Annotated in this window: 58 protein-coding genes, 2 tRNA genes and 1 rRNA gene (1 of these 61 cut by a window edge); 38 read left to right on the top strand and 23 right to left on the bottom strand. The window is 46.2% G+C overall.

Translation table 11 applies throughout. The features are described from left to right. Nucleotides 1-296, bottom strand: the start of a protein-coding gene (gene dnaN / locus A136_RS13065) for a DNA polymerase III subunit beta (protein WP_017058809.1). It extends 805 nt beyond the left edge of the window; the window shows 296 of its 1101 coding nt (coding positions 1-296); the start codon lies at nt 294-296; its stop codon lies off the left edge, out of view. A gap of 81 nt (nt 297-377) precedes the next feature. Further along, the gene (dnaA, locus tag A136_RS13060) at nt 378-1793 is read right to left on the bottom strand and encodes a chromosomal replication initiator protein DnaA (protein WP_017063028.1); all 1416 of its coding nucleotides are present in this window, start codon (nt 1791-1793) and stop codon (nt 378-380) included. A 311-nt stretch (nt 1794-2104) separates the two neighbouring features. Here dnaA and A136_RS13055 point away from each other — a divergent pair, with 311 nt between their 5' ends. The 23 genes from A136_RS13055 (at nt 2105) to glmU (ending at nt 22300) form a co-directional block, all read left to right on the top strand. Beyond that, entirely contained in the window at nt 2105-2854 is a 750-nt protein-coding gene (locus A136_RS13055) for an amino acid ABC transporter substrate-binding protein (RefSeq protein WP_009848135.1), read from the top strand. A gap of 135 nt (nt 2855-2989) precedes the next feature. Continuing rightward, nucleotides 2990-3661 carry an amino acid ABC transporter permease gene (locus tag A136_RS13050; RefSeq protein ID WP_009848134.1) on the top strand — a complete coding sequence of 224 codons (672 nt, stop codon included), beginning with the start codon at nt 2990-2992 and terminating at the stop codon, nt 3659-3661. Continuing rightward, nucleotides 3658-4395 (top strand): amino acid ABC transporter ATP-binding protein, encoded by a 738-nt coding sequence (locus A136_RS13045; RefSeq protein ID WP_017063027.1) that lies wholly within the window; start codon nt 3658-3660, stop codon nt 4393-4395. The genes A136_RS13050 and A136_RS13045 overlap by 4 nt, the downstream gene beginning before the upstream one ends. Before the next feature lie 206 nt (nt 4396-4601). Further along, complete coding sequence (gene rpmH / locus A136_RS13040) at nt 4602-4736, top strand: 50S ribosomal protein L34 (protein ID WP_004735800.1); 135 nt, start codon at nt 4602-4604, stop codon at nt 4734-4736. A gap of 45 nt (nt 4737-4781) precedes the next feature. After that, nucleotides 4782-5105: a ribonuclease P protein component gene (rnpA, locus tag A136_RS13035; RefSeq protein WP_017055478.1), complete on the top strand. Its 324-nt coding sequence runs from the start codon at nt 4782-4784 to the stop codon at nt 5103-5105. Next, complete coding sequence (gene yidD, locus A136_RS22290) at nt 5072-5329, top strand: membrane protein insertion efficiency factor YidD (RefSeq protein ID WP_004735802.1); 258 nt, start codon at nt 5072-5074, stop codon at nt 5327-5329. The genes rnpA and yidD overlap by 34 nt, the downstream gene beginning before the upstream one ends. A gap of 2 nt (nt 5330-5331) precedes the next feature. Beyond that, on the top strand, nt 5332-6954 hold the full coding sequence (gene yidC, locus A136_RS13030) for a membrane protein insertase YidC (RefSeq protein WP_017058806.1): 1623 nt from the start codon (nt 5332-5334) through the stop codon (nt 6952-6954). Nucleotides 6955-7084: 130 nt separating this feature from the next. Continuing rightward, nucleotides 7085-8446: a tRNA uridine-5-carboxymethylaminomethyl(34) synthesis GTPase MnmE gene (gene mnmE / locus A136_RS13025; RefSeq protein ID WP_029235098.1), complete on the top strand. Its 1362-nt coding sequence runs from the start codon at nt 7085-7087 to the stop codon at nt 8444-8446. Nucleotides 8447-8496: 50 nt separating this feature from the next. After that, nucleotides 8497-8931: an FMN-binding protein MioC gene (gene mioC / locus A136_RS13020; RefSeq protein ID WP_017058804.1), complete on the top strand. Its 435-nt coding sequence runs from the start codon at nt 8497-8499 to the stop codon at nt 8929-8931. A gap of 482 nt (nt 8932-9413) precedes the next feature. Next, the gene (gene mnmG / locus A136_RS13010) at nt 9414-11309 is read left to right on the top strand and encodes a tRNA uridine-5-carboxymethylaminomethyl(34) synthesis enzyme MnmG (protein WP_017063026.1); all 1896 of its coding nucleotides are present in this window, start codon (nt 9414-9416) and stop codon (nt 11307-11309) included. Continuing rightward, nucleotides 11309-11941 carry a 16S rRNA (guanine(527)-N(7))-methyltransferase RsmG gene (rsmG, locus tag A136_RS13005; RefSeq protein WP_017063025.1) on the top strand — a complete coding sequence of 211 codons (633 nt, stop codon included), beginning with the start codon at nt 11309-11311 and terminating at the stop codon, nt 11939-11941. The genes mnmG and rsmG overlap by 1 nt, the downstream gene beginning before the upstream one ends. A 14-nt stretch (nt 11942-11955) precedes the next feature. Then, nucleotides 11956-12729, top strand: coding sequence for a ParA family protein (locus tag A136_RS13000; protein ID WP_029235097.1), 774 nt, complete (start codon nt 11956-11958; stop codon nt 12727-12729). A 23-nt stretch (nt 12730-12752) separates the two neighbouring features. Then, nucleotides 12753-13634 carry a ParB/RepB/Spo0J family partition protein gene (locus tag A136_RS12995; RefSeq protein ID WP_017063024.1) on the top strand — a complete coding sequence of 294 codons (882 nt, stop codon included), beginning with the start codon at nt 12753-12755 and terminating at the stop codon, nt 13632-13634. A 191-nt stretch (nt 13635-13825) separates the two neighbouring features. Next, nucleotides 13826-14215: a F0F1 ATP synthase subunit I gene (locus A136_RS12990; protein WP_010433210.1), complete on the top strand. Its 390-nt coding sequence runs from the start codon at nt 13826-13828 to the stop codon at nt 14213-14215. An 8-nt stretch (nt 14216-14223) separates the two neighbouring features. Next, nucleotides 14224-15021 carry a F0F1 ATP synthase subunit A gene (atpB, locus tag A136_RS12985; RefSeq protein WP_009848124.1) on the top strand — a complete coding sequence of 266 codons (798 nt, stop codon included), beginning with the start codon at nt 14224-14226 and terminating at the stop codon, nt 15019-15021. A gap of 49 nt (nt 15022-15070) precedes the next feature. Continuing rightward, nucleotides 15071-15328, top strand: coding sequence for a F0F1 ATP synthase subunit C (gene atpE, locus A136_RS12980; protein ID WP_004411110.1), 258 nt, complete (start codon nt 15071-15073; stop codon nt 15326-15328). 59 nt (nt 15329-15387) lie between these two features. Next, nucleotides 15388-15858 carry a F0F1 ATP synthase subunit B gene (gene atpF, locus A136_RS12975; protein ID WP_010433231.1) on the top strand — a complete coding sequence of 157 codons (471 nt, stop codon included), beginning with the start codon at nt 15388-15390 and terminating at the stop codon, nt 15856-15858. Between the two features lie 15 nt (nt 15859-15873). Continuing rightward, nucleotides 15874-16407: a F0F1 ATP synthase subunit delta gene (atpH, locus tag A136_RS12970; protein WP_010433233.1), complete on the top strand. Its 534-nt coding sequence runs from the start codon at nt 15874-15876 to the stop codon at nt 16405-16407. A 13-nt stretch (nt 16408-16420) separates the two neighbouring features. Then, nucleotides 16421-17962, top strand: a complete 1542-nt coding sequence (gene atpA, locus A136_RS12965; protein ID WP_017063023.1) for a F0F1 ATP synthase subunit alpha — start codon at nt 16421-16423, stop codon at nt 17960-17962. Nucleotides 17963-18010: 48 nt separating this feature from the next. Beyond that, on the top strand, nt 18011-18877 hold the full coding sequence (gene atpG / locus A136_RS12960) for a F0F1 ATP synthase subunit gamma (protein WP_017058793.1): 867 nt from the start codon (nt 18011-18013) through the stop codon (nt 18875-18877). A 34-nt stretch (nt 18878-18911) separates the two neighbouring features. Next, nucleotides 18912-20315 carry a F0F1 ATP synthase subunit beta gene (gene atpD / locus A136_RS12955; RefSeq protein ID WP_017058792.1) on the top strand — a complete coding sequence of 468 codons (1404 nt, stop codon included), beginning with the start codon at nt 18912-18914 and terminating at the stop codon, nt 20313-20315. 18 nt (nt 20316-20333) lie between these two features. Continuing rightward, entirely contained in the window at nt 20334-20756 is a 423-nt protein-coding gene (locus A136_RS12950; RefSeq protein WP_004735742.1) for a F0F1 ATP synthase subunit epsilon, read from the top strand. A gap of 182 nt (nt 20757-20938) precedes the next feature. Then, nucleotides 20939-22300, top strand: coding sequence for a bifunctional UDP-N-acetylglucosamine diphosphorylase/glucosamine-1-phosphate N-acetyltransferase GlmU (glmU, locus tag A136_RS12945; protein WP_017063022.1), 1362 nt, complete (start codon nt 20939-20941; stop codon nt 22298-22300). A 124-nt stretch (nt 22301-22424) separates the two neighbouring features. Here glmU and punC read toward each other — a convergent pair whose 3' ends face one another. Continuing rightward, a complete protein-coding gene (gene punC, locus A136_RS12940; RefSeq protein WP_017063021.1) occupies nt 22425-23636 on the bottom strand; it encodes a purine nucleoside transporter PunC in 1212 nt (403 codons plus the stop codon). A gap of 163 nt (nt 23637-23799) precedes the next feature. Between punC and punR the strand changes: the two genes are divergently transcribed. Then, complete coding sequence (gene punR / locus A136_RS12935; RefSeq protein WP_017063020.1) at nt 23800-24714, top strand: DNA-binding transcriptional activator PunR; 915 nt, start codon at nt 23800-23802, stop codon at nt 24712-24714. A 97-nt stretch (nt 24715-24811) separates the two neighbouring features. Here punR and ilvA read toward each other — a convergent pair whose 3' ends face one another. Genes ilvA through ilvG form a run of 5 tightly spaced genes read right to left on the bottom strand, consistent with a single transcriptional unit; the run spans nt 24812 to nt 31148 of the window. Next, entirely contained in the window at nt 24812-26356 is a 1545-nt protein-coding gene (gene ilvA / locus A136_RS12930; protein ID WP_017063019.1) for a threonine ammonia-lyase, biosynthetic, read from the bottom strand. 3 nt (nt 26357-26359) lie between these two features. Further along, entirely contained in the window at nt 26360-28201 is a 1842-nt protein-coding gene (ilvD, locus tag A136_RS12925) for a dihydroxy-acid dehydratase (RefSeq protein WP_017063018.1), read from the bottom strand. A gap of 33 nt (nt 28202-28234) precedes the next feature. Next, nucleotides 28235-29203, bottom strand: coding sequence for a branched-chain amino acid transaminase (locus A136_RS12920; RefSeq protein ID WP_017063017.1), 969 nt, complete (start codon nt 29201-29203; stop codon nt 28235-28237). 12 nt (nt 29204-29215) lie between these two features. Beyond that, the gene (gene ilvM, locus A136_RS12915; protein WP_017055442.1) at nt 29216-29500 is read right to left on the bottom strand and encodes an acetolactate synthase 2 small subunit; all 285 of its coding nucleotides are present in this window, start codon (nt 29498-29500) and stop codon (nt 29216-29218) included. A gap of 1 nt (nt 29501) precedes the next feature. Then, nucleotides 29502-31148, bottom strand: a complete 1647-nt coding sequence (ilvG, locus tag A136_RS12910) for an acetolactate synthase 2 catalytic subunit (RefSeq protein WP_017058784.1) — start codon at nt 31146-31148, stop codon at nt 29502-29504. Between the two features lie 472 nt (nt 31149-31620). Between ilvG and A136_RS12905 the strand changes: the two genes are divergently transcribed. After that, entirely contained in the window at nt 31621-33144 is a 1524-nt protein-coding gene (locus tag A136_RS12905; RefSeq protein ID WP_017058783.1) for a YifB family Mg chelatase-like AAA ATPase, read from the top strand. A gap of 62 nt (nt 33145-33206) precedes the next feature. Here the strand turns inward: A136_RS12905 and A136_RS12900 are convergent, their stop codons facing one another. From A136_RS12900 to A136_RS22855, 6 genes are all read right to left on the bottom strand, one after another. Further along, nucleotides 33207-34163, bottom strand: coding sequence for a DUF2860 domain-containing protein (locus A136_RS12900; protein ID WP_017063016.1), 957 nt, complete (start codon nt 34161-34163; stop codon nt 33207-33209). 139 nt (nt 34164-34302) lie between these two features. Further along, entirely contained in the window at nt 34303-34902 is a 600-nt protein-coding gene (locus tag A136_RS12895) for a thiol:disulfide interchange protein DsbA/DsbL (protein WP_017063015.1), read from the bottom strand. A gap of 55 nt (nt 34903-34957) precedes the next feature. Further along, nucleotides 34958-35944 carry a serine/threonine protein kinase gene (locus A136_RS12890; RefSeq protein WP_017058781.1) on the bottom strand — a complete coding sequence of 329 codons (987 nt, stop codon included), beginning with the start codon at nt 35942-35944 and terminating at the stop codon, nt 34958-34960. Between the two features lie 73 nt (nt 35945-36017). Continuing rightward, nucleotides 36018-37436 (bottom strand): cytochrome c oxidase accessory protein CcoG, encoded by a 1419-nt coding sequence (ccoG, locus tag A136_RS12885; protein ID WP_017063014.1) that lies wholly within the window; start codon nt 37434-37436, stop codon nt 36018-36020. 326 nt (nt 37437-37762) lie between these two features. After that, entirely contained in the window at nt 37763-38026 is a 264-nt protein-coding gene (locus A136_RS12880) for a YihD family protein (protein ID WP_009848104.1), read from the bottom strand. 131 nt (nt 38027-38157) lie between these two features. Beyond that, on the bottom strand, nt 38158-38325 hold the full coding sequence (locus A136_RS22855; RefSeq protein WP_017063012.1) for a hypothetical protein: 168 nt from the start codon (nt 38323-38325) through the stop codon (nt 38158-38160). A gap of 283 nt (nt 38326-38608) precedes the next feature. Here A136_RS22855 and A136_RS12875 point away from each other — a divergent pair, with 283 nt between their 5' ends. Together A136_RS12875 and trhA are read left to right on the top strand one after the other, a co-directional pair. Further along, the gene (locus tag A136_RS12875) at nt 38609-39400 is read left to right on the top strand and encodes a sporulation protein (protein ID WP_017063011.1); all 792 of its coding nucleotides are present in this window, start codon (nt 38609-38611) and stop codon (nt 39398-39400) included. Nucleotides 39401-39556: 156 nt separating this feature from the next. Then, on the top strand, nt 39557-40210 hold the full coding sequence (gene trhA / locus A136_RS12870; protein ID WP_017063010.1) for a PAQR family membrane homeostasis protein TrhA: 654 nt from the start codon (nt 39557-39559) through the stop codon (nt 40208-40210). Here the strand turns inward: trhA and A136_RS12865 are convergent. The 6 genes from A136_RS12865 to def all read right to left on the bottom strand — a co-directional run bounded on the left by A136_RS12865 (nt 40207) and on the right by def (nt 46706). Continuing rightward, complete coding sequence (locus tag A136_RS12865; protein ID WP_017063009.1) at nt 40207-40797, bottom strand: DUF3157 family protein; 591 nt, start codon at nt 40795-40797, stop codon at nt 40207-40209. The genes trhA and A136_RS12865 overlap by 4 nt on opposite strands. A 26-nt stretch (nt 40798-40823) precedes the next feature. After that, nucleotides 40824-42269 carry a TrkH family potassium uptake protein gene (locus tag A136_RS12860; protein ID WP_029235096.1) on the bottom strand — a complete coding sequence of 482 codons (1446 nt, stop codon included), beginning with the start codon at nt 42267-42269 and terminating at the stop codon, nt 40824-40826. 80 nt (nt 42270-42349) lie between these two features. Then, the gene (trkA, locus tag A136_RS12855; RefSeq protein WP_004735766.1) at nt 42350-43726 is read right to left on the bottom strand and encodes a Trk system potassium transporter TrkA; all 1377 of its coding nucleotides are present in this window, start codon (nt 43724-43726) and stop codon (nt 42350-42352) included. Between the two features lie 109 nt (nt 43727-43835). Next, the gene (gene rsmB, locus A136_RS12850; RefSeq protein ID WP_017063007.1) at nt 43836-45116 is read right to left on the bottom strand and encodes a 16S rRNA (cytosine(967)-C(5))-methyltransferase RsmB; all 1281 of its coding nucleotides are present in this window, start codon (nt 45114-45116) and stop codon (nt 43836-43838) included. Nucleotides 45117-45208: 92 nt separating this feature from the next. Next, on the bottom strand, nt 45209-46156 hold the full coding sequence (gene fmt, locus A136_RS12845) for a methionyl-tRNA formyltransferase (RefSeq protein WP_017063006.1): 948 nt from the start codon (nt 46154-46156) through the stop codon (nt 45209-45211). Nucleotides 46157-46193: 37 nt separating this feature from the next. Continuing rightward, nucleotides 46194-46706: a peptide deformylase gene (gene def, locus A136_RS12840; protein ID WP_017058772.1), complete on the bottom strand. Its 513-nt coding sequence runs from the start codon at nt 46704-46706 to the stop codon at nt 46194-46196. A gap of 140 nt (nt 46707-46846) precedes the next feature. On the opposite strand from def, the gene A136_RS12835 reads away from it, so the two are divergent. Genes A136_RS12835 through A136_RS12820 form a run of 4 tightly spaced genes read left to right on the top strand, consistent with a single transcriptional unit; the run spans nt 46847 to nt 50103 of the window. Then, complete coding sequence (locus tag A136_RS12835; RefSeq protein WP_017063005.1) at nt 46847-47932, top strand: LysM peptidoglycan-binding domain-containing protein; 1086 nt, start codon at nt 46847-46849, stop codon at nt 47930-47932. After that, a complete protein-coding gene (gene dprA, locus A136_RS12830) occupies nt 47929-49041 on the top strand; it encodes a DNA-processing protein DprA (protein ID WP_017063004.1) in 1113 nt (370 codons plus the stop codon). The genes A136_RS12835 and dprA overlap by 4 nt, the downstream gene beginning before the upstream one ends. Nucleotides 49042-49044: 3 nt before the next feature. After that, complete coding sequence (locus A136_RS12825) at nt 49045-49521, top strand: DUF494 family protein (RefSeq protein WP_029235095.1); 477 nt, start codon at nt 49045-49047, stop codon at nt 49519-49521. Between the two features lie 12 nt (nt 49522-49533). After that, complete coding sequence (locus A136_RS12820) at nt 49534-50103, top strand: DNA topoisomerase family protein (protein ID WP_017063003.1); 570 nt, start codon at nt 49534-49536, stop codon at nt 50101-50103. 88 nt (nt 50104-50191) lie between these two features. Here the strand turns inward: A136_RS12820 and A136_RS12815 are convergent, their stop codons facing one another. Together A136_RS12815 and purE are read right to left on the bottom strand one after the other, a co-directional pair. After that, nucleotides 50192-51322, bottom strand: coding sequence for a 5-(carboxyamino)imidazole ribonucleotide synthase (locus tag A136_RS12815; protein WP_017063002.1), 1131 nt, complete (start codon nt 51320-51322; stop codon nt 50192-50194). Nucleotides 51323-51327: 5 nt separating this feature from the next. Further along, the gene (purE, locus tag A136_RS12810; protein ID WP_004735777.1) at nt 51328-51813 is read right to left on the bottom strand and encodes a 5-(carboxyamino)imidazole ribonucleotide mutase; all 486 of its coding nucleotides are present in this window, start codon (nt 51811-51813) and stop codon (nt 51328-51330) included. A 195-nt stretch (nt 51814-52008) separates the two neighbouring features. Here purE and A136_RS12805 point away from each other — a divergent pair, with 195 nt between their 5' ends. The 4 genes from A136_RS12805 to A136_RS12790 all read left to right on the top strand — a co-directional run bounded on the left by A136_RS12805 (nt 52009) and on the right by A136_RS12790 (nt 54698). Next, nucleotides 52009-52566, top strand: a complete 558-nt coding sequence (locus tag A136_RS12805; RefSeq protein WP_017058767.1) for an L-threonylcarbamoyladenylate synthase — start codon at nt 52009-52011, stop codon at nt 52564-52566. A 19-nt stretch (nt 52567-52585) separates the two neighbouring features. Continuing rightward, nucleotides 52586-53503, top strand: a complete 918-nt coding sequence (hemF, locus tag A136_RS12800; RefSeq protein ID WP_017063001.1) for an oxygen-dependent coproporphyrinogen oxidase — start codon at nt 52586-52588, stop codon at nt 53501-53503. A gap of 77 nt (nt 53504-53580) precedes the next feature. Then, nucleotides 53581-54411 carry a shikimate dehydrogenase gene (gene aroE / locus A136_RS12795; RefSeq protein ID WP_017063000.1) on the top strand — a complete coding sequence of 277 codons (831 nt, stop codon included), beginning with the start codon at nt 53581-53583 and terminating at the stop codon, nt 54409-54411. Between the two features lie 17 nt (nt 54412-54428). Then, nucleotides 54429-54698 carry a DUF1488 domain-containing protein gene (locus A136_RS12790; protein WP_017058764.1) on the top strand — a complete coding sequence of 90 codons (270 nt, stop codon included), beginning with the start codon at nt 54429-54431 and terminating at the stop codon, nt 54696-54698. Here A136_RS12790 and A136_RS12785 read toward each other — a convergent pair. Further along, nucleotides 54695-55240, bottom strand: coding sequence for a gamma carbonic anhydrase family protein (locus A136_RS12785; RefSeq protein ID WP_017062999.1), 546 nt, complete (start codon nt 55238-55240; stop codon nt 54695-54697). The two genes, A136_RS12790 and A136_RS12785, sit on opposite strands and share 4 nt — an antisense overlap. 570 nt (nt 55241-55810) lie before the next feature. On the opposite strand from A136_RS12785, the gene A136_RS12780 reads away from it, so the two are divergent. The 3 genes from A136_RS12780 to A136_RS12770 all read left to right on the top strand — a co-directional run bounded on the left by A136_RS12780 (nt 55811) and on the right by A136_RS12770 (nt 57640). Beyond that, nucleotides 55811-57365, top strand: a 16S ribosomal RNA gene (locus A136_RS12780). Nucleotides 57366-57486: 121 nt separating this feature from the next. Then, nucleotides 57487-57562: transfer RNA gene (locus tag A136_RS12775), tRNA-Glu, on the top strand. Between the two features lie 2 nt (nt 57563-57564). After that, nucleotides 57565-57640: transfer RNA gene (locus A136_RS12770), tRNA-Lys, on the top strand. Nucleotides 57641-57671 lie beyond the last annotated feature (31 nt).

Raw genomic sequence — 57671 nt, 5'->3', positions numbered from 1 at the left:
ACCTGAATACGGTCACCATCCAATACCACCGTGATCACTGAGTTATCTGGCAATCCACGGCAGATATCTAGGAATTTACGTGAAGGTACGGTAATGCTACCCGCTTCGAAATCACCTTCAAGCGTTACACGGCTGATCAGTTCAACTTCTAGATCCGTCGCTGTCATCGACAACACGTTATCTTCTACTTTAATCAGTAGGTTTCCTAGAATTGGAAGCGTTGGCCTGCCACCGAGTGCGCCAGATACTTGTTGTAATGGCTTAATCAGGTGACTACGTTCAATGGTAAATTTCATATCTTGCTCTTACGGTCTAAATGGCACTGCGTAATAGTACGTGGCCAAGATTCTGCTTATTAAGGTTAAGAATACTGTGTATTAAGAAGAAAGGGTACGAATCAAGTTCGAATAATCTTCTTTAATGTCGTGGCTCTCTTCACGCAGCTGAGCAATCTTACGACAAGCATGCAGTACCGTCGTGTGGTCACGACCACCGAATGCATCGCCAATCTCAGGCAAGCTGTGGTTTGTTAGCTCTTTCGCCAGTGCCATCGCCAATTGACGTGGACGAGCAACAGAACGAGAACGACGCTTAGACAATAGATCAGCGACTTTGATTTTGTAGTACTCAGCGACTGTCTTTTGAATGTTATCAATAGTGACCAGTTTTTCTTGCAGGGCAAGTAGGTCACGCAGTGCTTCACGCACGAAGTCGATCGTGATCGGGCGGCCAGTGAAGTTTGCATTCGCAATAACACGGTTCAATGCGCCTTCCAGTTCACGAACGTTAGAGCGTAGACGCTTGGCAATAAAGAACGCCACTTCATCCGCAAGGTGAATTTGGTGGTCTTCGGCTTTCTTCATCAAGATCGCAACACGTGTCTCAAGCTCTGGTGGCTCAATCGCTACCGTCAAACCCCAGCCGAAACGAGATTTAAGACGATCTTCTACCCCGTTGATCTCTTTTGGATAACGGTCAGACGTTAGGATGATCTGTTGGTTACCTTCAAGCAGCGCGTTAAAGGTATGGAAGAACTCTTCTTGAGAACGCTCTTTATTAGCAAAGAATTGGATGTCATCGATAAGCAATGCATCAACACTACGGTAGTAGCGCTTAAATTCTTCGATCGCGTTGTTTTGCAGAGCCTTTACCATATCCTGAACAAAACGCTCTGAGTGCATGTAAACCACTTTCGCATTCGGCTTATTATCAACAATGGCGTTACCCACCGCATGCAACAAGTGCGTTTTACCTAAACCAGTGCCGCCGTATAGGAACAACGGGTTGTAGGCTGTACCTGGGTTATCAGAAACCTGACGTGCCGCAGCCAAACCGAGTTGGTTCGACTTACCTTCAACAAAGTTATTGAACTTATGTTTTGGGTTCACGTTTGAGCGGTGATTCAAGTCAACCGCGACAGGCTCTTCATCACGCCAGATATTATGGACAGGTTTGCGAGCTTGTAATTGCGCAGGTGCTGATGACTCAGCGGCCACATCAGCTGCAGTGCGAGTCTGAGTTGGTGTCGCAGGCTTTGGTGCAATCACACGCTTGCTTCCCACTTCAAAATGAAGATGTGGGATATCGTTACCGCAATATTCTTGCAGCAGACGGTTAATGCTATTTAGATACTTATCACGAACCCAATCGAGTACGAAACGGTTCGGTGCAAATAGAGTTAGAGTATTGTCATTGAGTTCCGCTTGTAACGGACGAACCCACATACTGAATTCTGTAGCTGGTAACTCTTCTTGAAGCTGTTGCAAACACTGCAACCAAAGCGAAGATGACACGGTGCCCTCACTCTATTTAAAGTAATATGAAATGACCGCTAATTTTACCTGTTGATAAGTCAGATCACCAGCAATTGATCACAGATCCAGTGAATAAGATCCAAGTTATTCACAATAAATTTGTAATTTATCGGTGGAACCACACATCTTGCCCCTAATTTACTCACACAATGATCCACTTATGCCCGGATCCTTGCTAGTTATCCCCAAATCGGGAATTCAATCTGGTTATGGTTAATAACATCTGGTTATTTATTCTAGTGAGCATTTTCCCAGTAACATCCAAACCCATAAATATAAGGAGTTACCAAATGAATAACTGGATTAAGGCTGCAATTGCGGCTATCGCACTCTCTGCTGCTACTGTTCAAGCTGCGACTGAAGTTAAAGTCGGCATGTCTGGTCGCTATTTCCCGTTTACGTTCGTTAAACAAGACCAGCTACAGGGTTTTGAAGTGGATTTATGGGATGAGATCGGTAAGCGTAACGATTACAAGGTTGAATACGTAACGGCAAACTTCTCTGGTCTGTTTGGTCTTCTTGAAACGGGTCGCATCGATACCATTTCAAACCAAATTACAATGACGGATGCACGTAAAGCGAAATACCTATTCGCAGACCCATACGTAGTAGACGGCGCACAAATTACCGTTCGTAAAGGTAATGACAGCATTAAAGGCATCGAAGACCTTGATGGCAAGACGGTTGCGGTAAACCTAGGCTCAAACTTTGAACAACTGCTTCGCAGCTACGACAAAGATGGCAAGATCAATGTAAAAACCTACGATACAGGTATTGAACATGACGTGGCACTGGGTCGTGCCGATGCATTCGTAATGGATCGCCTATCAGCACTAGAGCTTATCAAGAAGACTGGTCTACCATTACAACTAGCAGGTCAGCCATTCGAAACAATTGAAAACGCTTGGCCTTTCGTCGACAACGATAACGGCAAAAAACTGCAAGCAGAAGTAAATGAAGCATTAGCAGCAATGCGCGCAGATGGTACGCTAGAAAGTATCTCTCAGAAATGGTTTGGTGCGGACATTACTCAGAAGTAATTACTCACTTTCTCCATTCAAGGCCCACTGCTTTATACAGCGGTGGGCTTTTTGCTTTTGTGCACTGATTAAAAAACCTGATACAACAGTACTTACATATAGAACAACACTGCCAATAAAAATACGAGATAGATTATGGGATTTGACTTTAATTACATGCTAGAGCTGTTGCCAATACTACTGAAGTATTTAGGCACCACGATGGAGATGGCGACCTGGGGCTTGTTCTTTGCTCTGATCCTGTCTCTGATACTGGCGAATATTCGTGTATTCAAAATCCCAGTGCTCGACCAACTGAGCCAGCTGTACATTAGCTTCTTCCGAGGCACACCACTGTTGGTGCAGCTGTTCCTCCTTTATTACGGCTTACCACAAGTCTTCCCGTGGATGGTTGGGTTGGATGCCTTCAGCGCCGCTGTGATTGGCTTAACCCTGCACTTTGCCGCGTATATGGCAGAAAGTATTCGTGCCGCGATTATCGGTATTGATCGCAGCCAGATGGAAGCCAGCCTTTCGGTCGGTATGACAACCAGCCAAGCGATGCGCCGAGTGATCTTACCGCAAGCAACTCGCGTGGCACTGCCGTCGTTGATGAACTACTTCATCGATATGATCAAGTCGACTTCACTTGCCTTCACCCTAGGTGTCGCCGAAATCATGGCTAAAGCTCAGATGGAGGCTTCTTCAAGTTTCCGCTTCTTCGAGGCTTTCTTAGCAGTCGCACTGATTTACTGGGGCGTGGTGGTTATCCTCACTCGTATTCAAATTTGGGCCGAAGTGAAACTGAATAAGGCGTATGTACGATGATCAAATTACAAAGTATCCACAAGCAGTTTGGTGACACCGAAGTTTTGAAAGGGATCGACCTAGAAATCAAACAAGGTGAGATAATTGTCATCATAGGTTCAAGTGGTACGGGTAAATCTACCCTACTGCGTTGTGTGAATTTTCTAGAGCAAGCCGATCAAGGCACGATTTCGATTGATGATATCAAGGTTGATACTCAGAAACACACTAAGGCAGAGGTGCTTGCACTGCGTCGTAAGACCGGTTTTGTGTTCCAAAACTATGCACTGTTCGCTCACCAAACCGCGAGACAGAATATTGCTGAAGGTTTAATTACCGTTCGTGGTTGGAAAAAACAGCAAGCCCATGAAAAAGCACAACAAATACTTGATGATATTGGCTTAGGTGACAAAGGTGATAGCTACCCAGCCGCGCTCTCTGGTGGCCAGCAACAACGGGTGGGTATTGGCCGTGCAATGGCACTACAACCCGAGCTTTTACTGTTTGATGAGCCGACTTCAGCGCTCGATCCTGAGTGGGTTGGCGAAGTGCTTAACCTAATGAAAAAACTGGCAAATCAGCATCAAACCATGCTGGTGGTTACCCATGAAATGCAGTTCGCGAGAGAGGTCGCAGACCGAGTGATCTTCATGGCTGACGGTCATATTATCGAGCAGGGATCTCCACAGGATATTTTTGGTAATCCACAGGATCCTAAATTAAAAAAATTCTTAAATAAGGTTGGGATCGACTAAGGATCCTTGTGATTTTAGTTATTCTACGTATAATCCCCCGACCGGAATTTTAGTTAACCCAATCATTGACACTTTTTGTGACAGTGATTACAATTCCGCCTCTTTGTTGAGAGGCGTCGGTTTTCCTTTCTTATATAAAGAAGAGAAAAAATGCCCACGCCGGGTTTAACAAAAACCTAAAACTACTGATCAGTAAGGTAATTACAATGAAACGCACTTTTCAACCTACAGTTCTAAAGCGTAAGCGTACTCACGGTTTCCGTGCTCGCATGGCTACTAAGAACGGTCGCGCAACAATCAATGCACGTCGTGCAAAAGGCCGTAAGCGTCTTTCTAAGTAATCTTTGATTATTTTGAATAAGCTAGCCTTCGGTCGGGAGTTACGCTTGTTAACTCCCGAACATTATCAAAATGTCTTCAAGCAAGCTCATCGAGCTGGCTCCCCTCATTTCACCATCATTGCCCGAAATAACTCTCTTTCAAATCCTCGTCTTGGATTAGCCGTTCCGAAAAAGCAGATTAAAACCGCCGTGGGTCGTAACCGATTCAAGCGTCTTACTCGTGAAAGCTTTCGTAACACTCAACACAAACTTCCTAACAAAGATTTTGTTGTAATCGCTAAGAAGAGCGCGCAAGATTTAAGCAATGAAGAAATGTTCAAGCTACTCGACAAATTATGGCTTCGCCTGTCTCGCCCTTCGCGTGGATAGCGCTAATACCCATCTATTTTTATAGATGGTTTATTAGTCCACTCATCGGCCCACGCTGCCGATTTACTCCAACCTGCTCTTTATATGCGATAGAAGCGTTGAAAGCTCACGGTTTTGTAAAAGGGTGTTGGTTATCAGGCAAACGTCTATTAAAATGCCATCCTTTGAACGAAGGGGGCTTTGACCCCGTTCCACCAGTCCAAAAACAAGACAGAGATAAATAACGATGGATTCTCAACGTAATATCCTGTTAATCGCATTGGCTTTGGTTTCTTTCCTACTGTTCCAACAATGGAACGTAGCTCAGAATCCAGCACCACAAGCGGTTGAGCAGGCACAATCTGGCAGCACCCTACCAGCGCCATCTTATGCAGATGATCTAGACCCGGCTCCTGGTCAAGTTGCTTCTTCTGCTAAAACTATCACAGTAACAACTGATGTACTGACTCTGTCAATTGATACGGTTGGTGGTGATGTCGTTAAAGCAAACCTAAACGATTACTCTGCTGAGTTCGATTCTGAAGATACGTTTGTTCTTCTTAAAAACGAACCCGGTCACCAATTTATCGCACAAAGCGGTCTAGTGGGTCCTCAAGGTATCGATTTAAGCAGCACAAACCGCCCAAGCTACACAGTTTCAGCAGACAGCTTCACGCTTGCTGATGGTCAGGATGAACTACGCATCCCGATGACTTACCAAGCGAACGGCCTTGATTACACGAAAACATTCATCCTTAAGCGTGGCAGCTACGCAATGGATGTTGAATACGATGTAGTCAACAACTCTGGTAACAACGCGACATTCGGCATGTACGCTCACCTGCGTCAGAACGTAATGGATGACGGCGGTAGCCTAACAATGCCAACTTACCGTGGTGGTGCTTACTCTACGGAAGATACGCGTTACAAAAAATACAGCTTCGACGACATGCAAGATCGCAACCTGTCTCTTAACCTAGCAAACGGTCAAGGTTGGGCTGCGATGATTCAGCACTACTTTGCAAGTGCATGGATCCCACGCGACGAAGCAGGCAGCAACCTTTACACTCGTGTAATTGGTAACCTTGGCGACATCGGTGTTCGCATGCCGAACAAAACCATCGCTACTGGCGACGAAGCAAACTTCAAAGCAACGCTTTGGGTTGGTCCTAAACTTCAAGACCAAATGGCTGCTGTTGCACCTAACCTAGACCTAGTAGTTGACTACGGTTGGTTATGGTTCATTGCTAAACCACTTCATACTCTGCTTTCGTTCATTCAAGGCATCGTTGTGAACTGGGGTCTGGCAATCATCTGTCTAACTTTCATCGTTCGTGGTGCTATGTACCCACTAACGAAAGCTCAGTACACGTCTATGGCGAAAATGCGTATGCTTCAGCCTAAGCTGACTGCAATGCGTGAGCGTATCGGCGACGACCGTCAACGCATGAGCCAAGAAATGATGGAGCTTTACAAGAAAGAGAAAGTAAACCCACTAGGTGGCTGTTTACCTATCCTTCTGCAAATGCCTATCTTCATTTCGCTATACTGGGCACTAATGGAGTCTGTTGAACTGCGTCACTCACCGTTCTTCGGTTGGATTACTGACCTTTCAGCACAAGACCCATACTACATCTTGCCACTTCTGATGGGTGCTTCAATGTTCCTAATCCAGAAGATGAGCCCGACAACTGTAACGGATCCAATGCAGCAGAAGATCATGACCTTTATGCCGGTTATGTTCACATTCTTCTTCCTGTTCTTCCCTTCAGGTCTGGTTCTATACTGGCTAGTATCGAACATCGTAACTCTGATTCAGCAAACGCTTATCTACCGCGCGCTGGAAAAGAAAGGCTTACATTCTAAGTAAGTTCGATAATAGAAAGAGACAAAGAAAGGCGACCAAAAGGTCGCCTTTTTGTTTTTAGCTGATTACAATTCAGCTAATTGATTAATCGTGAGCGCCCCTTTTTGGCTTTCACATGCTAGCAGGCACAACTATGACTACAGATACGATTGTTGCTCAAGCGACTGCACCCGGCCGTGGCGGCGTCGGTATTATTCGCGTTTCAGGCCCACAAGCAGCCCAAGTTGCGCTTGAAGTTACCGGCAAAGTACTGAAACCACGTTACGCTGAGTACACCCCTTTTAAATCTCACGATGGTTTAGAGCTAGACCAAGGCATCGCGCTTTACTTTCCTAACCCGCACTCGTTTACCGGTGAAGACGTATTAGAGCTACAAGGCCACGGTGGCCCTGTGGTAATGGATATGCTCATCAAGCGCATCCTCGCGATTCCAGGGCTACGCGCAGCACGCCCTGGTGAGTTCTCGGAGCGTGCCTTCTTGAACGACAAGATGGATTTAACCCAAGCAGAAGCGATTGCTGACCTCATTGATGCCAGTTCAGAAGAAGCGGCGAAATCAGCTCTGCAATCGTTGCAAGGTGAGTTCTCGAAACGCATTAATACGCTGGTGGACTCTCTGATTCACTTACGCATCTATGTTGAAGCCGCTATCGACTTCCCAGAAGAAGAGATTGATTTCCTTGCTGACGGTAAAGTAAGTGCTGACTTACAAGCTATCATCGACAACCTCGAAGCGGTTCGCCAAGAAGCCAATCAAGGTGCCATCATGCGTGAAGGTATGAAGGTGGTGATTGCAGGTCGTCCTAATGCCGGTAAGTCGAGCTTACTGAATGCATTATCGGGTAAAGACTCCGCGATTGTGACTGATATTGCAGGTACAACCCGTGATGTACTTCGTGAACATATCCATATTGATGGTATGCCACTGCACATTATTGATACCGCAGGCCTGCGTGAAGCCTCGGATGAAGTCGAAAAAATCGGTATTGAACGCGCTTGGGAAGAAATTGCTCAAGCCGATCGCGTTTTATTTATGGTCGATGGCACCACTACCGATGCAACCGACCCGAAAGATATCTGGCCAGATTTCGTTGATCGTCTGCCGAATAACATCGGAATGACCGTGATTCGTAACAAAGCCGATCAAACCGGTGAAGATCTCGGGATTTGCCATGTTAATGATCCAACTCTGATTCGACTATCAGCAAAGACGGGACAAGGCGTTGATGCACTACGTAATCACTTAAAAGATTGCATGGGCTTTGCTGGTGGCAATGAAGGTGGCTTCATGGCACGTCGTCGCCACTTAGATGCCCTAGAACGCGCATCTGAGCATCTAGATATTGGCCAGCAACAGCTCGAAGGCTATATGGCAGGGGAAATCTTGGCAGAAGAACTGCGTATAACGCAGCAACACCTTAACGAGATTACTGGTGAATTCAGTTCCGATGACCTACTCGGCCGTATCTTCACCTCTTTCTGTATTGGTAAATAACCTTTAAAGGCCGGCTCATGCTGGCCTTTTTCTTTAGTAAGGACAGCTTAATGATCCACATTATTACAGGCAGCACCTTAGGTGGTGCAGAGTACGTTGGCGATCACCTTAATGATCTTCTTGAAGAGCAAGGCCACGAGATCACCCTTCATAATCAGCCTGAATTCGATGATATTCCCCAACAAGGCTTTTGGTTGCTGGTGACTTCAACTCATGGTGCGGGTGAATTTCCAGATAATATTAAGCCGTTTATCGACGCATTGACCCAGCAATCTCCAGATTTAAGCCCGGTTCGCTTTGCTGTCGTGGCGCTTGGTGATTCGAGTTACGATACCTTCTGTTTGGCGGGAAAATCAGTCCACAGCCAGATGAAAGAGCTCGGTGCTCAGCCTATTTCTGACTGTTTTACCATCGATGTATTGGAAACTCCGGTACCAGAAGACGCAGCAGAAGCTTGGTTCAACGATCATAGCGACCAGTTTTAACCTCTCTCCTCTCTCAAAAAGCGGCTTATGCCGCTTTTTTTGTCTCTGAACATCGTGATTGTGAATAACTTTTTTTCAAAAACATCGAAAATTAGCGATCTATTTTCAATTTCTGCTGTGGATAAGATCATACATATACGGTGATTAACCTATAGTTATCCAAATAACAAGTTTTAGGCTAATTTCCTCCTGTGAATAAGTAGCCATTTTGATCCCAGCTAATCCTCATCCTGATCAAAGTTAGATCACATCATTTGATCCAAAAAAGATCCATGATCTCGTTGATCATTTCCGACTTATCCACAGATACCCTCGATCCTAATAATAGATCTAATAAAAGATCTCCTTAAAGATCTTATCTATATTAATTAAAAACAGCTTTTTCGAAAAATCCCAAAAACGTTTTCTCAGGCTATGAAAACAGGTAGAATATCGCTCCTTTTTATCAATCTAGAAAACGTTTGAATACCTGAGGTCGGTTCATGCTTTATCACGAAAAATTTGACGTCATCGTTGTTGGTGGTGGCCATGCAGGAACGGAAGCCGCACTCGCATCTGCACGTACTGGTCAAAGTACGTTATTACTTACTCATAATATCGATACACTAGGACAAATGTCTTGTAACCCAGCCATTGGCGGGATCGGTAAGGGCCACTTGGTAAAAGAGGTCGATGCAATGGGTGGATTAATGGCGCAAGCTATTGATCATGCAGGTATTCAGTTCAGAACATTGAACGCATCAAAAGGCCCTGCGGTTCGTGCTACTCGTGCACAAGCTGACCGCGCACTGTACAAAGCCTTTGTTCGTAACGTTCTTGAAAACACGCCAAACCTGACTTTGTTCCAACAGTCGGTTGATGACTTGATCGTTGAACAGGATCAAGTGGTAGGTGTGGTAACGCAGATGGGCCTTAAGTTCCGCGCAAGCGCTGTGGTTCTGACTGTGGGCACATTCCTAGGCGGCAAGATCCATATTGGTATGGAAAGTTCTTCAGGTGGCCGTGCTGGTGATCCACCATCGATCGCACTGGCTGACCGTCTTCGTGATCTTCCATTCCGAGTTGATCGCCTGAAAACAGGTACTCCTCCTCGTATCGATGCGCGTAGCGTTGATTTTTCTGAGCTTGAGGTTCAGCACGGTGATAACCCGACGCCTGTTTTCTCGTTCATGGGCAGCCGAGCTCAACAACCTCGTCAAATTCCATGTTACATCACGCATACCAATGAAAATACGCATGACGTAATTCGTGCCAACCTTGATCGCAGCCCTATGTACGCGGGTGTGATTGAAGGCATTGGCCCTCGTTACTGCCCTTCGATTGAAGACAAAGTAATGCGTTTTGCTGACAAGAACAGTCACCAAATTTTTATTGAGCCAGAAGGTCTAACGACTCACGAGCTATACCCGAATGGTATCTCTACCAGTCTGCCGTTTGATGTACAGGTTCAAATTGTTCGTTCGATGAAGGGCTTTGAAAATGCTCATATCGTTCGCCCTGGCTATGCGATTGAGTACGATTTCTTTGATCCTCGCGACCTTAAGCTGACTTACGAAACTAAGTTTATCAAAGGTCTATTCTTTGCGGGTCAAATCAACGGTACCACTGGCTATGAAGAAGCGGCTGCACAAGGCTTGATGGCCGGTCTGAATGCAAGTTTGTTTACTCAAGGCAAAGAAGGCTGGAGTCCACGTCGTGACCAAGCTTACATGGGCGTGCTTATCGACGACCTATCTACCATGGGTACCAAAGAACCTTACCGCATGTTTACGTCTCGCGCGGAATACCGTCTGCTGCTTCGTGAAGACAACGCCGATATCCGCTTGACTGAAAAGTCGCGTGAACTTGGCCTTGTTGATGACGCTCGTTGGGCTCGTTTCAACGAGAAGATGGAAAACATGGAGAAGGAGCGTCAACGTCTGAAAGAGACTTGGATTAATCCAAAATCTGAAGATATTGATCAACTGAACCAAATTCTGAAAACACCAATGTCTCGTGAAGCGAGCGGTGAAGATCTTCTTCGTCGCCCTGAAATGACTTATTCACAGTTAACCGCATTGGATCGTTTTGGTCCTGTACTGGAAGATCAACAAGCGTCTGAGCAAGTTGAGATCCAAGTGAAGTACGATGGTTACATTCAGCGTCAACAAGACGAAATTGAAAAATCACTGCGTCATGAAAACACCAAACTGCCTGCTGATATCGATTACAGCAAGGTAAAAGGACTTTCTAACGAAGTGGTTCTTAAACTAACGACAGCTAAGCCTGACTCAATTGGTATTGCTTCGCGAATTTCAGGTATCACACCTGCAGCAATCTCAATTCTGTTGGTTTACTTGAAAAAACACGGCCTGTTGAAAAAAGGTGAGGAAGCATAATGAGCGCATTACGCGAAAAACTGGATCACCTTATTGGCCAGACTGAACTTGAAGTATCTGAAAAACAACGTGGCCAGTTGGTTGGCTACGTTGAGTTACTGAACAAGTGGAACAAAGCTTATAACCTAACATCAGTTCGTGACCCACAAGAAATGATGGTGAAACATATCTTAGATAGCATCATTGTTAGCACTCACTTACAAGGTAAGCGCTTTATCGATGTGGGTACGGGACCTGGTCTTCCTGGGATTCCGCTCTCAATCATGAATCCAGACAGCGAGTTTTACTTGCTAGACAGCCTAGGTAAGCGTATTCGTTTTATCAAACAGGTGATTCATGAGCTGGGTATCGACAACGTGGTACCGGTTCAAAGTCGCGTTGAAGAATTTCAACCAGAAGAAAAGTTTGATGCAGTGCTCAGTCGTGCATTTGCGTCAATGACAGACATGGTAGAGTGGTGTCACCATTTACCTAAAGAGCAATCCGGTGTATTTTTGGCTCTTAAGGGACAACATCCTAGAGACGAAATCGACCTGTTACCTGAATGGTGTTCAGTGACAGACATTAAAGCTTTGCAAGTGCCAGAGCTTGATGGAGAGCGTCATCTAGTTACTTTATCGCGTCAGGGATAATCAGCGAGGCCATAGTGGGTAGAATCGTAGCAATTGCCAACCAGAAGGGTGGCGTAGGAAAAACAACAACTTGCATTAATTTAGCAGCATCAATGGCGGCAACAAAACGCAAGATATTGGTTGTTGACCTCGATCCTCAAGGTAATGCCACTATGGCGAGCGGTGTCGACAAGTATCAAGTTGAAGCAACAGCTTACGATTTGTTGGTTGAAGACACCCCATTTGATGAGGTGGTTTGCCGGAGTACATCTGGCAATTATGACCTCATCGCCGCGAACGGTGATGTTACTGCGGCAGAAATCAAGCTGATGGAAGTGTTTGCTCGTGAAGTTCGTTTAAAAAATGCACTCGAACCCATTCGCAATAACTATGATTTCATCTTTATTGATTGCCCGCCCTCATTAAACCTTCTTACAATCAACGCGATGGCTGCGGCCGACTCCGTATTGGTTCCTATGCAATGTGAATACTTTGCTTTGGAAGGTTTGACTGCATTGATGGATACCATCAGTAAGCTAGCGGCTGTTGTAAACGAGAACCTGAAGATCGAAGGTCTTCTGCGTACTATGTACGATCCTCGCAACCGCTTATCGAACGAAGTATCTGATCAACTCAAAAAACACTTTGGTAGCAAAGTCTACCGAACTGTGATCCCTAGAAATGTGCGTCTGGCAGAAGCCCCGAGTCACGGCAAGCCAGCAATGTACTACGACAAATATTCCGCAGGAGCTAAGGCTTACCTTGCTCTTGCTGGCGAAATGTTGCGTCGTGAAGAAGTCCCAGTATAGGTCCAACCAAAGGAATTCGCTCAATGTCTAAGCGTGGTTTAGGAAAAGGGCTAGATGCATTGCTTGCAACTAGCTCATTGGCTCGTGAAAAACAGCAAGTTGCTTCTCATAGTCAGGCGTTGTCGGCTGATGGTGAGCTTATTGAACTGGCTGTTGGTTGCTTGAAGCCTGGTGTATATCAACCGCGTAAGGATATTGCGCCTGAAGCGCTAGAAGAGCTGGCAGCATCAATTCAATCTCAAGGCATTATCCAACCGATCGTAGTTCGCCCATTGGCGCACGACCAGTTTGAGATTATTGCTGGTGAACGTCGTTGGAGAGCGGCTCGTCAAGCTGGTCTTAAACAAGTTCCATGCTTGATCAAGAGAGTAGAAGACAAGGCCGCGATTGCGATGGCATTGATCGAGAACATTCAACGTGAAGATCTGAATGTTATCGAAGAATCACAAGCGCTAGAGCGCTTGCAGAACGAGTTTTCACTGACACATCAGCAGGTCGCCGATGTGATTGGTAAATCCAGAGCTACCGTTAGTAACTTATTACGTCTAAATCAGCTCGAAAATGAAGTAAAAGGTTTAGTTTCCAGTAAACAACTAGAAATGGGGCATGCTAGAGCACTGCTTGCACTTGAAGGTGTTACCCAGGTTGAGGCAGCGAATACTGCAGCAACCAAAAAAATGACCGTGCGTCAAACTGAGCAACTTGTCAAAAAGTGCTTAAAACCAGACGTTGAAGCGGAATCGAAGCCCGAAGACACTGAGGCCATCGAACTTTCACGAAGACTCACGGAAAAATTGCAAGCAAACGTTTCAGTTACTCGTTCTGTTAGCGGTAAGTCAAAAGTGACAATTACTCTTGATGAGCCTCACAAATTAGAGCAACTTATTGCTAAACTAGAGTACTAAATGAGATAATTGATTTAGGTCAATTATGTAATAAACAAGTAATTTCTTACAAAAGTTGTCGGTTTGTATACAGAAATGTAAATGATTGCTGCATTCTTATTGCAATCAATTTGGCTGAACGTATAATTTTCGCCAATTTCTCAGCACGCTTTTAAGCGAGTGGTAAAGTGGGCTTAAAGAGGAACGAATACATGGTAGCGGCGTTAGCAAGACCAGGACGAGTGCTTGCAAAGCAAATGTTATTGATCGAGCTTAGCGCGGTTATATTAGTGGCGATAGGGTTAGGTTTAGCTGTTAATCCTGATTGGGGTTTTGCTGCATTGGTTGGTGGCGGTATTTTTGTCATCGCGAATGTGGTTTTTTGTGTGTGTGCTTTCCTATTTTGTGGAGCTCGCGCAACTAAGTTAGTTGCGGCGTCGTTCTATGCAGGTGAAGCACTAAAGATCCTTATCACAGTTCTACTATTCTCTATTGTCTACATGTATATGCAGGTGGAATTAATTCCCCTCAAACTGACCTATTTACTGGTTCTAGGTATTAATATCTTTGCGCCAGTGCTTTTCATTAACAATAAAAAATAGGATGAGTTATGGCTGCGCCAACAGCATCCGGATACATTGAACACCATTTACAAAACCTTTCTTTAGCTAAGTTTGGTCTTGTAGAGGAGACAAGTTTCTGGAACGTACATATAGACAGTCTGTTTTTTTCGGTGTTGACAGGGATGTTATTCCTTTGGGTTTTTCGCTCAGTCGCTAAGAAAGCAACAGTAGGTGTACCTGGTAAGCTTCAGTGTTTTGTTGAAATGGTAGTGGAATTCGTTGGCGACAACGTTAAAGAAACTTTCCATGGTCGCAACCCTCTGATTGCCCCACTAGCACTGACTATATTCTGCTGGATTATCATTATGAACTTGATGGACTTAGTGCCTATCGATTTCTTACCATATCCTGCAGAGCATTGGCTAGGTATCCCTTACTTGAAAGTGGTTCCTACAGCTGATGTAAATATAACCATGGCAATGGCTTTGGGTGTTTTTGCTCTGATGATCTACTACAGCATCAAAGTGAAAGGCCTAGGCGGATTTGCTAAAGAATTGGCACTGCATCCATTTAATCACCCAATCATGATCCCATTTAACTTGGTACTTGAGGTAATTTCGTTATTAGCGAAGCCACTATCTCTAGGTATGCGTTTATTTGGTAATATGTTTGCGGGTGAGGTGGTGTTTATTCTTATCGCGGCAATGCTACCGTGGTACTTACAATGGGTAGGTGCACTACCTTGGGCTATCTTCCATATCTTAGTTATATTGATTCAAGCGTTTGTTTTCATGATGTTGACAATCGTTTACTTATCAATGGCTCATGAAGATAGTGATCACTAAAAAATTTTTAAGCTTTATTCTAACTATTAATGTTAATCGGAGAACGTAAATGGAAACTGTACTAAGTTTTTCAGCAATCGCTGTTGCTATTATTGTTGGTCTTTGTGCCGTAGGTACTGCAATTGGTTTTGCTATTCTTGGTGGTAAATTCCTAGAAGGCGCTGCGCGTCAACCTGAAATGGCTCCAATGCTACAAGTTAAGATGTTCATCATCGCTGGTCTACTGGATGCTGTTCCAATGATCGGTATCGTAATCGCACTACTATTCACGTTTGCTAACCCATTTGTTGGTCAACTAGCAGGCTAATTAACTCTTTAATAGTTAATTAAATTTTTGTAGTTGATTCTTAACGAGGGGTAGCTGTTGTGAATATGAACGCAACTCTGCTAGGTCAAGCAATTGCTTTTTCGCTGTTTGTTTGGTTCTGCATGAAATATGTATGGCCACCAATCATGCAAGCAATTGAAGAACGTCAGAAAAAAATTGCTGACGGTCTTGTAGCCGCTGAACGCGCTGCTAAAGACTTGAACCTGGCACAAGCCAACGCTTCTGAGCAAATGAAAGAAGCAAAGCGCACTGCAACTGAGGTTATTGATCAGGCAAACAAACGTAAAGCTCAAATTATTGATGAAGCACGCGAAGAAGCTCAGGCAGAACGCCAGAAAATCTTAGCGCAAGCTGAAGCAGAAATTGAAGCAGAGCGTACACGTGCCCGTGATGACCTGCGCAAACAAGTCGCAACTCTGGCTATAGCTGGTGCTGAGAAAATCCTTGAGCGTACAATCGATAAAGATGTACACGATGATCTTCTTAACAACATTACTGCAAAACTTTAAAGCAAGGGGCTGTATATGTCTGATTTGACTACAATCGCACGCCCCTATGCTAAAGCAGCGTTTGACTTTGCGGTAGATAAAGGTGAGCTAGACCAATGGGGTCAAATGCTTACTTTTGCTGCCGAAGTGGCACAAAATGATGATGTTCACAATTTATTAAGCGGTTCTATGACTGCTGAAAAATTAGCTGAAGTATTCATTGTAATTTGTGGCGAACAATTTGATGAATTCGGCCAGAACTTAATTAAAGTGATGGCAGAGAATGGCCGCTTAATGGCTTTTCCTGATGTTTGTAAAGAGTTCTTTATACTCAAAAAAGAGTATGAGAAAGAGATCGACGTTGAAGTTACTTCAGCTGTTGAACTTTCTGAAGAACAACGCACAAGCATTATCAGCAAATTGGAACTGCGCCTTGCGCGCAAAGTTCAGCTGAATTGCAGTATAGATGAGACTCTACTTAGTGGAGTTATTATTCGAGCCGGAGACCTAGTCATCGATAACTCAGCGCGCAGTCGTTTAGACCGCCTGAGCGATGCATTGCAGTCTTAATGGGGATTGGAGCATGCAACTTAATTCCACTGAAATTAGCGATCTAATTAAACAACGTATTGAATCTTTCGACGTTGTTAGTGAAGCTCGCAATGAAGGTACTATCGTTTCTGTAAGCGATGGCATCCTTAGCATCCACGGCCTAGCGGACGTGATGCAAGGTGAAATGATCGAACTACCGGGTGGCCGTTACGCTCTAGCACTGAACTTGAACCGTGATTCGGTTGGTGCTGTTGTAATGGGCCCGTATGCTGACCTACAGGAAGGCATGAAAGTTACAGGTACTGGTCGTATTCTAGAAGTACCAGTAGGTCCTGAAATGCTTGGTCGTGTTGTAAACACGCTAGGTGAGCCAATTGATGGTAAAGGTCCAATCGAAGCTAAATTGACTTCGCCTGTAGAAATTATCGCACCAGGTGTAATCGACCGTAAATCGGTAGATCAACCTGTTCAAACTGGTTACAAGTCTGTTGACTCAATGATCCCTATCGGTCGTGGTCAACGTGAACTAGTAATCGGTGACCGTCAGACTGGTAAAACAGCAATGGCGATCGATGCGATTATTAACCAAAAAGATTCTGGTATTTTCTCTATTTACGTAGCTATCGGCCAAAAAGCGTCGACTATTGCTAACGTAGTTCGCAAACTAGAAGAGCACGGCGCACTAGCAAACACTGTTGTTGTTGTTGCATCGGCTTCTGAATCTGCAGCGCTGCAATACCTTGCACCGTATGCTGGTTGTGCGATGGGCGAATACTTCCGTGATCGCGGTGAAGATGCACTGATTGTTTATGATGATCTATCTAAGCAAGCTGTCGCTTACCGTCAGATCTCACTACTGCTTAAGCGTCCACCAGGTCGTGAAGCGTTCCCTGGTGATGTTTTCTACCTTCACTCTCGTCTACTAGAGCGTGCTGCTCGTGTAAGCGAACACTACGTAGAAGAATTCACTAAAGGCGAAGTGAAAGGCAAGACGGGTTCTTTAACTGCTCTTCCTATCATCGAAACGCAAGCTGGTGACGTATCTGCATTCGTACCGACGAACGTAATCTCGATTACCGATGGTCAGATCTTCCTACAAACTGAGCTATTCAACGCGGGCGTACGTCCAGCTGTTGACCCTGGTATCTCAGTTTCTCGTGTAGGTGGTTCGGCGCAGACTAAAATCATCAAGAAGCTATCTGGCGGTATCCGTACTGCTCTAGCTCAATACCGTGAACTTGCAGCATTTGCTCAGTTCTCTTCGGATCTTGATGAAGCGACTAAGAAGCAGCTAGACCATGGTCAAAAAGTTACAGAACTGATGAAGCAGAAGCAATACGCTCCTATGTCTGTATTTGACCAAGCTCTAGTAATCTTCGCTGCAGAGCGTGGATACCTTCAAGACGTTGAACTTTCTAAAGTTCTAGACTTTGAAGCTGCTTTACTGTCGTTTGCTCGTGGTCAATATGCCGATCTAGCAACACAGATCGACACAACGGGTGCTTTCAATAAAGAAATCGAAGCTGAGCTGAAGAAGCTTGTTGACGATTTCAAGGCAACCCAGACCTGGTAATTGGTAGGTGGTCTTAGGGCCACCTCATACCATTAACGGAGAGTAACGATGGCCGGCGCAAAAGAGATACGTAATAAAATCGGTAGTGTTAAAAGCACACAGAAGATTACGAAAGCAATGGAAATGGTAGCAGCTTCAAAAATGCGTCGTTCTCAAGACGCAATGGAAGCTACTCGTCCATATGCAGAAACAATGCGTAAAGTGATCGGTCATTTGGCTAATGGTAGCCTCGAGTATAAGCATCCTTATCTTGAGGAACGTGAAGCCAAACGTGTTGGTTACATCATCGTTTCTACAGACCGTGGTCTTTGTGGTGGTTTGAACATTAACTTGTTCAAAAAAGCCATGAACGACATGAAAGATTGGTCTGAGAAAGGTGCTGACGTTGAACTTGCAATTGTAGGTTCAAAAGCGACAGCATTTTTCAACAACAGCGGCGCGAAAGTAGCAGCTCAAGTTTCTGGTCTGGGCGATCGCCCAAGCCTTGAAGACTTGATTGGCTCTGTAAGCGTTATGCTGAAGAAATATGATGAAGGCGAATTGGATCGCCTGTTCGTAGTGTTCAACAAGTTTGAAAACACTATGGTACAAGAACCAACGATCGATCAATTACTTCCTTTGCCTAAATCAGACAGCGAAGACATGAAACGCGATCATGCTTGGGACTACATTTATGAGCCTGAGCCAAAACCACTACTAGATGCACTACTGGTTCGCTACGTCGAATCTCAAGTATATCAAGGTGTGGTCGAGAACCTTGCTTGTGAGCAAGCGGCTCGAATGATTGCTATGAAATCAGCAACAGATAACGCTGGTGACATTATTGATGACTTAGAACTTGTGTACAACAAAGCGCGTCAAGCGGCAATTACACAAGAACTTTCTGAGATCGTTTCAGGCGCAGCTGCGGTTTAAGCTTAGGTAAAACTAAATAGTTAGAGGATTAACGATGGCTACAGGTAAGATCGTACAGATCATCGGTGCGGTAGTCGACGTAGAGTTCCCACAGGGTGAAGTACCTCGTGTATACGACGCTCTGAATGTTAATGAAGTACAAGAACGTCTAGTTCTTGAAGTTCAGCAACAACTTGGCGGTGGCGTAGTTCGCGCAATCGTAATGGGTAGCTCTGATGGTTTACGTCGTGGTTTGACAGTTGAAAATACTGGCGCTCCAATCTCAGTACCAGTAGGTACTAAGACATTGGGTCGTATCATGAATGTCCTAGGTGACGCGATTGATGAGTGTGGCGAGATTGGTGCTGAAGAGCATTACGCCATTCACCGTGAAGCTCCAAGCTACGAAGAGCAGTCTAACGAGACAGCTCTTCTAGAAACTGGTGTTAAAGTAATCGACTTGATTTGTCCATTCGCTAAGGGTGGTAAAATCGGTCTATTCGGTGGTGCTGGTGTAGGTAAGACCGTTAACATGATGGAACTTATCAACAACATCGCACTTCAACACTCAGGCCTATCTGTATTTGCAGGTGTAGGTGAGCGTACTCGTGAAGGTAACGATTTCTACTTTGAGATGCAGGAAGCAGGTGTTGTAAACATCGAAAAACCTGAAGAATCAAAAGTAGCGATGGTTTACGGTCAGATGAACGAGCCACCAGGTAACCGTCTACGTGTTGCCCTGACTGGCCTAACAATGGCAGAGCGCTTCCGTGACGAAGGTCGTGACGTTCTACTGTTCGTTGATAACATCTACCGTTACACACTAGCAGGTACTGAAGTATCAGCACTTCTAGGTCGTATGCCTTCTGCGGTAGGTTACCAACCTACACTGGCTGAAGAAATGGGTGTTCTACAAGAGCGTATCACGTCAACTAAAGCTGGTTCTATCACGTCTGTACAGGCGGTATACGTACCTGCGGATGACTTGACTGACCCGTCTCCAGCAACAACGTTCGCTCACTTGGATGCAACGGTTGTACTTAACCGTAACATCGCATCTATGGGTCTATACCCTGCGATCGACCCGCTAGATTCTACTTCACGTCAACTGGATCCATTGGTAGTTGGACAAGAGCACTACGACATCGCTCGTGGCGTTCAGTCTACTCTTCAGCGCTATAAAGAGCTGAAAGATATCATTGCTATCCTAGGTATGGACGAGCTATCTGAAGAAGATAAGCAAGTTGTATCTCGTGCTCGTAAGATTGAGAAGTTCCTAACTCAGCCTTACCACGTAGCGGAAGTATTTACAGGTGACCCAGGCATTTACGTACCTCTTAAAGAGACTCTACGTGGCTTCCAAGGTCTTCTATCTGGTGAATACGATGACATTCCAGAGCAAGCGTTCATGTACTGTGGTGCAATTGACGAAGCTATCGAGAATGCTAAGAAGCTATAAGGCTAACTAGGAGGCGATATGGCAGCAATAACCTTTCACCTAGACGTTGTAAGTGCAGAGAAACAAATTTTCTCAGGCCTTGTTGAGACGTTTCAGGTGACCGGTAGTGAGGGTGAGCTTGGTATTTTCCATGGTCATACTCCACTGCTGACCGCTATCAAGCCTGGTATGGTGCGTATTGTTAAGCAGCACGGCCACGAAGAAATCATTTATGTTTCTGGTGGTATGGTAGAAGTTCAGCCTGGTACAGCAACTGTACTGGCTGATACAGCTATCCGTGGTGAAGAGCTAGACGCAGCAAAGGCGGAAGAAGCTAAGCGCAAGGCTGTGGAGAATATCCAAAATCAGCATGGCGACATAGACTTCGCACAAGCGGCCGGTGAACTGGCTAAAGCCATTGCTCAGTTACGAGTTATCGAACTGACAAAACAGCGTCGTTAATCTTTTTAAGATTACAGACTCTGAGATAAAGGCGACCTAAGGGTCGCCTTTTTGCATTTTTAGATTCTCAAAAATGCTTCTTTTACGTATCACTACTGGTTAAATGGTTATTGCGATTTAATTTTTTGGCCAAAAACGGTTACAATATCGGCTTAATAAAAATAACGTTGGATAGGTTTACAATGAAGTTTAGCGCGGTAATTCTCGCAGCGGGCAAAGGCACTCGCATGTATTCAAACACACCAAAGGTTCTGCACACACTTGCGGGTAAGCCAATGGTGAAGCATGTTATCGATACATGTAATGGTTTAGGCGCTCAAAACATCAACCTGGTTTACGGCCACGGTGGTGATCAGATGAAGGCTACTCTAGCTGAAGAATCTGTAAACTGGGCACTGCAAGCTGAACAGCTCGGCACAGGTCACGCTGTGGATCAAGCATCTGCACATTTCGCTGATGATGAAAAAGTATTGGTGCTCTACGGTGATGTTCCACTAATCTCACCTGAAACCATTGAAAACCTATTAGACGCTCAACCAAACGGTGGCATCGCGCTACTTACTGTCGTGTTAGACAACCCGATGGGCTACGGACGTATTATTCGTCGTAATGGCCCTGTTGTGGCTATCGTTGAACAGAAAGATGCAACGGATGAGCAGAAGCTTATCAAAGAGATCAATACCGGCGTTATGGTGGCGACTGGTGGCGATCTGAAGCGCTGGTTGTCAGGTCTAAGCAACGACAACGCACAGGGTGAATATTACCTGACTGACGTTATCGCTGCGGCTCACGACGAAGGTCGTGCAGTTGAAGCCGTACACCCAGTAAGCCCAATTGAAGTGGAAGGCGTTAACGATCGTTCGCAACTGGCTCGCCTAGAGCGCGCTTACCAAGCTACGCAAGCCGATAAGCTATTGAAGCAAGGCGTGATGCTACGCGACCCAAGCCGCTTTGATCTGCGTGGTGAACTGCAGTGCGGTATGGACGTTGAGATTGATACTAACGTTATCATCGAAGGCAGCGTAAGCATTGGCGATAACGTGGTTATCGGCACTGGCTGCGTGCTGAAAGACTGTGAGATCGATGACAACACAGTTATTCGTCCATACAGCGTAATCGAAGGAGCGACTGTTGGTGAAGACTGTACGGTTGGTCCATTTACTCGCCTACGCCCTGGTGCAGACATGCGTAACGATTCGCACGTCGGTAACTTTGTTGAAGTGAAGAACACTCGCCTTGGCGAAGGCTCTAAAGCCAACCACCTGACTTATCTTGGGGATGCTGAAATTGGTCAGCGCGTAAACGTGGGTGCGGGTGCAATTACTTGTAACTACGATGGGGCGAATAAGTTTAAGACCATTATTGGTGATGACGTATTCGTTGGTTCAGACAGCCAATTAATCGCGCCTGTTACGATTGGTAATGGTGCTACCGTTGGAGCTGGCTCTACCGTAACACGCGATGTTTCTGAAAATGAGCTGGTTATCAGCCGTGCGAAAGAACGTAAGATTGCTGACTGGCAGCGTCCGACTAAGAAAAAGTAGTCTCTTAATAAATAAGATGATTTAAATGAAAGTCAGTAGTACCGCTACTGGCTTTTTCTTATTTATCTAGATATAAAAAAAGAGCGAGTAATCTCGCTCTTTTTTGTTTTCGTTAACTTAGAAACTAGTCTTGTTTCTCGTCAGCGACTACTCGAGAGTTGTCAGGTGTCGCGAAGTGTTCAGAAAGCTCTTTGTTCGAAACAATATAGCCAACCCACAACGCACCCAAACAGATCACAACGGCAATACCCGTCGCGCTTAGTGCTTGGCTAGCCATTGCCGCGACCAATGCACTTGATAGGCCACTGATACTGATTTGCAGGCTGTTTTGTAGACCAGCAGCTGTTGCTGGGCTTTGTTTAGCGCTTGATAGAGCACGGTTTACTACGATTGGGTAAAGTGCGCCGTTTGCGACAGCAATCAAACAGAAAGGCGCAAGTAGAGGCCAGATTGACGTCAGTTCCCACTGTGATGCGATAAAGATAAGCATCGCCGCTACACTGAACAAACCGATAAGGTTTCTTAGTACAACGCCATCGCCATATTTCTTCACTGCTTGCTTACCGAAGTAACCACCCGCCATGAACGCGATTGTTTGTGGGATAAAGCTCAAACCGATGTCTTTTGCTTCATAACCTAGTTGAGCCATGATCTCTGGCATACCCGTTAGGTAAGCGAAGAACGCTGCAGATGCTGAAGCAAACATTAAGACATTACCCATGTAAGGCTTTGATTTAAGCAACATCTTGATGTCTGTCTTAATCGATGTCTGTTTTACTTCAGGCGCTTCTTTTGGTTGAGCCATTGTTGTCGCCACTAGCAGTGCACCCATCAAGGTTAATGTGATGAAGATGCTGTGCCAGCCAAAGCTATCCGCCAGTAACACACCTAGCTGAGGTGCTAATGCAGGAGATAGCGCAACCAAAGGCATGATGGTTGCAAAAATTTGTTGGCTACTGCTTTGTGAGTAACGCTTGATAACCATTGCTTGCCAGATTACCGCAGGAGCACATACGCCGATCGCTTGAATGAAGCGCAGTGTCAGTAGATGCCATACCTCGGTGCTGAATGCTAAGCCGAATGAAGCTGCAGTAAAGATAACAAGACCAACCGCCAGCGTATTACGGTGACCATACTTGTCACTCGCCAGACCCCAAAGAAGCTGACCCATTGCCATACCGCCAAGGAATACCGTTAAAGACAGGGCAATCTGCTCTGGGCCGGTTGCGAAATCAACTTCCATTGCCTTAAATGCAGGAAGGTACATATCGGTCGCAATAAAGCCAAGCATTGAAAGAACTGCAAGGTAGACCAATTGAAATTTAGAAATATTCATAAGATGCCATTAAGCTAAAGGTAGTGATGTTTTTATCATCAAAAAAATTGTTTGATATACAGAAGTGAAAGCCCCTGTTTATTTATGCTGACATTCTATTTTTCGAACCTGATAAAATAAAACGCTAAAATATGTGGTTATCAATCAAAAAATTTGAAGGCTTATGTTCTCTAAATCCTCTTTAGAAATGCTCGATACGGTAGCTCGCTTAGGCAGTTTTACTGCGGCGGCAGAACAATTGCACAAAGTACCATCGGCGATCAGCTACGGTGTTAGGCAGGTTGAGCAAGAACTGGATGTTCTACTTTTCAGACGTTTACCAAGAAAAGTAGAGCTGACACCGGCAGGTGAATTGTTCATTGAAGAGGCACGTGCGTTACTGAGACAGATGGAAGAGGTCAGTGCCCAGACTCGCCGAGCAGCGCGTGGCTGGAAGAAAACCTTGCGCCTAACGCTCGATAACGTGGTTAAGCTCGACAAAATGAAGCCGATGATTGAAGAGTTCTACCAAACCTTTGAGTTTGCAGAGCTTCAGATCAACATGGAGGTGTTTAATGGCTCTTGGGAGGCGATTGCACAGGGCAGAGCGGATATTGTGATTGGTGCGACCTCGGCGATTCCGGTCGGCGGCGACTTTGAGGTTAAAGATATGGGACGCCTAGATTGGGCGTTTGTGATGTCGCCAAGCCACCCGTGTGTGCGAGAGCAAAACCTCAATGAAGAGTTTGTTAGCCAGTATCCCGCAATATGTTTGGACGATACCTCTAGTGTGCTCCCTAAGCGACACACAGGCCACTACTCAAGTCAAAGACGCCTGTTGTTACCCAATTGGTATAGCGCAATTGAATGCCTTAAAAATGGAGTAGGGGTGGGTTATATGCCGAGGCACATTGCCGCGCCAATTATCGAACAAGGCTTGCTGGTGGAAAAAATACTGCCTGAACCGAGTCCGCAGAGTCATTGTTGTTTGGTGTGGCGAAAAGACGATAACCATAAGTTGATCGAGTGGATGGTGAAATACCTAGGATCGAGTGAACAACTTCACCAAGATTGGTTGGATCATCGCAAGGCGGTCTAATGATCTTAGCGAGAAGATCCTTTTCAAGTTTGAGTTGAATCAGCACCAATAAAAAGAGCGAGTAAATACTCGCTCTTTTTGATTCGGTCGTTAACTCTTATGACAAGAAGAACTTGTAGGAAGGGTTATCGGTTTCATCTTTACACTGATAACCAAGCTCTCGTAAATGTGTTGAGAACTGAGCTAAATCATCATCGCCAAGTTCGAAGCCACACAATACGCGACCATAATCGGCACCGTGGTTACGATAGTTGAACAGGCTGATGTTCCAGTGGGTACCTAAGGTATCAAGGAACTTAATCAAGGCTCCTGGGTATTCAGGAAACTCGAAGCTGTATAGGCGCTCTTTCAATGGTTTTGATGGTTTGCCGCCAATCATATAGCGAATGTGTAGTTTTGCCATCTCATCATCAGAAAGGTCGACGACTGGATATCCGCCCTCACGTAGGTCATTGATGATGTGCTCAAGTTCTTCCTGACCACCTTGCAGACGTACACCAACGAAGATATTCGCTAGGCTTTCGTCGTTGTGGCGGTAGTTAAACTCCGTCACCGCTCGGCCGCCAATAATATTGCAGAACTCTAGGAACGCCCCTTGTCGCTCAGGGATAGTCACCGCAAGTAGACCTTCTCGCTTCTCACCTAGTTCACAACGTTCAGAGACATAACGCAGACCGTGGAAGTTGGTGTTAGCACCAGACAATACCGTTGCTAATTGCTTGTCTTGCAGTTGGTTCTGTTCAGCAAACTTTTTCAAACCAGCCAGAGCAAGCGCTCCTGAAGGTTCAGCAATCGCACGAGTGTCTTCAAAGATGTCTTTGACCGCAGAGCAGATCTCATCGCTAGACACGGCAATGTGACCATCGATGTACTGCTGACACAGACGGAATGTCTCTTCACCAATGCGCTTAACCGCAACGCCATCGGCAAACATGCTGACTTGATCCAGTACTACTGGCTCACCGGCATCCAGTGCTGCTTTCAAGCAAGATGAATCTTCAGGTTCAACCGCGATGACTTTTATTTCCGGCATCAATTGCTTAACTAGCACGGCAACACCCGCAGCCAAACCACCACCACCGACAGGCACAAAGATGTAATCCATGTGACCATTTTGCTGAAGCATTTCCATACCCATGGTGCCCTGTCCGGCGATCACCAATGGGTGATCGAATGGAGGCACAAAGGTGTAGCCATGTTCAGCGGAAAGGCGTTCTGCTTCAGCTTTAGCTTCATCAAAGTTGCTGCCGTGTAGAACTACGTTACCGCCAAAGCCACGTACCGCATCAACCTTGATGTCTGGTGTGGTTTTTGGCATCACAATCGTGGTTTGAATACCAAGCTTAGAACCGGACAGCGCCATACCTTGAGCATGGTTACCTGCCGATGCTGCAATCACACCTGCGGCTTTCTGTTGCTCTGAAAGGCTTGATACCATGTTGTAGGCACCACGTAGCTTGAACGAGTGGACCGGCTGACGGTCTTCACGCTTTAGCTGAACCTGATTACCAATGCGAGCACTTAAGCGAGGCATCTCTTGCAGAGGTGTCACGATTGCGGCTTCGTAAACTGGCGCTCTCAGGATCTGACGCAGATAATCTGCGCCAGTTTGTTTTTGGGGACTGACCGTGTCATCACTCATAGACTAGCCCTCTAGCTTAGACTTATCACGCACGGCGCCTTTGTCGGCACTGGTTGCCATGCTTGCGTAAGCTTTCAGTGCGAATGAAACTTCACGCTGACGGTTTTCTGGTTTCCAGCCTAGTGCGTCTTGCTTAACACGACGCGCTTCTAGCTCGGCTTCAGGCACATCAAGTGTGATTGAACGGCTAGGGATGTCGATAGTGATGATATCGCCAGTGTTTACTAGACCAATCACACCGCCACTTGCTGCTTCTGGAGAAGCGTGACCGATAGACAAACCGGATGTACCGCCAGAGAAACGTCCGTCAGTTAGAAGAGCACAAGACTTACCTAGACCCATAGATTTTAGGTAGGTAGTTGGGTAGAGCATTTCTTGCATGCCCGGACCACCTTTAGGACCTTCGTAACGGATAACAACCACTTCGCCTGCTTTTACTTTACCCGCTAAGATGCCGTCTACGGCTGTGTCTTGGCTTTCAAATACGATAGCAGGACCTTGGAATTTCAGGTTCTCTTCATCAACACCTGCTGTCTTAACGATACAACCGTCAACGGCGATGTTGCCTGAAAGTACGGCTAGGCCACCTTCTTGGCTGAATGCATTCTCTTTAGTACGGATACAACCTTCTTTACGGTCGTCATCAAGACGATCCCAACGGCAATCTTGTGAGAAGGCTTTGGTGGTACGAATACCTGCTGGGCCCGCGCGGAAGAACTTAAGTACCGCTTCGTCTTCTGTCTGCATGATGTCGTATTGAGCTAGCTGCTCTTGCATGCTTAGGCCAAGTACAGTGCGAGTTTGGTTGTTCAGTAGGCCTGCGCGGTCTAGTTCACCTAGGATAGCCATAACACCACCAGCGCGGTGAACGTCTTCCATGTGGTATTTAGGTGTTGAAGGCGCAACCTTACATAGGTGTGGAACGCGGCGAGACATCTCGTCGATATCACCCATATCAAAGTCGACTTCACCTTCTTGAGCTGCTGCCAATAGGTGAAGAACGGTGTTACTCGAGCCACCCATTGCGATATCTAGAGCCATTGCATTTTCAAAGGCTGCGCGGTTCGCGATGTTACGAGGCAGTGCTGATGCGTCATCTTGCTCGTAGTAACGCTTAGTCAGGTCAACGATACGCTTACCAGCATTGATGAATAGCTCTTCACGGTCAGCGTGCGTTGCTAGCATAGAACCGTTACCAGGCTGAGATAGGCCTAGCGCTTCAGTTAGACAGTTCATTGAGTTAGCCGTGAACATACCTGAACAAGAACCACATGTCGGACACGCAGAACGTTCTACTTGCTCACTTTGCTCATCAGAAATCGTTGGATCGGCACCTTGAATCATTGCATCAACAAGGTCTAACTTGATGATTTGATCGGAAAGCTTGGTTTTACCTGCTTCCATTGGGCCGCCTGATACAAAGATCACTGGGATGTTAAGGCGCATTGCAGCCATCATCATTCCCGGAGTGATTTTGTCACAGTTAGAGATACATACCATCGCATCCGCACAGTGAGCATTCACCATGTACTCTACTGAGTCTGCGATAAGCTCACGTGATGGCAGTGAGTACAGCATGCCACCGTGACCCATTGCGATACCATCATCAACTGCGATGGTGTTGAATTCTTTAGCGATACCGCCCGCTTTCTCGATTTCACCTGCTACCAATTGACCCATATCTTTAAGGTGAACGTGGCCTGGTACGAATTGAGTGAAAGAGTTTACAACTGCGATGATTGGCTTACCGAAGTCATCATCTTTAACGCCAGTTGCACGCCATAAAGCGCGCGCACCAGCCATGTTGCGTCCGTGGGTAGTCGTTGCTGAACGATAGATTGGCATTGCTTAAATCCTTATAAAATATTTGGCTGTTGCTTACTTAGTTGTTTGCGTTTGGTTTTCTGAAGTTTGGTCTGCTGGGTAAACGTAGTCTAACCAGCCCCACTTATCTTCAGTGGTTCCATTGAATAGACCAAAGTAAGCCGCTTGAACTTTTTCAGTGATAGGACCGCGTTTGCCTTCACCTACTGTAATTTTGTCTACGCTGCGAACCGGAACGATTTCCGCCGCTGTGCCTGTCATGAATACTTCATCGGCAAGGTATAGCGCTTCACGAGCAATGTTCTCTTCACGGATCTCATAACCCATGTCTTTTGCTAGTGTCATGATCGAATCACGCGTGATACCCGGCAGAATCGCACTGGTCGCTGGTGGTGTGGATAGCACGCCGTTACGTACCACAAAGATGTTCTCACCAGCCCCTTCAGAAAGGTAACCATCAACACTCAGTGCGATGCCTTCATCGTAACCATGACGGCGAGCTTCGCCACCAACTAATAGTGAAGATAGGTAGTTACCACCGGCTTTAGCAGCGGTTGGGATGGTGTTTGGTGCCGCACGGTTCCAGCTTGAGATCATTGCGTCTACGCCATTCTCTAGCGCTTCTTCACCTAGGTAAGAACCCCAAGGGAAAGCAGCGATGATCAGTTCCATCTCAGTGTTTTCTGGAGGGCATACGCCCAAACCTACGTTACCAACAAAGCCGAGAGGGCGGATGTACGCTGACTCTAGCTTATTTTGACGTAGCGTTTCGCGAGTCGCTTCCATAATTTCTTCCTCAGTGTAAGGAATAGGGAAGCGGTAGATTTTTGCTGAGTCTTTTAGGCGCTTAGCGTGCTCAGGGTGACGGAAAATAACCGGACCCTTTGGTGTGTTGTAGCAACGAACACCTTCAAATACGGAAGTACCGTAGTGCATTGCGTGAGTCAGGACGTGAACGTTCGCCTCTGCCCAAGGAACCATCTCACCGTTAAACCAAATATAGTCTGCCGTTTTAGCTGTCATGTTTGTGGTTCCTTATGCGTTTATCTTTTGTTGTAAGTTGTTGTTTGGCAATTCATTACGACTGATAGAGATAACGTCAACGGTACGCACATCCCACAGCTTTTCGATTTGATTGACTAAGAAAGAGATCGGACGGTCACTGTCTACAATGATCTCAACACTCGCCACTTTGCTTTCGTGGTTTTGAGTGCCCGCTACTTGCTTAACAATAAAGCCACGGTGGCGGATAACACGAAGAACACGCTCTAGTAGTACAGGCTTATCATCGGCTTTGATGTCTAATAGGTATCTTTTCATGTTATGTGTTCTCCAACATCTCACTGTTTGAAGCACCTGGCGGTACTAGTGGCCATACGTTCTCTTCTTCATCGATAAGAACATGAAGTAGGTAGGCGGTTTTGCTCTCTAGCATCTCTTTTAGTGCTGGCTCTACTTCTTCTTTACGCGTGATGGTTTTACCCGGGATATCGAACGCTTTCGCTAGCATTACGAAGTCTGGGTTGTCATCTAGGATAGTTTCACTATGGCGGCCATCGAAGAACAACGATTGCCATTGGCGAACCATACCCAAGCGAGAGTTGTTAAGAAGTACCATCTTCACTGGGATTTGGCGGCGTTTCAGCGTGCCAAGCTCTTGCACGTTCATCATGAACGAGCCATCACCAGAGATAAGAATAGATTGGTCATCAGGACGCCCAACCGAAGCACCCATTGCAGCTGGCAAGCCAAAGCCCATGGTGCCTAAACCGGCAGAGGTAATGAAGTTCTGTGGATCGCGAGGCTGAATGTGCTGAGCTGCCCACATTTGGTGTTGGCCCACATCAGTCGATACGATAGAGCTTGCTGGCATCATGTCTGACAGTTGCTTCAACAGCAGTGGAGCAAAAATCAGATCACCAGGGTGGTCGTAACGCCATTTGAATGAGCTACGAAGACCTTCAGAGTGATGAACCCAAGAGGAGATGTCTTGGCTTAGCTCTAGTTGAGGCATGATCTTGTTGATGTCACCGCGAATTGGCGCATTGGCAAGACGCAGTTTGCTGAACTCAGCGGCATCGATATCGATATGGATAACCTTAGCATGCGGCGCAAAGGTATCGAGTTTGCCAGTTACTCGGTCATCAAAACGAGCACCGACAACAATCAACAGGTCACTCTCTTGAACCACAAGGTTAGCGGCTTTAGTGCCGTGCATACCCAGCATGCCAAGGTAGTGTGGGTCGTCACGTTCGATAGTGCCCAAGCCTTTCAGTGTGCTTACTGCTGGCATTGGGTTTAGGCGTAAAAACTCACGAACCGCATCGGTTGCTTTAGCAAGTTGAACACCACCACCTACGTATAAAACAGGACGGGTCGCTTGAGACAAAAAGTACTGTGCCTGTTCAATGGCATCAGTTGTCGCAACAGGAATTGCGGGTGGAGTAAATTCAGGAAGAGCGTTAACAGGTGCTTCTGCTAGTTGAACGTCTTTAGCGATATCGACGATAACCGGGCCAGGGCGGCCAGACTTTGCTACCACAAACGCTTCAGCGAGGGTTGGAGCTAGCTCTTCAATATCAGTTACTAGGTAGCTGTGTTTAGTACATGACAGAGACATACCAATCACATCCATTTCTTGGAATGCATCGGTACCAATGTGGGAACTTGCAACCTGACCTGTGATAGCAACCAATGGGATTGAATCCATAAAGGCATCAGCAAGGCCAGTGACTAGGTTGGTTGCACCTGGTCCCGAGGTTGCCATACAAACAGCGACATCTTGTGTTGCTCGAGCCATGCCGATCGCGGCCATAGCGGCGCCTTGCTCATGGCGACATAGGATATGTTCAACCCCGCCGTCATAGAGTGCATCGTAGATTGGCATGATGGCACCACCGGGGTAACCAAATACGGTCTCAATTCCTTGTTGCTTGAGTGCGGATACGACTAGTTCTGCGCCTTTCATCGGAATTCTCCCGTATTACCTTTATTTTGGTAACTGTTTCCTTTGTCTCTGCACATCTTGTGCTCCCATTCTTCCTGTAAATCGGCAAAGCCGAAAATGCTCAAAAATATAAAAATCGAATGTTTAAATTAGAAAAAACCCCCGGACTTGTCAGTGCGGGGGTTTTTTCTAATTCGTGGTTACTTTCTTCCCACTCGCCCCCGCGCAGTCTTAATAATGACTACGATAATCAGGTTAATCAGTGCGTAAATGCGAGCGTTAAAAATCATAATATTCGAGTTTTCTCGTTTATTGTCTTCAGTAAATGTCTACATCTCTAGTGTTATCACACAAATCTGCCGCATGACAAGGGAAATGTCATTCTTTTTTCACATTAAAATACCATTCCACCAAGCTATATAACAACCTTATCGCTTTGGTGAGCAACGAATATCCAGAGCGAATACTTTTAAATCAAAGACAAAGGAAAGTTATGGGACTCGCGATAATTCATAGCCGAGCTAGTGTGGGTGTAGAGGCGCCAGAAGTGACCGTTGAGGTGCATATAAGCAACGGAATGCCTGGCTTCACGCTGGTGGGTCTACCTGAAACAACGGTCAAGGAATCTAAAGATCGAGTGAGAAGCGCGATCATCAATTCTCGCTTTGAGTTTCCATCGAAAAGAATCACGGTTAATCTCGCCCCAGCCGATTTGCCCAAAGAAGGTGGCCGTTTTGACCTGCCCATCGCGCTTGGGATTTTGGTGGCGTCAGATCAGCTTCCGACATCAAAAATAGCTCAACATGAATTTATCGGTGAGTTGGCATTGTCAGGAGAACTTCGCTCGGTAAAGGGCGTTTTGCCTGCGACGTTAGCCGCCGACAGTGTAGAGCGATGCTTAGTTGTCCCACATCATAACGGTGATCAGGCTGCGCTGGTGGGCAAGGGAGCGCATAAATCTGCACAAACCTTGTTGGAGGTTTGTGCTGACATGTGTGGACAGGCTCAGCTTGGGCTATATAGAACGGAACATCATCAGGCTGATGTTTCAGTGCTTCGCGACCTACAAGATATTATCGGCCAACAACAAGGCAAGCGAGCTCTAGAGATAGCCGCTGCTGGGAATCATAACTTATTGTTTCTTGGCCCACCCGGAACCGGAAAAACTATGCTCGCTTCTCGACTGCGTGACCTATTACCTGAAATGAGTGATGACGAAGCGATGGAAACCGCGTCGGTAGCCTCGTTAACGCAACAAGAAATCAATCAATACAACTGGAAGCAACGACCTTTTCGCTCTCCTCACCATTCCAGTTCAATGGCGGCATTAGTGGGTGGTGGTTCGGTGCCTCGCCCCGGAGAGATCTCTTTAGCGCATAACGGCTTATTGTTCTTAGATGAGATGCCGGAGTTTGAGCGCAAGGTGCTTGATTCATTACGAGAGCCACTAGAGTCGGGCGAGATCATTATCTCCCGTGCTGCGGGCAAGACTCGTTTTCCTGCGCGTTTTCAATTGGTCGGTGCACTTAACCCAAGTCCAACGGGTTATTACGAAGGTAACCAGGCGCGCGCCAACCCACAGATCATCCTGCGTTACCTCAATCGCTTATCTGGGCCCTTGCTGGATAGGTTCGATATGTCATTGGAGATACCTCTGTTGCCAAAAGGAATGTTGGCCGAAGGCGGTGATCGCGGTGAAACCACTCAAGTAGTTAAGCAAAGGGTTAGGCAGGCGCGCGAGTTAATGCTATCTCGCAACCATAAATCGAATGCACTGTTAGGTAGCCGAGAAATTGAGAAGTATTGCCCACTGCGACGCGAAGATGCAGAGTTTCTTGAGACAGCACTACATCGCTTGGGTTTATCGATTCGTGCTTATCATCGAATTATTAAGGTGGCACGAACCATTGCCGACCTTGACGGTAACGAGCAGATCGAAAAGAAACATCTATCAGAAGCGCTAGGCTATCGCGCGATGGATCGCTTGCTGAAACAACTCACGGCTCAAGCTGTCTAGCAAGCAGAAAAAGCCTGCTTAGATGCAGGCTTTCGTTGGATTGCAGTTCATACTCGCTAAGGTTAGAACTTGTAGTTCAAGCCAACTGAAACGATATATTGAGACTCGCCGTAGAAGGTAATGTTCGAGTCGCTGGTGCCGTAGCCTGCCAGTGAAATAAACGACCAGTTTTCCCAATCCATGAATTGATCATACTCATAGGCGGCGAATAGGTTGATATTGTCGTCGCTGCGTTTCTTGTCGTAGATCGGGTTGCTCGCATCGTAAGAGCGTTGGTTGTAACCCGCTGTTAGTGCGTACTGGTGACGCCCCATGCCACCAAACAAGCTTACCTCACCACCGAATTGGTCGTAAGATTCAGCTTTACCATCAGCATCACGTGTTTGATAGATGACGGATGGAATAAGCATCATGGTACGACTGAGTGGCAGGCGATATTGACCTTTCAAGTAGAGAGTATTGGCATCTCGTTTGAGCTCTTGATCTTGAATATCATCCTTGTCGACATCTTTGGTCGCATAGGCCATGTCTAGCGAGAAAGCTGAGCCCGCAATGTTGCTTAGCTTCAAACGAAACGCATTGCCAGTTTCATTGGTCTTGGTGCGAGCTGATGTGGTGTTGTATGGATCAGCCCAAGTTTCACCAGACATAATGGTTGGCAGCAGTGAAGCGTCGATCACCATGCCTGACTCAAGTTGGTATTTGTAACCGACTTCGAGAACTACAGTACCTGTTGCTACATCATCTCGCGCGGTACCTGTGTATACCTGATGGTTTAGCTTTTCACCAAAGGTATAAGCAACACTACCTAAAGGAGCAACCAGAAAAGAGCTTTCCGAAGAAGCCTTCTGATCTGTGGATGAAAGATTGCTATCAGCATCGGTATTAAAGTTCGAGGTGGAAGAGGTAACCCCGGTATTGAGAGAGATTTCACCACTGAAACCTTGTTGGTCTGCAAGCTTGGCAAAAGCGGGAGAAGCCGCAACGCTCAATGCCAAGAGAGTTATTTTTATTTTCATTCAAGGGCTCCTTGCCCACCGGTTCTTAGGACGGGTTATTAATAGCAGTAAAGCTTTAAACTTCCAGGTTAATTATTTATCAATAATGATTTTTGAACTAGCAAAAAAAAGGAAGCCGAAGCTTCCTTTCATCAATGGCTTACTTCTTTAATAAGAAGTTCACGAGCTCGAAGTACTCATCAAGAGAGTTGATACCTTGAGCTTCTACTAGGTAGCGGTTGTTAACCACAACAGCGGGTACACCTGAAAGGCCGCTGTCTTTGAATGCTTTGTCGAAGCGACGAACCATAGAATCTACAGCAAAGCCGTTATACGCAGCATCGAATTTCTTCGCATCAACGCCTTCGTCTAGGAAGATTTGACGCAGTTCTTCTTCATCACGTGGTGGCTTGTTCATTGTGTGGATGCGGTTAAACATCACTGGCACCATTTTATCTTCAACTTTCAGTGCAATCATTGTCGCGTAAGCTTTGCTCATTGGCAGACCCATGTTGCCACCCATGAATGAAACATGGTTCTTCTGTAGCTTAGCGTCTTTAGGTAGCTGTTGTTTTAGCTGCTGGATGATTGGCTCAAAGCTATTACAGTGTGGGCAGTAAAAAGAGAAGAACTCTGTCACCATTGGTTTTTTTGATGCTTCTAGGTCGAGAACTTTGTAGTGTTCACCTTCGTTAAATTTCGCAGCGTGAGCGGTAAGGCTCAACATGATCAATGAGAAAAATGCGAATAGCTTTTTCATTTATCCAATCTCCATTATGTTTGAATTTTTATCTAGTTGTATGTTGCGATTGCTGTTACCACTGAGGCATTAACGAAAGTGGTGGCTCTTGCAGGGTAGCAATTTGCTCTTTACAAGCAAGTACTTGTTGCTCCCAATATTTCGGATCATTAAACCACGGGAAGGCCAGAGGAAACGCAGGATCGTGCCATCGTTTCGCCAACCATGCCATGTAATGCACCATACGTAGACCGCGTAGTGGTTCGATTAGTTTCAGTTGTGCGGTATTAAAATCGCAAAACTCTTGGTAACTCTCTAGCAAAATATCCAGTTGCATCAGCTTATCTTGGCGCTCGCCATTGAGCAGCATCCACAGATCTTGTATCGCAGGGCCGTTACGTGCGTCATCAAGATCGACGAACATTGGCCCATCGCGCCACAAAATATTGCCAGGGTGGCAGTCACCGTGCAGGCGGATATTCTCAATGTTGCTCGGCCACTGGCTCTCTAGCTCTTTGATCAGAAGGTCAACGTCATTGAAGAAGGCATTTTCTAGATGCGTCGGGATAAACTGAGAGTTCTCTAGAATCTTACGTGGCTGATAAAGGTATTCATCTAAGCTGATGGTCGGGCGATGCTGGAATGTTCTTCCCGCGCTGGCTTTATGAATACGACCAAGAAAGCGTCCTACGCCTTCCAATTGATCTAGATTGTCAACTTCATACTGTCTGCCGCCAACACTTTCAAATAGTGCAAATAGGTAGCCTTGGTATTCATGTAAGGTTGCACCGTTGATTCGCATTGGAGGCGCAACCGGCATCTCTTGTTCGATAAGCTCGAGTGCGAAGTCATGCTCTTCTTGGATCTGTGCCTTGTTCCAGCGTTGTGGACGGTAAAACTTAACGACGTAGCGCTTACGGTCTTCATCGGTGAACTGATAGACACGGTTTTCGTAACTGTTGAGAGCGAGAAGCCCGGATTCAGCGCGAACTCCGATGCTCTCCAGTGCGTACCACATGAAGTCAGGAGTCAGGTTATCAAAGTTAAAGGCTTGCATCGTCATAGAATAAAAAAGGCTCATTACTGAGCCTTTTTCCATTTATTGGGTTGTTATACCAAGCACTACGGTGCGGGTATCAGAGCTTCTTGATAAAGCGGCTTTCGACTTCCATCGTAAACTCTTCATTATCCGAGAGTATAAACTGAATTGTCGAAACTGGTGAGCTCAGTTTTTCTGGGTCGGCGCCCAAACTGATAGGTAGGTTCAAAACCTCGCCTGGATCGACAGTAATCGTCTGTTTACCATACCAGATAGAATCGGGCAGTCCGCTAACATCGAGTTTGTACTCTTGCTCTTGTTGAGTCTTGTTGATCACTTTCAAGGTGTAGGTGTTTTCAACCAACCCTTGGTTATTGACTCTAAACAGTTGGTTTCGGTCACGCAGAACACTTAGGCCGGCAGGATCAACGCTCGCGATTTGGGCGAAGAACAAGCCCAGCATCACGATCAAGATAGCGCCATAGCCCAACAGCTTGGGACGCATTACCTTGGTCGAGTGACCTTCAAGTCTGTGCTCGGTGGTGTAATTGATCAGGCCTTTCTCATAGCCCATACGCTCCATCGTGTTGTCACAGGCATCAATACACGCGCCGCAGTTAATACACTCGTATTGCAGGCCGTCACGGATATCGATACCCGTAGGGCACACTTGTACACACAGATTACAGTCAATACAGTCGCCTAGACTAAGCTCTTTTGGATCGGCTTTACGAGAGCGAGGGCCACGGCTTTCACCACGTTCTGTGTTGTAACCAACGATGAAGGTGTCTTTATCGAACATTGCCGACTGGAAACGCGCGTAAGGACACATGTGCAGACAAACAATTGAACGCATCCAACCCGCATTGGCATAAGTACATCCAGCAAAGAACAGTACCCAAAACACCGGCCAGAAAGACGAGTTAAAGGTAAAGAAGCCAACCACTAACTCTTTGATTGGGATGAAGTAACCAACAAAGGTTAAGCCCGTCGCAATGGCAATCGCCCACCACGCAATGTGTTTGAGGGTTTTTCTGAGGATTAAATTGCTCGTCAGTTTGCCCGAGTCTTGTTTTCTTCGCTTATTGGCAGCGCCTTCTAGCTTCTCTTCGAACCAGATATACATGAAGGTCCAGACGGTTTGTGGGCATAAATAGCCACACCAGACACGGCCTAAGAAGGTGGTTATGAAAAACAGGCCAAACGCGGCAATCATAAATAGGATCGCGAGTAGGGTCAGATCTTGCGGGTATAAGGTGGTGCCAAAGAAGTTGAACTGTTGGCTGCCGATATCGAGCAAGATCGCTTGACGTTCACCAAAGGGAATCCATGGGATAAGCGCAAAAAGTAAAAGTAAGAACCAACCGCCATAGCGACGCAGTTGTTGGAATTTACCTTTGCTTTCTCGAACATAGATTCGGTTACTTGGGTTAAATCGATCTCCATTACCTTTATGTGTTTTCGGGTTAAAGGTTTTAGGAGTCACATCTTTGATATCGATTTTATCCTGACTCATGGACTATCCTTTTTGTGGCTTGTTTGCCCGGTTAAGTCGGGCATGACGACATTACTTGAAAGTATGGTTTAGAGAACCTGTTGAAATTGAGCTTGGTGCATTTGTTGTTATCGCACTCACTCTTATTATTTTAGAAGATTCTTATGGATGGCGATTATAACGACAATCTTGTTCTCATTTCTTTAACGCTATCAACCTTTAACAACAAAAGTCATAACAGTTGTGACGAAAAAATAGCGAACAGAAACAAAAAAGCGACCTGGTGGTCGCTTTTTAAAATTGAGTGTTTTATCTATACGGCAATTGAGCTCTAAACTAACGGGCGACTAAAGAAGGCCACGTGCTTTTAGAATTGCGGTTTTGAAATCATCTTCTTGGTCTTTTTTCAGGCCCGGGATCATCTCATCTTTTTCGCTGTTGCGCATTTTTAGGTGATAGATAAGAACATCGTCAGTCAGTTCTTCAAGCTTGCCTTGGTAGCCCGCTTCTTTTGATAGCTTAATGATGAACTCTAATAGGTTAAGCTCTTGATCTTTCTGCCACTCAGGCTCCATCAGTTCAAGCAGTTCTTCAATGCGGTGACACTTCATACTTTATTTCTCCACAAATTTTATAATGATTTGTGGCTAAGGTATCAAATCGGGTAGGGAATACCAATGTGTAAACACATTTCAAGATGGGAGCGGGCAAGAAAAAAGCGCAGTAAAAACTGCGCTTTTTGTTAAGCGGCTTTAATCACTTTCGTTGTAGTCGGTGCTAATAAAGCAGTCTTCTCAACTAGAGTTATTGTAGGAGCCAATTTCTTAGCCGTTGGAGCAGCAACAAAGCCACTACGACGACGCATCGCACTACGGTTGGTGTGCGAGAACCTGACAGCTGTTGGGCGCATTAATTTACCTAACGGTCAGGCATATCCATTGCCAATCTAATGGCCTGATTTACCATGAGCTCCACCTCAATTGCTTGAAGCGTCACTCGTCTGGCTTTCGCCAATCCGAAGAATAAATCAGGATAATGATATGCATGCATATCAAGGCTTAGATTATCACTATCTAAGTTATCGATCGACGCCTGAGTGATAAATAGACGATATTAGAGCTAAAATAGTGTGAGCAGTATATTTGAGTTTGAACCTCTTTCAGGCTTAAGATGATGCTTTAAAGGAGGTGCATATGTCGTTCTTAAAGAAAACGTTAGCAAGTTTTGGAATTGGATCTGCCAAGGTGGATTCTGTATTGCAACAGGAAGTGCTTTATCCAGGCAAGAAGGCGAGCATTATTGTGCATGTCTATGGTGGCGCTCAGCCACAAGAGATCGACAATATCGATCTCAACTTGTGCTGTCGTTACGTCAAAGAAATTACTATGAATTCGCAAAGGCAAGAGGGCGGTCAAATACGTCGAATGCACCAGACATACTCGTTGGCCAAATGGAGCCTGCCGTATGCCTTTGTTATTCAGCCGGGTGAAACCCGTGATTTTGAATGTGAGTTTGATGTCCCGCTGAACACACCTGTCACGATTGGTGATTCAAAGGTGTGGCTAGAAACCGGGCTCGATATTGCGATGGCGATTGATCCATCGGATAAGGATATTTTAACGGTTCGCCCAGATGCACTTCTTGATGGTATTTTTAATGAACTAGAAGCTCAAGGTTTACGCATTCGCCAAGTTGAGTGCGAAGCAGTAGAGGGCTTTGAACTGCCATTTGTTCAAGAGTTTGAGTTTGTCCCTACCACTGGTCCATATCATGGCCGCTGGCGTGAACTGGAAGTGGTTGCTCATCGTGATGAAACCGAGCTTAAGTTGTGGTTTGAGATAGACCGTAATCGCGATGGTGCAAAAGGCATGTTGGCGAGCTTGTTAGGCATTGGCCAACTGCAGCGTCAATTGAGTGTGCCATTGGATACGTCACCACAAGATGCGGGCAAGATGGTACTTGAGTATCTAGACAACGCATCTTAGTTAGCTCTTTGGTTCTGTAGCTTTAGAGACCTTAGCTTCATCACACCGTTTAGGCGTTATTAATGTCATAAAAGATGTCATAAAAATTTAAGCTTACACGTGTAAGCTTAATGTGCAATACTAGGCAAATCGAACATTTACTCTAGTAGGATAATCATGTCTGCATCATCGGCGAGCGAATACAGTGACATCGAAGAACGCGCCAATGCGATAACCCATGGCTTGGGTGTTGTGCTTGGCGTGGTTGGTTTAATCCTGCTGCTGATTCGTGCGTTTGACCATCAAGCCGACATACTGACTATTGCGAGTATGGCGGTATATGGCAGCAGTATTATCCTACTCTTTCTCGCTTCCACGCTTTATCACTCGATCACCACAGAAAAGACCAAGCGATTACTGAAAACTCTCGATCACTGTGCGATCTACTTATTGATCGCGGGCAGTTACACGCCATTTTTATTGGTGAGTTTAAGAACACCATTGGCGATGGGTTTGATGGCAGTGATTTGGGGTATCGCGCTAGTCGGAATCATTATGAAGATTGCCTTCGTCTACCGATTTAAGCGTTTGTCATTGGTGACTTACTTGGCGATGGGTTGGTTATCGCTGATTGTGGTTTATCAACTGGCGATGAATATCGAGATGGGTGGTTTGGTGCTACTAGCACTCGGTGGCGTGATTTACTCGTTGGGTGTGATTTTCTATGTGGCAAAACGCATCCCTTACAATCATGCTATCTGGCATTTGTTTGTGTTGGCGGGCTGCGCTTGCCATTTCTTCGCTATCTATCTGTACGTGACTCCGGTTTAACGAGTCAGCACCTCAGTAATCTCAGCTTTAATCTGATATTCAGGGTGTTGTTCTAGGTCGAGCTTGATGAGCTTGCCTTCTTCACCCGTCTTTGGTCGTAGGTATGTGTCGGCCATTCGTTTGATTGATTTCCACACAGCAACTTCTTCTTCTGCCAACAACTCACCTTCTGCAGTAAATACGCTGATGTTAAGTGATACCAAAATGACCGCTTGAGTGCCTTGGTTAGTGATGGCTGTCGGAATGATAAGCTCACCATCTTGATAGCGACTTGCACCCAGTACAACATCCACTCCTGACTGAGACAGCTGTAAGCTTGGTTTTTTACTATTAACCACAACCGTTGTGCCACGAGTATTCGTCGCTACCGGGACGGCTACGACAGGTGCTGTTGCAACGGGCACGGCGATCTCTGATGTTGTCGCTGCTGCTTCCGTTTGCTTCGGTGCCACATATTGCCAAGTATAATCATCTTTGAGTAACACTTGTTTGCCATCAGGTAGTGTGACCATTTGATCCGCCAAGGCAGCACTTACGAATACTGAATTTGCGAGCAATGCGCCAGCGAGAAGTACGTATGATTTCATCTGTATTTCCTTGATTTTGTGCTTGGTTAGCGTCGCCAAAAGGCTGGGAAAAATAGAACGATGAGCGTCAGTATCTCGAGTCGCCCCATCAGCATTCCTAAACTTAATAGCCATTTTGCGGCGTCAGGCAGTGGAGCAAAGTTTCCGGTTGGACCTATCACGCTGCCCATTCCTGGACCAACATTGGCAACGGCTGTGATAGCACCGGATATACTGGTTACAGGATCAAGCCCCATCGCGCTCAAGCCACCTGCAATTAAGATAATCGTAATAAAGAACATCAAACCAAATGCGACCAGTGAACGCACAATGTCGTCATTAACGGGGCGTTGGTTATAGCGTTGAACAAAGACACCTGATGGGTGGATCAACTTCATCATCTGTTTGTGAAGCATGGTCATCGCGATCTGGAAGCGGAAGATTTTGATACCGCCAGAGGTTGAACCTGAGCACGCGCCCGCCATCATTAAAAAGGCAAACAGCGTGGTAGGCAAAGCGCCCCACGCGGTGAAGTCTTCTAAGCCAAAACCGGTTGTGGTGACGACTGACACAATGTTAAACATCGAAACACGCATCGCATCCAATACCGTGTAGCCATCTCTGACCACCAGCCATGTGGATATCACAGCACTGGTGACTAAGAATAGGTAAGCGAAGCCTCTCACTTGGGCATCTTTGTAGAGGATAGAGAGCTTTCTACCGCGCAGCGCACTGACAAAGAGTAAAAACGGCAAGCCACCTAAGAACATGAATACAGTACCCACCCAGTGAGCGCTGTTCGAGAAGTGGTTCATAGAACCGTCTGAGGTTGAGTAACCGCCTGTAGATAGCGTGGTGAATGAGTGGTTGATGGCATCAAACACACTCATGCCCGCAAATAGGTAGCTCACCAAGCATAGGCCTGTTAATACCAAATAGACCGCCACGATGTTCTTCGCGACCGTTTTTGCTCGTGGGCTGCTTTTATCTGACCAGTCGGATGATTCGGTTTGGAACAGGCGCATACCACCGACGTTGAGCATTGGCAGAACCGCTACCGCCATAACGATGAAGCCGATGCCACCTAACCATTGCAATATAGAACGCCACAACAGAATGCTTGGTGCCATGCTGTCTAAGCCGCTTAATACGGTTGAGCCTGTTGTGGTGATACCAGACATGGTTTCAAAATAGGCGTCAGTGAAGCTGATGTGGTTGATGAAGACAAACGGCAGTGCAGCAAAGGCACTGGCAATCGTCCATACCAGAGAGGTGATCAGGAACATGTCTCGTACCCCAAGTCGGAACTTAGCTGAACGGCCTAAACTCAAGCAGATGAACGCCACTATGTGCGTGATCACTACCGACTGACCAAACTCGAGGAAGCCACCGGTGCCTGTAAAAAAGGCAACCAATGTAGGGATGTACATGAAAAGGGCGAGTTTTGATAACACTAACCCTATCACTAATAATATCGGACGAAAGTTGACCATAGCTTAATAGACCATCGCTTTGTGCCGAAGCGTCGTTCTCACAAGAAGAAGGTTGTGAGAACAAGCTTACGAGAACAAGGCTATAAGAAGAACGGGCTCGGTTGGAATAGAGACTCAACATCAGGTACGTATTTCTTGTCCACTAGGAACATAACTACGTGGTCATCTTGTTCGATAACGGTTCTATCGTGCGCGATAAGCACCTCTTCTCCGCGAACAATCGCACCAATAGTGGTACCCGGTGGTAGTTTGATGTCGCCAATAGCTCGGCCAACCACTTTAGATGTGGTTTCGTCACCGTGAGCAATCGCTTCGATCGCTTCAGCAGCGCCGCGACGCAGAGAGGATACGTTTACAATATCAGCACGACGAACGTGAGTGAGTAGCGCAGAAATGGTCGCTTGTTGTGGAGAGATAGCAATATCAATCACACCACCCTGAACAAGGTCGACGTAAGCACCACGCTGAATCAGTACCATTACCTTCTTGGCACCCATTCGCTTAGCCAGCATGGCTGACATGATGTTGGTTTCATCTTCATTGGTTAGGGCAATGAACACGTCCACTTGATCGATGTTCTCTTCGGTCAGCAGCTCTTGGTCTGCCGCATCGCCACAGAAGACGATGGTGTTTTCTAATTCTTCAGACAACTTCTCGGCACGAGTGTAACTGCGCTCAATAAGTTTGATGCTGTAGCTCTGTTCAAGGCGTTTAGCCAAGCTTGCACCAATGTTACCACCACCGACAATCATGATGCGGCGGTACGGTTTCTCTAGGCGTTGCAGTTCACTCATTACTGAGCGGATATGGTTACTTGCCGCCACAAAGAACACTTCATCATCGGCTTCAATGATGGTGGTGCCTTGTGGGCGAATAGGGCGACCTTGACGGAAGATAGCCGCAACACGCGTATCGATGTGCGGCATGTGCTCACGCAAAGCAGATAGGGCGTTACCGACCAGTGGACCACCGTAGTAGGCTTTTACTGCTACTAGGCTAACTTTCTGTTCAGCAAAGCTCACAACCTGCAATGCACCTGGATATTGAATCAGGCGTTCGATGTAGCTGGTCACTAGCTCTTCGGGTGCGATCAGGTGGTCTACTGGGATAGCACCTGATTTGAATAGTGCTTCTTTTTCTTCTAGGTATTGAGGAGAACGAATACGAGCAATTCGGTTTGGCGTATTGAAAAGAGAGAAAGCAACCTGACACGCAGCCATATTGGTTTCATCCATATTGGTTACGGCAACCAACATGTCGGCATCTTGCGCACCTGCTTCACGTAGTGTGTTTGGGTGGCTGGCATAACCGTTTACAACCCTAAGGTCGTACTTATCCTGAAGTTCACGAAGTCGGTCAGCATTACGGTCGACAATGGTGATGTCGTTGTTTTCACCAACTAGGTTTTCAGCAAGGGTACCGCCAACTTGTCCAGCACCTAGGATAATGATCTTCATAGCCTTTCTCTTATTTTTGCCGTTGTAATTCTAGTGCGTGCATTTTGCTTCGATAATGCACTAGAAAGAAACAGCGGCTAAGAAATAAATTCTTAGCCGCTGTTAGTTGTTATGCCTGTTTTACTAGAACTGCGTAGTAGAAGCCATCCATATCTTCTTCCCCAGGCAGTATTTGACGACCCGGATTTTCGATATCAGACCCAACCAGCGTTGCGTTCTCTGTACGTGCTAGGAATGCTTTCACTTGCAGCACGTTTTCTTGCGGCGTGATAGAACATGTCGCATAAACCATGGTGCCGCCTTCTTTCAGCTGACGCCACATAGCATCCATAATCTCGCTTTGCAGTTCAGCCAGCGCGTCAATGTCAGATGCACGACGTAGCCACTTGATGTCAGGGTGACGGCGAATTACGCCAGTCGCTGAACAAGGTGCATCAAGCAGAATACGGTCGAACTTATCACCCATCCACCACTCTTCAGGGTAGCGAGCATCGCCACAAATTACGTCGGCACGTAGTTGTAGGCGCTCAAGGTTATCGTAAACACGGTCTAGACGTTTGATGTCGCAGTCAATCGCAACCACTTCAGTATCGTTGGTATGCTCAAGAATGTGTGCCGTTTTACCACCTGGCGCAGCACAGCAATCTAGGATCAGCTCACCATCTTTTGGTGTTAGGTAATCAACCGAAAGCTGAGCGGCAGCGTCTTGCACTGATACCCAACCTCTGTCGAAGCCAGGAAGCAAAGTAACATCACAAGGTGCAGCTAATTTTATGGCATCAGCAGCTTCAGGGTGCAATGTGTATTCAATGTTTTCGTTTTTAAGCAGTTCAACATACTCGTCACGAGTGTGGTGTTGGCGGTTAACGCGCAGCCACATTGGTGCCTTGCTGTTGTTTGCTTCAACCAGTTGCTCCCATTGATCTGGGTAGCTCTCTTGAAGCATTTTTAGAATCCAGCTTGGGTGGCCGTATTTGCCTGCATTGTGGCTAACGGCTTTCTCGTCTAGTTCTTCTTGGTCACGTAGGTAGCTACGTAGTACAGCGTTGATCAAACCACTCAGGCTTGGACCACGCAGTGTTTTAGTACCCTCAACCGTTTCAGCAACCGCAGCATGCGAAGGGATACGCATAAAGCTTAGTTGGTAAATGCCCACCAAGATTAGGTGGTGGAATACACGCTTTTTACCTTTAAGTGGGTTTTCCATCAGTTCGTTAGCGATTGACTCTAAACGAGGCAGATAACGAAGTGCGCCGTAGCAAATCTCTTGCAGTAGAGCATGGTCTCGCGGACGGATCGTTTTTTGAGCCGCAGGGAGAGCGTGTGAAAGAGAGTGGCCTTTATCGACAACTTGGAATAGGACATTTGCAGCAGCAGCGCGAACATTCATGAGGGGTACCGAATATTTATTTGAATACATGAGGACATCTCTGCCCTCGTAAAGGTTTTCTAAGCTGTGTAATTAACAGCTTTAAAAGCGGATTAAGAAAGTTGAGTACCAACTTCAAACCAGCTTGCACGTGAGTTCAAGATATCCTGAACTGACATGGCTTTCTTACCTGGAACTTGTAGCTGTTCAAGAACAAGTACGCCTTGTCCTGTCGCTACGTAGATACCAGTTTTATCCGCTTGCAGAATTGTACCTGAAGGCTTATCAGAAGTTTGCTCTGCCACACGGCTTTGCCATACTTTGATGCTGTTCTCAGCAGCTTCAAAGTGGCTCATTGGCCATGGGTTGAAGGCACGAACGCAGCGTTCAATATGCGCAGCTTCATCACTCCAGTTGATACGCGCTTCTTCTTTGCTTAGCTTCTTCGCGTAGTTCGCAAGCTCATCGTCTTGCTTTTCTGCAACTGCTTTGCCAGAAGCGATGTCCGCTAGACATTCAACAAGCGCGTCAGGGCCAAGGCCCGCTAACTTCTCGTACATTGATGCGCTAGTATCTGTCGCTTCGATAGGCAGCGTTGCGATGCTTAGCATGTCGCCAGTATCTAGGCCGATATCCATCTGCATGATCGTCACGCCTGTCTCTTTATCACCTGCCCAAATAGAGCGTTGAATCGGAGCAGCACCACGCCAGCGCGGTAGGATAGAGCCATGTACGTTGATACAACCTAAGCGAGGCGTATCTAATACAACCTGCGGAAGCAATAAGCCGTAAGCGACAACAACCATGATGTCAGCGTTCAATTCAGCTAGCTCTTGCTTAGCCTCATCTGACTTGAAGTTTTCTGGTTGGTAAACCGGAATATTGTTTTCAAGTGCGATGTTTTTTACTGGGCTCGCAGTGAGTTTTTTACCGCGGCCTGCTGGGCGATCTGGCTGTGTGTAAACAGCAACAACTTCATGCTCCGAAGACAACAACGCCGCCAAGTGACGGGCGGCGAAATCCGGAGTACCTGCAAAGACAATTCTTAAAGACTGACTCAAGGTAGGCTTCCTTCTAATTTAGTAATAGCAGCGGTTATTAACCTTGTTTCTCGTTGAAACGTTTAATCTTCGCTAGCTTATCTTGGATACGTTTACGCTTTAGTGGCGATAGGTAATCAACAAACAACTTGCCTTCTAGGTGGTCAAGTTCGTGCTGAACACAGATAGCCAGAAGGTCGTCAGCGTCGAATGTGAATTCGTTGCCGTCACGGTCTAGTGCTTTAACCGTTACTTCTGCAGCGCGAGGTACTAGAGCTCGAGCGCCTGGTACAGATAGGCAGCCTTCTTCGATTCCATCTTCGCCGCGCTTCTCAGTAATTTCAGGGTTGATAAGCACCATTGGCTCATCACGTGTTTCTGAAATATCGATAACAACGATGCGTTGATGGAAATCTACTTGCGTTGCCGCAAGGCCGATACCTTCTTCGTCGTACATGGTTTCAATCATGTCATCAACGAACTTTTGAATCTCTGGGGTAACTTCTTTTACCGGTTTCGCCACGGTACGTAGACGATCATCTGGTAATGTTAATACTTGTAATACAGACATATACACTCGAAATATTGAACTGTGCCGAAACAGCTTAAACCTTGTTGGCTCAATTCTAGACATTTTAGAGGTCAAATGACAGCATCCTGAAGGTAATTCTCAAATCAGATGTCATATATTCAGACCAAGGAACCTAGGTCATGCGTCATTTTTCTCCCATTTTTTCTCTTGTTTGTGCCTCGCTTTCGTTCGCCGCTACGGCTGAAAATAGCGCTCAACCTTTAACCATTAAGCAGGGCGCACCTGAGGCGTATGTGGTGGTAAAGGGCGATACCTTATGGGATATATCTGCGATGTATCTTGATAGCCCGTGGTTGTGGCCAAGGTTATGGCAGGTAAACCCTGAGATAGAAAATCCTCACCTTATTTATCCCGGAGACAAACTGTCGTTGGTTTGGATTAATGGTGAACCTGTCTTGAGCCTCAAGCCTGTTATCAAACTCAGCCCTAAGATTCGTGTTTCTGAGAAGAAAGCAGTACCTACCGTCAACGAGGGACTGGTTCTACCTTATTTACAGTCTGATCGCTTGGTAGAGCAGCAAGATATCGAATCGGCACAACGAGTATTAGGAACCAGTGATGGTAAACGTTTCTTATCGGGTGCAGACCGGTTGTTTATCTCAGGTAACCAACAACATCAGAAGTGGGGTATCTACCGCGCAGTTGAAACCTACCAACGGCAGCAACCCCAAGCGAGTATTACCTCTTTGCGACTGGTCGCCACTGCGCGCTTAAAAGAGGTGGATGCTGAGTTCAGCAGCTTGCAGATAGACACTCAGCTGCAAGAGGTGCTGCTTAATGACCTTGTGCTACCAGAACTTGGTGTTGATCAGGTGAAGCTCTCTACCACGTTTTATCCTGCACCTAGTGCGGCAGGTCAGTTTGCTAATATCTTGGGCTCATTAGATGGCAGCCAGTACAGCGCGAAGAATCAGGTAGTGGTGATCAACAAAGGTTCACAGGATAACCTTCGCCAAGGTTCTATGTTTACCCTCAGTGAAAGCGGTGCTGTGGTGTTTGGTAAGCAGGGTGAATACAGCTATAAAGAGTCTGCGGCGAGTAATAAAGTGCAGCTACCAAGTACCTCGCTCGGTAGCTTGATGGTCATTCGTCCTTATGAGTATTTTAGCCTCGCGTTGATCACTCAAAGTTCAAAGCCAGTAAGTAATGACATTGTGGCGGTATCGCCTTTGGACCTTGCAGTGACAGAAGAGGGAAGCGAGTGAATGAAGAGCAACTGATCGCTTGGTTAACGTTAAGTTTTATTCCGCAACTGGGTGGAAAGCGTCTTGCTCGCCTACTCAGTGTTGATTCTCCTTTAAATATTGTTGGTTACTCAGGGCAACAGCTGCAAGCATTGGGTTTATCAACCAAACAAATCTCCTATCTAAGAGAACAGGCCCCAAGAGAGGTAGAGGCTTGTCTCGCTTGGCGAGCTAAACAATCCAACCATCACATCCTGACTCCGAGTTGCCCACATTATCCCAAACTGCTTAATGAGATTGCCTCTGCGCCCAGTGTTCTTTTCGTTAAAGGTCACGTTGAAAAACTGATCGAGCCTCAAATCGCGATGGTCGGCAGCCGCAATGCCAGTATTGAAGGACTGCAGACCGCCAAGTCCTTCGCCAAAGAGTTTGTCCAAAACGGTTTAATTGTCACCAGTGGCTTAGCTTTAGGTATCGATGGCTATGCTCATGATGGTGCTCTAGATAAAAGAGGGGAAACTTTTGCAGTGTTGGGGTCTGGCTTGGACTCCATTTATCCTGCCCGCCACCGAAATCTAGCTGAGAGGATCTGTGAGAACGGAGCGCTGATTTCAGAGTTTCGACCGAGTGCTAAACCAAGACCTGAACATTTCCCCCGTCGTAACCGTATTATAAGTGGCTTGTCGTTAGGAACCTTGGTGGTGGAAGCGGCTGAGAAGAGTGGCTCTTTAATTACCGCTCGCTATGCCATGGAGCAAGGTCGAGAAGTGTTTGCGCTGCCCGGTTCTATTCATAGCCCAACCAGTCGCGGAGGTAACAGTCTCATCAAAGCTGGAGCATGTTTAGTGCAAAATGCTCAAGATGTTCTGATTGAAATAAAGAGTCTGTTAAACTGGTCTATAGATCAGCAGCCGAGCTTATTCGAACCTACGCCGAATGAGGGTGAAAATGAACAATTGCCATTTCCACAGCTGTTAGCTAACGTAGGATTAGAGGCGACACCCGTTGATATTTTGGCACAGAGAACCCATATACCTGTGCATGAAGTCATGATGCAGCTTTTAGAGCTTGAGCTCTCAGGGCATGTTGTTGCAGTTTCCGGTGGCTATATTCGAAAGGGGAGAGGCTAAGCTATGATGATGGACATACTGATGTACTTGTTTGAAACCTACATCCATAGCGATTCTGAATTGCAGGTGGATCAAGACGAACTTGAAGATGAACTTCTTCGAGCGGGGTTTCACCAAGATGATATTTATAAGGCTCTCCATTGGTTAGAAGACCTTGCTGCACTGCAAGATACCGATAACCAAGCGGCGATTACTATGTGCTCTAATACCTCGATGCGTGTTTACACAAGTAAAGAGATATCACGTATTAATATGGAGTGTCGTGGTTTCTTGTTGTTCCTTGAGCAGATCAACGTCCTCACGACAGAGATTCGTGAAATGGTGATTGATCGTGTCATGGGGTTAGAGACCAATGAATTTGAGTTGGATGATCTGAAGTGGATTATCTTAATGGTACTGTTCAATGTACCGGGTAATGAAAGTGCTTACACGCAAATGGAAGAGCTGTTGTACACCAAAGAGCAAGGTATCTTGCATTAATACAGGCTTATCATGAGTAGTAAGATTGATAATCAGCTTTTTTCAGCACATGAACATGCGTTAGAGCATGAACCATGTCCACAGTGTGGTGGGGAGCTTCAGCTTCGCCATGGTAAGCACGGCCCATTTTTAGGCTGTAAGCAGTATCCGAGCTGTGATTACATCAAGCCTCTTCATCAAAATGATGGTCATGTGGTGAAAGAGCTGGGCGTTCCGTGTCCTAAATGCCAAAACGAATTGGTATTAAGGCAAGGTCGCTTTGGGATGTTCATTGGCTGTAGCAGTTATCCAGAGTGTAATCACATCGAATCTTTGGACCAACCGAAAGAACAACCTGAAGAGCAGCCACTTGTTGCCTGCCCTGAGTGTGGTCGAGGCCACTTGGTTGAGCGTAAATCTCGCTATGGCAAAACCTTCTATGCGTGTGATAACTACCCTAAGTGTAAGTTCGCCGTTAATCAGCCACCTGTTATAGGTCGTTGTGAACAGTGCCAGTTCCCGTTGTTACTTGAGAAGAAAACAGCCAGTGGTACCAAGAAGCAATGCGCTGATCGCAAGTGTCACCACATTCAATCTCAATAACTCGATATTATAGACACAAAAAAACGGCGCTCACTGAGCGCCGTTTTTGTATCCAATAAACTTTTTATATCAATAAGCCAATGTAGGCTTACTTCATCTGCTCAGCAAACTCATGCACAGCAGGGTAGGCTTGCTTATCAAGAATCTCAGCCAATGAGCACAAAGCTCTTTGTAATTCTGCGTTGTAGTCAGCGCTCACGTTAATGTGACCCATCTTGCGACCTGCACGCTTTTCTTTGCCATACCAATGAACATGACAACCACCTTGAGCAAGAATAGCCTCAGGAAGAGTATCTTCGCCAAGAATGTTGATCATTGCGGTTGGACGAATCAGTTTAGTGCTACCTAGTGGCATGCCACACACTGCACGTAGGTGGTTTTCAAACTGACAAGTCTCTGCGCCTTGTTGCGTCCAGTGGCCCGAGTTATGAACACGTGGTGCAATCTCATTAACAAGCAGTGAACCTTGAACATCAAAGAACTCAAGTGCTAGCACGCCAACGTAATCTAAACGCTCAGCAATGGCAGTGAACATGGCTTTAGCTTGCTCTTGCAGTTCAATGTCATCAATCGCTGTCGATAAGCTCAACACGCCGTCGGTGTGAACATTCTCAGCCAGTGGATACACTTGAACCTCGCCATTGGTATCACGAGCACCAACCAGTGATACTTCGCGGTCAAACGGAACAAACTCTTCAGCCACAATCGCTTGGTTGTCGGTCGCGGTAATGCACTCAGCCATTTCTGCCCAAGTCGCGTCAACATTGTCTAATGTCTTTAAGCGCCATTGGCCCTTGCCGTCGTAGCCGCCAAGTGTGCTCTTCAACACCATTGGTAAGCCAACGTGAGCGATCGCAGCGTCAAAGTCTTCGCGAGAGTTGATCACGTAGTATTTGGCATTTTTCACGTTCGCTTCGTCTAACAGGGCTTTTTCAAGACGACGGTCACCGCCAGCTTTGATTGCTTCTGTTGTCGGTAAGAACTTACCGCTGCGTTCACACACCTCAAGTACATCGTGAGGAATATGTTCGAATTCAGCAGTAATGACGTCCGCACGCTCAATCGCATTTTCTAAGCCGTTACCTAGAATCGCTTGCGTTAATGGGTGAACAATATTTTTGCTGCCAACATCAAAAGCAGAAATTTCAATATTCAGCGGTGCCCCAGCTAGGGACATCATGCGAGCAAGTTGGCCCGCGCCTAACACAAGAACATGCATGGAAATTAGTCCTCTGCAGGGTTTGGATTAGCCAGAACCGTTTCTGTTTGTTCAGAGCGGAACGCTTCTACTTTTGCCATTACTTCTTCATTGTGTGTACCAATGATTTGTGCCGCTAGGATGCCAGCGTTCGCTGCACCAGCTTCACCGATAGCCAGAGTACCTACCGCGATGCCTTTTGGCATCTGCACGATAGAAAGCAGAGAGTCCATGCCTTTTAGTGCTTTAGACTGAACTGGAACACCCAGAACTGGTACGCTTGTGAAAGCAGCAGCCATGCCCGGAAGGTGCGCTGCACCGCCAGCACCAGCAATAATCACTTTAATACCGCGCTCTTTCGCACTGGTTGCGTAGTCTGCAAGCAACTGAGGTGTGCGGTGAGCAGAAACCACTTTTGTTTCGTACGCCACGCCAAACTGATCCAACATTTCTGCAGCTAGCTTCATTGTTGGCCAATCAGATTTAGAACCCATGATAATACCGACAGTCATCTCAAACTCCTTCAGGTACGATTTAATTAGTGATTAGATATTTTGCGCGCATTATACGGGTAAAATTACTTAAGGAAAACGTTTGCGTCAGTCTAAGTTGTTAATTGATACATTTTATAAACAAATAGCTTTAGTCACAGTGAATGATAATTTGTACACTTAGCGAGTTCGATAACTGACTTAATGAGGCAACCCGTGGATAACTTTCAACATACATTGCAGGCATTACAACAAGGTGAAGTCATTGCTTACCCGACCGAAGGCGTTTTTGGGGTTGGTTGTGATCCTGATAATCCACATGCCATCAAGAAATTACTCGAGTTAAAACAGCGTCCAGTTGAAAAGGGCTTGATCTTGATTGCTGCAAGTTACGAGCAGCTGCTTCCTTATATTGATGAAAGCCAGTTGACGGAAGAACAGTTGGTAACAGTGAAAGCGACATGGCCAGGTCCGGTCACTTGGATTATGCCAACCAGCAGCAAAGTTACTGACTGGGTCAGCGGCCAGTTTGATTCCATCGCGGTACGAGTGACGGATCACCCTTTGGTTCAAAGAATGTGTAATGAGTTCGGCAAGCCGTTAACCTCTACCAGTGCCAACCTGACTGGCGAGCCGCCTTGTATGACGACTGAAGAAGTTCAACAGCAACTGGGTCAACACTTAGTCGCGATTCTAGAAGGCCAAACGGGTGGCCGTGAGAAGCCAAGCGAAATTAGAGATGCAAAAACGTCGAAAATATTAAGACAGGGTTAAACCCTGCAAAGGAAGTAAGATGTCAGCAATTGATAAAGAAGCAGTAAAACAGTTTTTACTGAGTCTACAAGATTCGATTTGCCAGCAGCTTGAGCAAGCTGATGGTACTGCACTGTTTGAAGAAGATGCATGGCAGCGTGAGCCTGGCGAGCGCCTTGGTGGCGGTGGTCGAACTCGTGTGATGACCAACGGTGCGGTATTTGAGCAAGGTGGGGTTAACTTCTCTCACGTAGCGGGTAAGGCTATGCCTGCCTCAGCTACAGCTCATCGACCTGAATTAGCCGGACGTAAGTTTGAGGCGATGGGGGTTTCATTAGTTATCCACCCTAAAAACCCATATATCCCAACCTCACACGCGAACGTTCGATTCTTCATTGCGGAAAAAGAAGGGGAAGACCCGATTTGGTGGTTTGGTGGTGGTTTTGACTTAACGCCATTTTATCCTGTCGATGAAGATTGCCAATCTTGGCATCAAACTGCTAAAGATCTTTGTGCGCCGTTTGGTGATGATGTTTATCAAGAACACAAAGAGTGGTGTGATAAGTACTTCTATCTTCCTCACCGAGACGAAACACGTGGTGTTGGTGGTCTGTTCTTTGATGACTTAAATGAGTGGGGTTTCGATAAGAGCTTTGCTTATATGCAGGCTGTCGGTGAAGGTTTTGCTGCGGCGTACTTACCTATTGTCGAGCGTCGCAAAGATACACCTTATGGCGAACGTGAGCGTGACTTCCAACTATACCGTCGTGGCCGCTATGTTGAATTCAACCTAGTTTACGACCGTGGTACCTTATTTGGCCTGCAAAGCGGTGGGCGCACAGAGTCTATATTGATGTCGATGCCGCCGTTGGCTCGTTGGGAATATCGCTATGAACCGCAAGCGGGCTCACCAGAAGCTCTGCTTTATAGTGACTACCTCAAACCTCGAGTTTGGTAGTTCTTCCTTCCTTATAGGGATAGTGATAGGGTCATCTATATAGATGACCCTTTTTATTATTTCTGTTAGGTAAGGATATGACACAGCAAGTAGATCGTTATGCCGTTTTCGGTAATCCTATTGGGCAAAGCAAATCGCCATTCATTCACACATTATTTGCTCGCCAAACCAGCCAACAACTTACCTATACAGCATTACAGCCAGAGCACGGTCAATTTATCACTGCTGCCAAAACCTTTTTCAGCGAAGGTGGTCGAGGGTGCAATGTCACAGCGCCTTTTAAAGAAGATGCCTATCAGTTAGCCAATCGCCTAACTGAGAGAGCTGAACTAGCTGGTGCCGTAAATACCCTTAAGAAGTTAGATGATGGAGAGATCATTGGTGATAACACCGATGGTGAGGGCTTAGTTCAAGACCTGCTTCAACATCAAGTCACGCTAAAAGGAGCACGTGTTCTTCTTCTTGGCGCTGGTGGTGCTGCGAGAGGAGTGATTCAACCTCTTCTCGACCAAAAGCCACAACAGCTGGTGGTCGCTAATCGAACCAGCTCCAAGGCTGAACTTCTGGCTGAGATGTTTTCGTCGCATGGCAACATCAAGGGGATGGGGCTAAGTGATGTTAATGAAGGCTTTGATGTCATTATTAACTCTACCTCATCTGGTCTAAGCGGGCAGCTTCCTGAAGTGTCTGATGTTATTTTCAATTCTAATAGCGCCGTTTATGACATGGTTTATGGATCTGGAACGACGGTATTCAATCAATGGGCATTAGATAATGGTGTTCATGCTGCTTATGATGGTTTGGGTATGCTAGTGGGGCAGGCAGCAGAAAGCTTTATGCTTTGGCGTGGTCTTCGTCCGGGAACAAAACAGATTTTAAGAGAATTACGTAAAAATCTAGAGATGTAATGGGGTGTTTATAAAAAATGAATCAATCAATTCTATTTCCTGATATCCAAGATTGGGATGAAGAGAGCCGAACAATCACGTTCCCAGCACAACAGTCGGGCGCATTGATTGAATGTGTCATGTCTATTGAGGAATTATCACGATTGGCAGGTAAAGATATAGAAGAAGGCGATCAAGCTTTAGTTATCTTTTCAGAGTTACGTTTCGATATTGAAGAGCTAGCGGAAGAGTTAATAGAAGAAGAGGAGTATGACTCCTCTAATCGGATTCAGATCAAAGCGCTTTAGACTGAAATTACAGAGTCTAGATAGTCATTTTTATTCTGAACGTAGTTGTCTGCAGACTTCTGTAGAAAGGCACGCTCTTTATCATTTAATGGGCGAGCTTGTTTTACTGGGCTTCCTACATAGAGGTAACCGCTTTCAAGTACCTTGTTTGGTGGCACTAAGCTACCAGCACCAATCATCACTTCTTTTTGGATAATCACGCCATCCAACACGATCGCTCCCATACCAACAAGTACACGATCCTCAATAGTGCAGCCATGCAGCATTACTTTATGCCCGATAGTGACATCATTACCTATTAAGAGAGGATAACCGTCAGGGTTTTCAGCATTCTTATGGGTGACGTGCAAGACACTACCATCTTGGATATTCGTTCTATCTCCAATATGAATGTGGTTCACATCTCCTCGAGCTGCAACCAAAGGCCACACGCTAGAGTCGTCACCGATTTTGATATCCCCAACCAGTACCGAACTTGTATCTATATAGACACCTTGTCCAACCTGAGGGGATATTCCTTTATAACTGCGCATTGAACTCATAAATCCTCCTTTATATAGGCACCTTAAGCCCTTAATTAAGGGGAATACTAGTGAAAATGGGGTGCTTTGAACAAAAAACGCTCGAACAATCAAAAAAGTAAGAAAAACTTCAAAAAGGGCTTGCCAGTGTGATCGAAATCTCTATAATGCGACCTCGTTGAAACGGGAAGGCTTCGTAAGAAACCAAAACGAATCAGCAGGTCAAATTAGCCAAGCTAAGCGCTTGAAAAAAGTTTTGAAAATAGTGGTTGACACTAAAACTTAAATCGCTAAAATGGCCGTCCGATTTGAGCGAAGCTCAAAAAGGAAAAGCTCTTTAACAATTTAAACCTATCAATCTGTGTGGGCACTCGTTGATGAATATCAAAACGTTTTATCGTTAGATAAAACAGATTCTTCGGAATCAAAATTGATTTCAATGAACTGAGTGACCAATACGTTTAACTACTTGTAGTTATTCGGCACAGTCAATTCATTACCATTCTGTTGGAATGGTAATAGCTTTAAAATTACACTCTTTATTTATAAAGAATAGTTTTGAAGTCAGTATTCGTTGAGTCACAAAATCTTAAATTGAAGAGTTTGATCATGGCTCAGATTGAACGCTGGCGGCAGGCCTAACACATGCAAGTCGAGCGGAAACGAGTTATCTGAACCTTCGGGGAACGATAACGGCGTCGAGCGGCGGACGGGTGAGTAATGCCTAGGAAATTGCCTTGATGTGGGGGATAACCATTGGAAACGATGGCTAATACCGCATAATGCCTACGGGCCAAAGAGGGGGACCTTCGGGCCTCTCGCGTCAAGATATGCCTAGGTGGGATTAGCTAGTTGGTGAGGTAATGGCTCACCAAGGCGACGATCCCTAGCTGGTCTGAGAGGATGATCAGCCACACTGGAACTGAGACACGGTCCAGACTCCTACGGGAGGCAGCAGTGGGGAATATTGCACAATGGGCGAAAGCCTGATGCAGCCATGCCGCGTGTATGAAGAAGGCCTTCGGGTTGTAAAGTACTTTCAGTTGTGAGGAAGGGTGTGTAGTTAATAGCTGCACATCTTGACGTTAGCAACAGAAGAAGCACCGGCTAACTCCGTGCCAGCAGCCGCGGTAATACGGAGGGTGCGAGCGTTAATCGGAATTACTGGGCGTAAAGCGCATGCAGGTGGTTCATTAAGTCAGATGTGAAAGCCCGGGGCTCAACCTCGGAACTGCATTTGAAACTGGTGAACTAGAGTACTGTAGAGGGGGGTAGAATTTCAGGTGTAGCGGTGAAATGCGTAGAGATCTGAAGGAATACCAGTGGCGAAGGCGGCCCCCTGGACAGATACTGACACTCAGATGCGAAAGCGTGGGGAGCAAACAGGATTAGATACCCTGGTAGTCCACGCCGTAAACGATGTCTACTTGGAGGTTGTGGCCTTGAGCCGTGGCTTTCGGAGCTAACGCGTTAAGTAGACCGCCTGGGGAGTACGGTCGCAAGATTAAAACTCAAATGAATTGACGGGGGCCCGCACAAGCGGTGGAGCATGTGGTTTAATTCGATGCAACGCGAAGAACCTTACCTACTCTTGACATCCAGAGAAGCCAGCGGAGACGCAGGTGTGCCTTCGGGAGCTCTGAGACAGGTGCTGCATGGCTGTCGTCAGCTCGTGTTGTGAAATGTTGGGTTAAGTCCCGCAACGAGCGCAACCCTTATCCTTGTTTGCCAGCGAGTAATGTCGGGAACTCCAGGGAGACTGCCGGTGATAAACCGGAGGAAGGTGGGGACGACGTCAAGTCATCATGGCCCTTACGAGTAGGGCTACACACGTGCTACAATGGCGCATACAGAGGGCAGCAAGCTAGCGATAGTGAGCGAATCCCAAAAAGTGCGTCGTAGTCCGGATTGGAGTCTGCAACTCGACTCCATGAAGTCGGAATCGCTAGTAATCGTGAATCAGAATGTCACGGTGAATACGTTCCCGGGCCTTGTACACACCGCCCGTCACACCATGGGAGTGGGCTGCAAAAGAAGTGGGTAGTTTAACCTTTCGGGGAGGACGCTCACCACTTTGTGGTTCATGACTGGGGTGAAGTCGTAACAAGGTAGCCCTAGGGGAACCTGGGGCTGGATCACCTCCTTATACGAAGATATACACGATGAGTACCCACACAGATTGATTAGGTTTAGAAAAGTAAAGAGATGAAGAACTCCCAAGTTCTTCGAAGTTTGTTTCTACTTTTAAAGTAGAGATGAATTGCAGTGTCCCGTTCGTCTAGAGGCCTAGGACACCGCCCTTTCACGGCGGTAACAGGGGTTCGACTCCCCTACGGGATACCATTGGGTCGTTAGCTCAGTTGGTAGAGCAGTTGACTTTTAATCAATTGGTCGCAGGTTCGAATCCTGCACGACCCACCATTCTTTCTCCACGAAAGAATTAAAACTTTTA

Origin of the sequence: Vibrio crassostreae 9ZC13 (assembly GCF_000272045.2) — a bacterium.
GTDB classification, from domain to species: Bacteria; Pseudomonadota; Gammaproteobacteria; order Enterobacterales; family Vibrionaceae; genus Vibrio; species Vibrio crassostreae_C.
The sequence above is the reverse complement of the archived record's forward strand: the minus strand, read 5'-3'. Positions and strand labels throughout refer to the sequence as shown.

Coding starts and splice junctions, on each gene's coding strand:
- A136_RS13055 (WP_009848135.1), top strand. CDS start 2,105: ATGAATAACTGGATTAAGGCTGCAATTGCGGCTATCGCACTCTCTGCT.
- A136_RS13050 (WP_009848134.1), top strand. CDS start 2,990: ATGGGATTTGACTTTAATTACATGCTAGAGCTGTTGCCAATACTACTG.
- A136_RS13045 (WP_017063027.1), top strand. CDS start 3,658: ATGATCAAATTACAAAGTATCCACAAGCAGTTTGGTGACACCGAAGTT.
- rpmH (WP_004735800.1), top strand. CDS start 4,602: ATGAAACGCACTTTTCAACCTACAGTTCTAAAGCGTAAGCGTACTCAC.
- yidD (WP_004735802.1), top strand. CDS start 5,072: ATGGCTTCGCCTGTCTCGCCCTTCGCGTGGATAGCGCTAATACCCATC.
- yidC (WP_017058806.1), top strand. CDS start 5,332: ATGGATTCTCAACGTAATATCCTGTTAATCGCATTGGCTTTGGTTTCT.
- mnmE (WP_029235098.1), top strand. CDS start 7,085: ATGACTACAGATACGATTGTTGCTCAAGCGACTGCACCCGGCCGTGGC.
- mioC (WP_017058804.1), top strand. CDS start 8,497: ATGATCCACATTATTACAGGCAGCACCTTAGGTGGTGCAGAGTACGTT.
- mnmG (WP_017063026.1), top strand. CDS start 9,414: ATGCTTTATCACGAAAAATTTGACGTCATCGTTGTTGGTGGTGGCCAT.
- rsmG (WP_017063025.1), top strand. CDS start 11,309: ATGAGCGCATTACGCGAAAAACTGGATCACCTTATTGGCCAGACTGAA.
- A136_RS12995 (WP_017063024.1), top strand. CDS start 12,753: ATGTCTAAGCGTGGTTTAGGAAAAGGGCTAGATGCATTGCTTGCAACT.
- A136_RS12990 (WP_010433210.1), top strand. CDS start 13,826: ATGGTAGCGGCGTTAGCAAGACCAGGACGAGTGCTTGCAAAGCAAATG.
- atpB (WP_009848124.1), top strand. CDS start 14,224: ATGGCTGCGCCAACAGCATCCGGATACATTGAACACCATTTACAAAAC.
- atpE (WP_004411110.1), top strand. CDS start 15,071: ATGGAAACTGTACTAAGTTTTTCAGCAATCGCTGTTGCTATTATTGTT.
- atpH (WP_010433233.1), top strand. CDS start 15,874: ATGTCTGATTTGACTACAATCGCACGCCCCTATGCTAAAGCAGCGTTT.
- atpA (WP_017063023.1), top strand. CDS start 16,421: ATGCAACTTAATTCCACTGAAATTAGCGATCTAATTAAACAACGTATT.
- atpG (WP_017058793.1), top strand. CDS start 18,011: ATGGCCGGCGCAAAAGAGATACGTAATAAAATCGGTAGTGTTAAAAGC.
- atpD (WP_017058792.1), top strand. CDS start 18,912: ATGGCTACAGGTAAGATCGTACAGATCATCGGTGCGGTAGTCGACGTA.
- A136_RS12950 (WP_004735742.1), top strand. CDS start 20,334: ATGGCAGCAATAACCTTTCACCTAGACGTTGTAAGTGCAGAGAAACAA.
- glmU (WP_017063022.1), top strand. CDS start 20,939: ATGAAGTTTAGCGCGGTAATTCTCGCAGCGGGCAAAGGCACTCGCATG.
- punC (WP_017063021.1), bottom strand. CDS start 23,636: ATGAATATTTCTAAATTTCAATTGGTCTACCTTGCAGTTCTTTCAATG.
- punR (WP_017063020.1), top strand. CDS start 23,800: ATGTTCTCTAAATCCTCTTTAGAAATGCTCGATACGGTAGCTCGCTTA.
- ilvA (WP_017063019.1), bottom strand. CDS start 26,356: ATGAGTGATGACACGGTCAGTCCCCAAAAACAAACTGGCGCAGATTAT.
- ilvD (WP_017063018.1), bottom strand. CDS start 28,201: ATGCCAATCTATCGTTCAGCAACGACTACCCACGGACGCAACATGGCT.
- A136_RS12920 (WP_017063017.1), bottom strand. CDS start 29,203: ATGACAGCTAAAACGGCAGACTATATTTGGTTTAACGGTGAGATGGTT.
- ilvM (WP_017055442.1), bottom strand. CDS start 29,500: ATGAAAAGATACCTATTAGACATCAAAGCCGATGATAAGCCTGTACTA.
- ilvG (WP_017058784.1), bottom strand. CDS start 31,148: ATGAAAGGCGCAGAACTAGTCGTATCCGCACTCAAGCAACAAGGAATT.
- A136_RS12905 (WP_017058783.1), top strand. CDS start 31,621: ATGGGACTCGCGATAATTCATAGCCGAGCTAGTGTGGGTGTAGAGGCG.
- A136_RS12900 (WP_017063016.1), bottom strand. CDS start 34,163: ATGAAAATAAAAATAACTCTCTTGGCATTGAGCGTTGCGGCTTCTCCC.
- A136_RS12895 (WP_017063015.1), bottom strand. CDS start 34,902: ATGAAAAAGCTATTCGCATTTTTCTCATTGATCATGTTGAGCCTTACC.
- A136_RS12890 (WP_017058781.1), bottom strand. CDS start 35,944: ATGACGATGCAAGCCTTTAACTTTGATAACCTGACTCCTGACTTCATG.
- ccoG (WP_017063014.1), bottom strand. CDS start 37,436: ATGAGTCAGGATAAAATCGATATCAAAGATGTGACTCCTAAAACCTTT.
- A136_RS12880 (WP_009848104.1), bottom strand. CDS start 38,026: ATGAAGTGTCACCGCATTGAAGAACTGCTTGAACTGATGGAGCCTGAG.
- A136_RS22855 (WP_017063012.1), bottom strand. CDS start 38,325: ATGCGCCCAACAGCTGTCAGGTTCTCGCACACCAACCGTAGTGCGATG.
- A136_RS12875 (WP_017063011.1), top strand. CDS start 38,609: ATGTCGTTCTTAAAGAAAACGTTAGCAAGTTTTGGAATTGGATCTGCC.
- trhA (WP_017063010.1), top strand. CDS start 39,557: ATGTCTGCATCATCGGCGAGCGAATACAGTGACATCGAAGAACGCGCC.
- A136_RS12865 (WP_017063009.1), bottom strand. CDS start 40,797: ATGAAATCATACGTACTTCTCGCTGGCGCATTGCTCGCAAATTCAGTA.
- A136_RS12860 (WP_029235096.1), bottom strand. CDS start 42,269: ATGGTCAACTTTCGTCCGATATTATTAGTGATAGGGTTAGTGTTATCA.
- trkA (WP_004735766.1), bottom strand. CDS start 43,726: ATGAAGATCATTATCCTAGGTGCTGGACAAGTTGGCGGTACCCTTGCT.
- rsmB (WP_017063007.1), bottom strand. CDS start 45,116: ATGAATGTTCGCGCTGCTGCTGCAAATGTCCTATTCCAAGTTGTCGAT.
- def (WP_017058772.1), bottom strand. CDS start 46,706: ATGTCTGTATTACAAGTATTAACATTACCAGATGATCGTCTACGTACC.
- A136_RS12835 (WP_017063005.1), top strand. CDS start 46,847: ATGCGTCATTTTTCTCCCATTTTTTCTCTTGTTTGTGCCTCGCTTTCG.
- A136_RS12825 (WP_029235095.1), top strand. CDS start 49,045: ATGATGATGGACATACTGATGTACTTGTTTGAAACCTACATCCATAGC.
- A136_RS12820 (WP_017063003.1), top strand. CDS start 49,534: ATGAGTAGTAAGATTGATAATCAGCTTTTTTCAGCACATGAACATGCG.
- A136_RS12815 (WP_017063002.1), bottom strand. CDS start 51,322: ATGCATGTTCTTGTGTTAGGCGCGGGCCAACTTGCTCGCATGATGTCC.
- purE (WP_004735777.1), bottom strand. CDS start 51,813: ATGACTGTCGGTATTATCATGGGTTCTAAATCTGATTGGCCAACAATG.
- hemF (WP_017063001.1), top strand. CDS start 52,586: ATGTCAGCAATTGATAAAGAAGCAGTAAAACAGTTTTTACTGAGTCTA.
- aroE (WP_017063000.1), top strand. CDS start 53,581: ATGACACAGCAAGTAGATCGTTATGCCGTTTTCGGTAATCCTATTGGG.
- A136_RS12790 (WP_017058764.1), top strand. CDS start 54,429: ATGAATCAATCAATTCTATTTCCTGATATCCAAGATTGGGATGAAGAG.
- A136_RS12785 (WP_017062999.1), bottom strand. CDS start 55,240: ATGAGTTCAATGCGCAGTTATAAAGGAATATCCCCTCAGGTTGGACAA.